The 57,671-nt window shown below is 40.4% G+C and carries 51 protein-coding genes and 6 pseudogenes (2 of these 57 only partly in view); 48 read left to right on the top strand and 9 right to left on the bottom strand.

Annotated features, from left to right (window positions below; all coding sequences use genetic code 11):
• The 4 genes and pseudogenes from AB8613_RS24075 to AB8613_RS24060 all read left to right on the top strand — a co-directional run.
• A protein-coding gene (locus AB8613_RS24075; protein ID WP_372385225.1) for an ABC transporter ATP-binding protein crosses the window boundary here: on the top strand, nt 1–1,403 show its 3' portion. The gene continues 361 nt to the left of window position 1, outside the view; 1,403 of the gene's 1,764 nt are visible here — the last part of the coding sequence; its start codon lies off the left edge, out of view; it ends in the stop codon at nt 1,401–1,403.
• Nucleotides 1,397–3,180 (top strand): annotated as a pseudogene (locus AB8613_RS24070) (ABC transporter ATP-binding protein). Before AB8613_RS24075 ends, AB8613_RS24070 begins: the two are co-directional and overlap by 7 nt.
• A gap of 220 nt (nt 3,181–3,400) precedes the next feature.
• Nucleotides 3,401–3,667, top strand: coding sequence for a hypothetical protein (locus tag AB8613_RS24065; RefSeq protein WP_061017461.1), 267 nt, complete (start codon nt 3,401–3,403; stop codon nt 3,665–3,667).
• A gap of 47 nt (nt 3,668–3,714) precedes the next feature.
• On the top strand, nt 3,715–4,149 hold the full coding sequence (locus tag AB8613_RS24060; RefSeq protein ID WP_061017460.1) for a hypothetical protein: 435 nt from the start codon (nt 3,715–3,717) through the stop codon (nt 4,147–4,149).
• A gap of 139 nt (nt 4,150–4,288) precedes the next feature.
• On the opposite strand, the gene AB8613_RS24055 is transcribed toward AB8613_RS24060, so the two are convergent.
• Entirely contained in the window at nt 4,289–4,804 is a 516-nt protein-coding gene (locus AB8613_RS24055; RefSeq protein ID WP_146490095.1) for a cytochrome b, read from the bottom strand.
• Nucleotides 4,805–5,081: 277 nt separating this feature from the next.
• Between AB8613_RS24055 and AB8613_RS24050 the strand changes: the two genes are divergently transcribed.
• Nucleotides 5,082–5,921: a tetratricopeptide repeat protein gene (locus AB8613_RS24050; RefSeq protein ID WP_285953460.1), complete on the top strand. Its 840-nt coding sequence runs from the start codon at nt 5,082–5,084 to the stop codon at nt 5,919–5,921.
• A gap of 161 nt (nt 5,922–6,082) precedes the next feature.
• The gene (locus AB8613_RS24045; RefSeq protein ID WP_372385224.1) at nt 6,083–7,351 is read left to right on the top strand and encodes a peptidoglycan DD-metalloendopeptidase family protein; all 1,269 of its coding nucleotides are present in this window, start codon (nt 6,083–6,085) and stop codon (nt 7,349–7,351) included.
• A gap of 180 nt (nt 7,352–7,531) precedes the next feature.
• Here AB8613_RS24045 and AB8613_RS24040 read toward each other — a convergent pair whose 3' ends face one another.
• The 3 genes and pseudogenes from AB8613_RS24040 to AB8613_RS24030 form a co-directional block, all read right to left on the bottom strand.
• The gene (locus AB8613_RS24040) at nt 7,532–7,852 is read right to left on the bottom strand and encodes a heavy metal-binding domain-containing protein (RefSeq protein ID WP_146490098.1); all 321 of its coding nucleotides are present in this window, start codon (nt 7,850–7,852) and stop codon (nt 7,532–7,534) included.
• A gap of 36 nt (nt 7,853–7,888) precedes the next feature.
• A pseudogene (locus tag AB8613_RS24035) lies at nt 7,889–8,143 on the bottom strand (LysR family transcriptional regulator); the annotation flags it as partial.
• 19 nt (nt 8,144–8,162) lie between these two features.
• A complete protein-coding gene (locus AB8613_RS24030; RefSeq protein ID WP_372385223.1) occupies nt 8,163–11,186 on the bottom strand; it encodes an HD domain-containing phosphohydrolase in 3,024 nt (1,007 codons plus the stop codon).
• Between the two features lie 306 nt (nt 11,187–11,492).
• Between AB8613_RS24030 and AB8613_RS24025 the strand changes: the two genes are divergently transcribed.
• The 4 genes from AB8613_RS24025 (at nt 11,493) to AB8613_RS24010 (ending at nt 15,033) form a co-directional block, all read left to right on the top strand.
• A complete protein-coding gene (locus tag AB8613_RS24025) occupies nt 11,493–12,239 on the top strand; it encodes a phosphatase (protein WP_372385222.1) in 747 nt (248 codons plus the stop codon).
• A 144-nt stretch (nt 12,240–12,383) separates the two neighbouring features.
• Nucleotides 12,384–12,779 (top strand): cytochrome b562, encoded by a 396-nt coding sequence (locus AB8613_RS24020; protein ID WP_132815909.1) that lies wholly within the window; start codon nt 12,384–12,386, stop codon nt 12,777–12,779.
• A gap of 280 nt (nt 12,780–13,059) precedes the next feature.
• A complete protein-coding gene (locus tag AB8613_RS24015) occupies nt 13,060–13,410 on the top strand; it encodes a hypothetical protein (protein WP_372385221.1) in 351 nt (116 codons plus the stop codon).
• 111 nt (nt 13,411–13,521) lie between these two features.
• Entirely contained in the window at nt 13,522–15,033 is a 1,512-nt protein-coding gene (locus AB8613_RS24010) for a PepSY-associated TM helix domain-containing protein (protein ID WP_372385220.1), read from the top strand.
• Nucleotides 15,034–15,116: 83 nt separating this feature from the next.
• On the opposite strand, the gene AB8613_RS24005 is transcribed toward AB8613_RS24010, so the two are convergent.
• Entirely contained in the window at nt 15,117–16,049 is a 933-nt protein-coding gene (locus tag AB8613_RS24005; RefSeq protein WP_372385219.1) for a LysR substrate-binding domain-containing protein, read from the bottom strand.
• A 481-nt stretch (nt 16,050–16,530) separates the two neighbouring features.
• Here AB8613_RS24005 and AB8613_RS24000 point away from each other — a divergent pair, with 481 nt between their 5' ends.
• The 29 genes and pseudogenes from AB8613_RS24000 (at nt 16,531) to AB8613_RS23860 (ending at nt 42,492) form a co-directional block, all read left to right on the top strand.
• Nucleotides 16,531–17,724 carry a glycine C-acetyltransferase gene (locus AB8613_RS24000; RefSeq protein WP_060981554.1) on the top strand — a complete coding sequence of 398 codons (1,194 nt, stop codon included), beginning with the start codon at nt 16,531–16,533 and terminating at the stop codon, nt 17,722–17,724.
• A gap of 109 nt (nt 17,725–17,833) precedes the next feature.
• Nucleotides 17,834–18,865, top strand: coding sequence for an L-threonine 3-dehydrogenase (tdh, locus tag AB8613_RS23995; RefSeq protein ID WP_372385218.1), 1,032 nt, complete (start codon nt 17,834–17,836; stop codon nt 18,863–18,865).
• Nucleotides 18,866–18,997: 132 nt separating this feature from the next.
• Nucleotides 18,998–19,245, top strand: a pseudogene (locus AB8613_RS23990) (hypothetical protein); the annotation flags it as partial.
• 947 nt (nt 19,246–20,192) lie between these two features.
• The gene (locus tag AB8613_RS23985; RefSeq protein ID WP_372385217.1) at nt 20,193–21,113 is read left to right on the top strand and encodes a hypothetical protein; all 921 of its coding nucleotides are present in this window, start codon (nt 20,193–20,195) and stop codon (nt 21,111–21,113) included.
• 230 nt (nt 21,114–21,343) lie between these two features.
• The gene (locus tag AB8613_RS23980) at nt 21,344–21,745 is read left to right on the top strand and encodes a hypothetical protein (protein WP_372385216.1); all 402 of its coding nucleotides are present in this window, start codon (nt 21,344–21,346) and stop codon (nt 21,743–21,745) included.
• A gap of 82 nt (nt 21,746–21,827) precedes the next feature.
• Complete coding sequence (locus AB8613_RS23975; RefSeq protein ID WP_372385215.1) at nt 21,828–22,142, top strand: hypothetical protein; 315 nt, start codon at nt 21,828–21,830, stop codon at nt 22,140–22,142.
• Nucleotides 22,136–22,639 carry a hypothetical protein gene (locus tag AB8613_RS23970; RefSeq protein ID WP_372385214.1) on the top strand — a complete coding sequence of 168 codons (504 nt, stop codon included), beginning with the start codon at nt 22,136–22,138 and terminating at the stop codon, nt 22,637–22,639. The genes AB8613_RS23975 and AB8613_RS23970 overlap by 7 nt, the downstream gene beginning before the upstream one ends.
• 31 nt (nt 22,640–22,670) lie before the next feature.
• On the top strand, nt 22,671–23,912 hold the full coding sequence (locus AB8613_RS23965; RefSeq protein WP_372385213.1) for a DUF3440 domain-containing protein: 1,242 nt from the start codon (nt 22,671–22,673) through the stop codon (nt 23,910–23,912).
• Nucleotides 23,905–24,534 carry an IbrB-like domain-containing protein gene (locus AB8613_RS23960; RefSeq protein ID WP_372385212.1) on the top strand — a complete coding sequence of 210 codons (630 nt, stop codon included), beginning with the start codon at nt 23,905–23,907 and terminating at the stop codon, nt 24,532–24,534. The genes AB8613_RS23965 and AB8613_RS23960 overlap by 8 nt, the downstream gene beginning before the upstream one ends.
• 227 nt (nt 24,535–24,761) lie before the next feature.
• Nucleotides 24,762–26,618 (top strand): methyl-accepting chemotaxis protein, encoded by a 1,857-nt coding sequence (locus tag AB8613_RS23955; RefSeq protein WP_372385211.1) that lies wholly within the window; start codon nt 24,762–24,764, stop codon nt 26,616–26,618.
• A gap of 429 nt (nt 26,619–27,047) precedes the next feature.
• A complete protein-coding gene (locus AB8613_RS23950) occupies nt 27,048–27,275 on the top strand; it encodes a hypothetical protein (protein WP_372385210.1) in 228 nt (75 codons plus the stop codon).
• A gap of 17 nt (nt 27,276–27,292) precedes the next feature.
• Nucleotides 27,293–27,487, top strand: coding sequence for a hypothetical protein (locus tag AB8613_RS23945; RefSeq protein ID WP_372385209.1), 195 nt, complete (start codon nt 27,293–27,295; stop codon nt 27,485–27,487).
• Nucleotides 27,488–27,619: 132 nt separating this feature from the next.
• Nucleotides 27,620–28,705 (top strand): methyl-accepting chemotaxis protein, encoded by a 1,086-nt coding sequence (locus AB8613_RS23940; RefSeq protein ID WP_372385208.1) that lies wholly within the window; start codon nt 27,620–27,622, stop codon nt 28,703–28,705.
• 386 nt (nt 28,706–29,091) lie between these two features.
• A complete protein-coding gene (locus tag AB8613_RS23935) occupies nt 29,092–29,760 on the top strand; it encodes a hypothetical protein (protein ID WP_372385207.1) in 669 nt (222 codons plus the stop codon).
• A 22-nt stretch (nt 29,761–29,782) separates the two neighbouring features.
• A complete protein-coding gene (locus AB8613_RS23930; RefSeq protein WP_372385206.1) occupies nt 29,783–30,133 on the top strand; it encodes a hypothetical protein in 351 nt (116 codons plus the stop codon).
• A 413-nt stretch (nt 30,134–30,546) separates the two neighbouring features.
• The gene (locus AB8613_RS23925) at nt 30,547–30,804 is read left to right on the top strand and encodes a hypothetical protein (RefSeq protein ID WP_372385205.1); all 258 of its coding nucleotides are present in this window, start codon (nt 30,547–30,549) and stop codon (nt 30,802–30,804) included.
• A gap of 61 nt (nt 30,805–30,865) precedes the next feature.
• Nucleotides 30,866–31,366: a hypothetical protein gene (locus AB8613_RS23920; protein WP_372385204.1), complete on the top strand. Its 501-nt coding sequence runs from the start codon at nt 30,866–30,868 to the stop codon at nt 31,364–31,366.
• An 18-nt stretch (nt 31,367–31,384) separates the two neighbouring features.
• Nucleotides 31,385–31,921: a hypothetical protein gene (locus AB8613_RS23915; protein ID WP_372385203.1), complete on the top strand. Its 537-nt coding sequence runs from the start codon at nt 31,385–31,387 to the stop codon at nt 31,919–31,921.
• A gap of 88 nt (nt 31,922–32,009) precedes the next feature.
• Nucleotides 32,010–32,219, top strand: coding sequence for a hypothetical protein (locus AB8613_RS23910; RefSeq protein WP_372385202.1), 210 nt, complete (start codon nt 32,010–32,012; stop codon nt 32,217–32,219).
• 707 nt (nt 32,220–32,926) lie between these two features.
• Nucleotides 32,927–33,172: a hypothetical protein gene (locus tag AB8613_RS23905; protein ID WP_372385201.1), complete on the top strand. Its 246-nt coding sequence runs from the start codon at nt 32,927–32,929 to the stop codon at nt 33,170–33,172.
• Nucleotides 33,169–33,372: a hypothetical protein gene (locus AB8613_RS23900; RefSeq protein WP_372385200.1), complete on the top strand. Its 204-nt coding sequence runs from the start codon at nt 33,169–33,171 to the stop codon at nt 33,370–33,372. Before AB8613_RS23905 ends, AB8613_RS23900 begins: the two co-directional genes overlap by 4 nt.
• Before the next feature lie 161 nt (nt 33,373–33,533).
• Nucleotides 33,534–33,867 (top strand): annotated as a pseudogene (locus tag AB8613_RS23895) (DDE-type integrase/transposase/recombinase); the annotation flags it as partial.
• A gap of 961 nt (nt 33,868–34,828) precedes the next feature.
• The gene (locus AB8613_RS23890; RefSeq protein WP_372385199.1) at nt 34,829–35,515 is read left to right on the top strand and encodes a DeoR/GlpR family DNA-binding transcription regulator; all 687 of its coding nucleotides are present in this window, start codon (nt 34,829–34,831) and stop codon (nt 35,513–35,515) included.
• A gap of 196 nt (nt 35,516–35,711) precedes the next feature.
• Nucleotides 35,712–36,881: an L-fucose:H+ symporter permease gene (gene fucP / locus AB8613_RS23885; RefSeq protein WP_372385198.1), complete on the top strand. Its 1,170-nt coding sequence runs from the start codon at nt 35,712–35,714 to the stop codon at nt 36,879–36,881.
• Nucleotides 36,882–36,947: 66 nt separating this feature from the next.
• The gene (locus AB8613_RS23880) at nt 36,948–38,696 is read left to right on the top strand and encodes an L-fucose isomerase (protein ID WP_372385828.1); all 1,749 of its coding nucleotides are present in this window, start codon (nt 36,948–36,950) and stop codon (nt 38,694–38,696) included.
• A gap of 59 nt (nt 38,697–38,755) precedes the next feature.
• On the top strand, nt 38,756–40,204 hold the full coding sequence (gene fucK / locus AB8613_RS23875) for an L-fuculokinase (RefSeq protein WP_372385197.1): 1,449 nt from the start codon (nt 38,756–38,758) through the stop codon (nt 40,202–40,204).
• On the top strand, nt 40,197–40,631 hold the full coding sequence (fucU, locus tag AB8613_RS23870) for an L-fucose mutarotase (protein WP_372385196.1): 435 nt from the start codon (nt 40,197–40,199) through the stop codon (nt 40,629–40,631). The genes fucK and fucU overlap by 8 nt, the downstream gene beginning before the upstream one ends.
• A gap of 18 nt (nt 40,632–40,649) precedes the next feature.
• Nucleotides 40,650–41,297, top strand: coding sequence for an L-fuculose-phosphate aldolase (locus tag AB8613_RS23865; RefSeq protein WP_372385826.1), 648 nt, complete (start codon nt 40,650–40,652; stop codon nt 41,295–41,297).
• 46 nt (nt 41,298–41,343) lie between these two features.
• On the top strand, nt 41,344–42,492 hold the full coding sequence (locus AB8613_RS23860) for an iron-containing alcohol dehydrogenase (protein ID WP_190339067.1): 1,149 nt from the start codon (nt 41,344–41,346) through the stop codon (nt 42,490–42,492).
• 274 nt (nt 42,493–42,766) lie between these two features.
• Here AB8613_RS23860 and AB8613_RS23855 read toward each other — a convergent pair.
• The 3 genes and pseudogenes from AB8613_RS23855 to AB8613_RS23845 form a co-directional block, all read right to left on the bottom strand.
• Nucleotides 42,767–42,991: pseudogene (locus AB8613_RS23855) on the bottom strand (group II intron reverse transcriptase/maturase); the annotation flags it as partial.
• A gap of 520 nt (nt 42,992–43,511) precedes the next feature.
• A pseudogene (locus tag AB8613_RS23850) lies at nt 43,512–44,436 on the bottom strand (IS110 family transposase).
• 229 nt (nt 44,437–44,665) lie between these two features.
• Entirely contained in the window at nt 44,666–46,942 is a 2,277-nt protein-coding gene (locus AB8613_RS23845; RefSeq protein ID WP_372385195.1) for an Ig-like domain-containing protein, read from the bottom strand.
• A gap of 388 nt (nt 46,943–47,330) precedes the next feature.
• Here AB8613_RS23845 and AB8613_RS23840 point away from each other — a divergent pair, with 388 nt between their 5' ends.
• Both AB8613_RS23840 and AB8613_RS23835 read left to right on the top strand, forming a co-directional pair.
• Nucleotides 47,331–47,588: a hypothetical protein gene (locus AB8613_RS23840; protein WP_128160417.1), complete on the top strand. Its 258-nt coding sequence runs from the start codon at nt 47,331–47,333 to the stop codon at nt 47,586–47,588.
• A 120-nt stretch (nt 47,589–47,708) separates the two neighbouring features.
• A complete protein-coding gene (locus tag AB8613_RS23835; RefSeq protein WP_372385194.1) occupies nt 47,709–48,149 on the top strand; it encodes a hypothetical protein in 441 nt (146 codons plus the stop codon).
• 403 nt (nt 48,150–48,552) lie between these two features.
• Here AB8613_RS23835 and AB8613_RS23830 read toward each other — a convergent pair whose 3' ends face one another.
• Nucleotides 48,553–48,882 (bottom strand): hypothetical protein, encoded by a 330-nt coding sequence (locus AB8613_RS23830; protein ID WP_372385193.1) that lies wholly within the window; start codon nt 48,880–48,882, stop codon nt 48,553–48,555.
• A 232-nt stretch (nt 48,883–49,114) separates the two neighbouring features.
• Here AB8613_RS23830 and AB8613_RS23825 point away from each other — a divergent pair, with 232 nt between their 5' ends.
• From AB8613_RS23825 to AB8613_RS23795, 7 genes are all read left to right on the top strand, one after another.
• A complete protein-coding gene (locus tag AB8613_RS23825; RefSeq protein ID WP_372385192.1) occupies nt 49,115–49,744 on the top strand; it encodes a hypothetical protein in 630 nt (209 codons plus the stop codon).
• Nucleotides 49,745–49,828: 84 nt separating this feature from the next.
• Nucleotides 49,829–50,410, top strand: a complete 582-nt coding sequence (locus AB8613_RS23820; RefSeq protein WP_372385191.1) for a hypothetical protein — start codon at nt 49,829–49,831, stop codon at nt 50,408–50,410.
• On the top strand, nt 50,407–53,082 hold the full coding sequence (locus AB8613_RS23815; RefSeq protein ID WP_372385190.1) for a CS1-pili formation C-terminal domain-containing protein: 2,676 nt from the start codon (nt 50,407–50,409) through the stop codon (nt 53,080–53,082). Before AB8613_RS23820 ends, AB8613_RS23815 begins: the two co-directional genes overlap by 4 nt.
• Nucleotides 53,083–53,130: 48 nt before the next feature.
• Complete coding sequence (locus AB8613_RS23810) at nt 53,131–53,895, top strand: hypothetical protein (protein WP_372385189.1); 765 nt, start codon at nt 53,131–53,133, stop codon at nt 53,893–53,895.
• Nucleotides 53,852–54,970 carry a hypothetical protein gene (locus AB8613_RS23805; protein ID WP_372385188.1) on the top strand — a complete coding sequence of 373 codons (1,119 nt, stop codon included), beginning with the start codon at nt 53,852–53,854 and terminating at the stop codon, nt 54,968–54,970. Before AB8613_RS23810 ends, AB8613_RS23805 begins: the two co-directional genes overlap by 44 nt.
• Nucleotides 54,967–55,806 (top strand): OmpA family protein, encoded by an 840-nt coding sequence (locus AB8613_RS23800; protein ID WP_372385187.1) that lies wholly within the window; start codon nt 54,967–54,969, stop codon nt 55,804–55,806. Before AB8613_RS23805 ends, AB8613_RS23800 begins: the two co-directional genes overlap by 4 nt.
• Nucleotides 55,807–56,170: 364 nt before the next feature.
• Nucleotides 56,171–57,671 carry the 5' portion of a hybrid sensor histidine kinase/response regulator gene (locus tag AB8613_RS23795; protein WP_372385186.1) on the top strand. It continues 362 nt past the right edge of the window, so the window shows 1,501 of its 1,863 coding nt (coding positions 1–1,501); the start codon lies at nt 56,171–56,173; its stop codon lies beyond the right edge, outside the window.

The raw sequence follows: 57,671 nt of genomic DNA, 5'->3' as shown, positions 1-57,671 counted from the left end.
TCAACAATGACCTGAGCGGTATTCGTTTAATGTTTGGTGTCGGCTTCCTGCAGTTCTTTAATGCGTTGTTAGCTCTGTCGCTGACGCCTCTGTACATGTGGCGTATTTCACCAGAATTAACGCTTTATTCGATTATTCCTATCTCAATCGCTTTTGTGATTTTCCGTGTGGGCTTCAAGCGTATGAAAACGCTGCACTTAGAGCACATGAAGCGACTGCAAAATCTATCTGCTCAGTTGATGAGTTACCTATCAGGGATTGATCTGATCAAGAGCCAACAGATGTCACCTTGGGTGAAGGCGGAAACTGAAAAGCTCAATCAACTGTTGCTTGAATGTCGTCTTAAGATCACTCGTATTCAGGTCTTCTTCATGCCGGTGCTCGATTACGCCAATGATCTGATGAAAATCATCATTCTTGGTCTGGGTGGTTTCATGTTGATGAGACAGGAACTCACACTTGGTGAGATAACCGCTTTCTTAACTTACTCGGTTTTGCTCGCTATGCCATTGATGCAGCTTGGCAGAATCGCGACCATTTATCAGCGTGGCATGGTAGGCATTCAAAGTGCACAAACCATTCTTAACGCCAAAGTCCCAGAGTTGGATGAAGATAGGCTCACTGAGTTAGATGTTGAATCGCTAAAAGGAAAAACGTTTTCCGTTCGCAATCTCAGCTTTAGTTATTCAGGTGAAGAGCGTCTGATTCTCGATGACATCAGCTTTGATATCCCAGTAGGCAAGAAAGTCGGTGTACTTGGTGGAATAGGGGCGGGTAAAACGACATTAGTGAACTGCTTGAACCATCATTTGGACGTTCCAGAAGCGGCGATTTTCCTTGGGGAAAAGGACATCACTAGCTTCTCACGGAGTGACTTGCGCCGTTATATTAAAACCGTGACTCAAGACCCTTACCTGTTTTCAGCAACCGTCGAAGACAATATCCGTTTTGGTAGCTTAGATACTGATTTGGCAAAGAGTCAGGTTGATGAAGTGCTAGAGCTCAGCCAGTTGGCCAGTGACGTGACGCGTTTTGAGCATGGCGATCAAACCTTAGTTGGTGAGAAAGGGATCATGTTGTCAGGTGGTCAGAAGCAGCGCCTGAGTATTGCTCGGGCTTTACTACAACCCACCGATTTGATCATCATGGACAATGTTCTGTCTGCGGTCGATTATGAAACCGAAAGAAAGATCTTAGAAGGCTTGTTTAAACGATTGGAAAATCAGTCGGTTCTTGTGGTTTCACACCGCGTTAATGCCCTTGAATATATGGATGAAATCATCGTGTTGAATGAAGGTAAAGTGATCGCGAAGGGCGACCACGCCACGTTATTGAAAACGTGCGATTACTATTACGATACATGGCAACTACAGCAGAATGAAACGGAGGCAGCAGCATGTTAAAAGGTGTTGATCTCAAGTACCTCAAGCACTTTTTTAAGTTTGCTAAGAAATACAAAGGCTCTGCGATTCTGGGCATCGCTATGCTTCCTCTTTCTGTCATCACGAGTTTGTTGTTCCCTTGGCTGATCATTCAAGTGATCGATGTTCACCTGAGCCACGGTGATATGGATGGTTTGCTCGAATACGTCTTCTATCTCGTTGCCGTGCTGGTAGCGAGCTATGTTGTGGATACCACCTATTCGTACAACCTGCGTAAAACCGGACAATACACGATAACTGACATGCGCTCAGTGCTGTTCGATCGCGTGCTTAAACTGCCACGTAGCTATTTTGATAACACACCGATTGGCGTAACGCTTTCGCGACTAACCAGTGACTTGGAAACCATCGGCGAGACGTTTGTTCAATCGGTTGTAGGGCTAGTTAAAGACAGCATTAATACCATTGCTCTGTTGGTGATGATGTTCTTTATTGACTGGCAGTTAACTATGATTGTGTTGATAATCATGCCGCCAGTGATGTACTTGACGGTGTATGTGAGAAACCGACTTCGTGCTTTATATAAGGTGACCCGTTCTTCGCTCGCTCGCGGTATTGGCTTCCTACAAGAAGTCTTATTTGGCATGAAAACCGTTCAGATGTACCGAGCAGAAGAGCAAGTAGAACAACGCTACCAAGGCTATACTGATGAGTTTCTAAGAGCGCAGAAGAAGATCAATAAATACGATGCGATTTTATTCTCGTTTATCTCTGGCATTACCTCGATCACCATCGCGATTATGATCTGGTATGGCTCTGAGCAAGTGATAGAAGGGGCGCTTACTTTGGGGGTGCTGATTGCGTTCATCAACACCTTAGAAAAAGTGTTCGTGCCGATCCGCGATTTTACTTCTCAAATTGCATCAATTCAGAGCTCATTTGCAGCGTTCGATCATATTGAAGAGCTGTTTGTTGAGCCAACGGAAGAGGAAGGACGCAACCTTTTGCCGTCTAACGAGTTAGAGAAACAGCTTGAACAGTTTGTGAGCCTTGAGTTTAAGAAAGTGAGCTTCCGTTACAAAGATGACTCTCCCTATGTTCTAAAGAATGTTTCGTTTGTATTGGAGAAAGGACATCAAATCGCGCTTGTGGGGTTGACGGGGTCGGGTAAGTCGACGATTCTGCGTTTGATCTCTAAAACCTACCAAGACTATGAAGGTAGCATTTTGTTGAATGGAATAGAGTTGTCGCAGATCTCAAGCGAAGACTCTGCTCATTTGTTCTCAATGATGATGCAAGACGTACACTTATTTGAAGAAACAATTCAGTTCAATATTGCACTGGGTAAAACACATTTATCTAGAACAGAGGTTGAACAGGCGGCGCGCTATGTTTATGCCGATAGGTTTATTGAACAACTCCCTAAAGGTTATGATTTCCATCTGGAAAAGAATGGCTCCAATTTGTCTGTGGGGCAAACGCAGCTTATTTCGTTCGCACGAGCTGTTGCACAGGGGGGCAATTGATGATGCTTGATGAGGCGACCAGTTCGGTAGATTCAATCACCGAAGACCTTATCCAAAAAGCGATGCAGCGTCTGTTTAAGGAAAAAACCGTGATTGCGATTGCACACCGCTTGAGCACCGTTCGCCACTCGGACACCATTCTCGTGTTGGAAAAGGGTGAAATTGTTGAGCAAGGTAGTCATCAACAGTTAGTGGCTCACAATGGAGTTTATGCTGGGTTGTTGAAGGAATCGATTGTAGAAATGAGTGATTCTCACGTTACAGTAGCCTGATGGCTCTAATTTAGGTTCTGATTTTTCGATAGGTGGTATGTTGCGCTAATGTCTATTGCTTGCCAATACCTCTTGGGTCAAAGGAAAATAAAACATAATTTACGATCATTAATATGTTATGATCTCTCTACTACTAAAGGGGTGTCTTCGGGCATCGGGGTGTATGCGAGCAAACAGGCGTGCTTGTGTCAGTCACTTTCTGGCGAATATGGAATCGAAAATGTTGTTGGAAGAAGTTGTAGAAATTATTGAATTAACCGATTCAGACCATTTATCTCAAGCAATGGAACTGTTTAACGAGCATGGCTTTGTTGACGCAGAGCACTTACCTTTTATGACGGTTGTTTTTGAAACAGCACCAGAGCACCTTGCGAAAAAGTTGTCGCAAATAGGCTTTAAAGGTTTAGTACAAGTAGAGAAGAGCGAAGACGCAACTGGCTTTATGATTGTTGATGCTGAACGAATCCAGCTTAGCAAAAGCGCGTAACTGGAATCGCTCCGTAACATCCATTATGACTATTTGAGGTTAACACAGTGACAACAGCTACCGTTTCATCAACAGAGCAACACGTATCCAATGAACATGCACTTTTGGGTGCGTCGTTATTAGCATCACAAAAAGTAGAACTGGCGCTGTTTACTGTGATCTCTAAATTAGCTAAAGCCTTATCAAAAGAGCAGCAACAGTCATTAGGTTTGGATCTGGATACCTTTTTAAGGGAGAAGCCAAGTGAACAAGCCTCTACGTTGAGCCTATACGAACAGACGTTTGGTGAGCAGCTTCCTTTGACGAAAAATGAACTCAACGATTTTATTTATCATCGAAACTTGGTAACTCGTGGCTTTTGGCGAGTGACTGGCGCCGATGTTAAAGGCGGCGAGAAGCTTGCTAACCCAGAACTTTATTTAAAAGAGTTCTTGGCAAAATGTGAATACTGGCAAGTGATGCTTGATACCCAAGCCAAGTAAGCGAATTGAAATAAGAAAGCCATAGCGAACATGTTATGGCTTTTTTGTTTGTGCAAACAACATTAAGTTTCTTAATGTTATATGGTCGCCTCGAATACTTTGGACAACACTTTTAGTGCTTAAAGCTCGCCCCTAATACCTAAAGCATCATCTTCAAGACATAGTTCTTAGAGACAAAGTGGTGTTTAAGTGCAGCGCTGACATGCAGCACAATTAAACAGGCTAGGGCAATACAACTGGCACGATGTAAATAAAAAAAGAAGCCATTGATTGCAGAGTCAGTAATTAGATTATTTACGCTCACTAGCCAAAATAAAGAGTACGGTTCTTTTAGCATTAAGTAACCAGTACTGAAGACCATAAACATCGTAAGGTACATCAAAGAGTGTGCAAGCTTCGCTACACATTTTTGCCCTTCAGGCACAGACGTTGGCATGGTTGGCGATGACCGGAAGTGACTCCAGACATAACGAACCACGAACAATGGTGTTGCCACTGTCGCCAATGACATATTGAGTACCGACAGAAAAGAAAACAGTTCTGGATGACTGGTAACATAGTGCATCACATACCCTGCAATTGTTGCATAGATGATTACAGAAGCCATTACCCAGTGCAGTACACGGCTTACTAAATCGTATCGTGGATTATTCAAATTAACCTCGTTCTGATCGTTATTAATATAAAATTCATCTCGATGCAATAAATCAACTCTTGGTATATTCGCATCGCGAATTAATTATATAGAACAGTATTACGCGGTATTTTTATAATTTAGAAATTAATGATGTTGCTTCAGGTGTTTTATAATTATCAATGACGTTTTAGAGTGTTAATTCCAATGCGGACAAGCCAAGTTTGTCGAGTTCCTGGCTTGTATACTTATTACAAGATACAGTTAGCTTAAAGATGAAACATATAAGGAATGTATAATGCTTCGAATCTTATTGATTGTAGTTATCTCGGTGTTCAGCTCGATGAGTTTTGCAAGCGAAGAGGATAAATACTCTGAACAGGAATATTTGGATAGACCGCTGATGGAACGCTATATCTTGGACGAGTTGAAGCAACTACGAATGGAACAGCAGGATCTTGAAAGGCGTCTCACCATTCAGATGACAGATCGTGAATTGGCAGTAGCGGATAAATCGTTGAACTATGCCAATGTGACCGTGACGTATTTCTTCTACATTATTGCTGGTGTAGCTTCTCTTATTGCATTGGTGGGTTGGCAATCACTCAAAGAATTGAAACACACCACCAAAGAGATGGCTGACCGACGACTCAACGACATTGCCCAAGATTATGAGAAGAAGTTTAACCTTCTTGAAAGGGATCTTAAGCGTAAGACTCGAATCATCTCTGAGAACAACCGAGAAATCGAAATCATCAATGAAATTCATAATTTATGGTTGAGGGCTCAGAATGCTCAAACTGCCGAGCAAAAAATTGAAATCTACGATGAGATCTTAAAAGTTCGCCCGGGTGATTTGGAAGCACTAACTTACAAAGCCGATGCCGCAATGGACATGCAGGAATACCACTGGGCGATGAGCTTATGTAATCGCGTGTTGGAAGTGGACGATCAAAACGCTCACGCCTTGTATCAACGTGCTTGTGCTTACGCAAGGTTAGGTGCTGAAGGTCAAGCGATCGATGACTTAGAGCGCTCGGTTGAAGCAAGTGGCTCAATGAGAGAGCTATTGGCTGATGAACCTGACTTTGAAATGCTGCGCGGCTTAGAACGCTTCGAAGCACTTCGTGAAGAGTAATGTGAGGTAAAGATCCGTGTTAACTAAGGTGGTGGGCTTTGCACGCTCACCATACTTTCACACCTATCGCGCTATGGTTTCTTACATTCCATTTATTTTCTTGATTGAATTGTTATGTTATAACACTTTTTAAGTTCCTCGTTATAACCGCTAAGTATTTTATGAAGTTCCTCCCTATTGGCCTGATCGTAATCGCTATCAGTGCATTCTCGCTTTCCGTTTTGCTCCATTTTCAATCCGAAGCACCAGAAGAAATCTCAATTCAAGTCACCCCTTATAAAGATTTATTAACTCATCAAGAGGGGGCATCAAACTCATATACAGATTCAGAGGCAAGCTCAAGAACGTTGATAAAAGTTCATTATTTCGTGAAGGTTGGAGATACGCTCAGCAACATATTTTCGTCATGGAAACTGCCTTATGAGACAGTTCAAAAAGTGATGGAAGCGGATCTTGAGTCTTTGAAGCTCGATACAATAAAGCCTGGCGATCATCTAGAGTTGCTTTTGGATAGTGACTCTAAACAACTCGTTGAGCTGATTTTCCATGAAAGCCTCGTAGAACAAGCTGTCTTTACGAAAAATGATGATGGAAGTTTTAACTACCAATTCCATGAAATGCCTGGTGAATGGAAGGAAAAGCTTTATCAGGGCAGCGTTCATGGCAGCTTTTCAACGTCAGCCTATAAAGCGGGGTTAACTACTAACCAGATAGCCAATATCACCCGCACACTAAAAGACAAAGTCAACTTCGCTAGAGAACTCAGAGCCGGTGATAGCTTTAATGTGCTGGTTAATGAGCAGTACACAGACGATCACCTTACAGGAAAAACGGAAGTTCAAGGGATCTCCATTAAGTTGAGAAACCGAGAAGTGGCGGCTTTTCTAGCACCTGATGGGCGCTTCTACGACAGAGAGGGAAATAGTCTAGAGCAAGCCTTTGATCGATACCCGGTCGACAGAAAATTCCGAAGAATCACTTCTTCGTTCAATCCGACACGAAGACACCCCGTAACTGGGCGAATCTCACCGCACAATGGTACCGATTTTGCGACCCCTGTGGGCTCACCTATCTACTCAACAGGTGATGGTCGTGTGGTGGCACTTCGTGACCACCCGTATGCTGGTAAATATTTGGTGATTGAACACAACAGCGTATATACGACCCGTTATCTTCACTTGAGCCGCTTCTTAGTTAAGAAAGGGCAGCAGATTAAGCGTGGCCAGAAAATAGCGCTCTCTGGCGCAACAGGCCGTATAACAGGGCCTCACTTACACTTTGAAGTGTTGGTGCGTGGTAGGGCGGTCGATGCGATGAAGGCGAACTTACCGATGGCAAGTTCGATTATGCCTAAAGATAGGAAAGAGTTTTTGGCTCGAATTGCCTCTTTTGATGCAATGCTCTCTATGCCAGTTGAACGCGCGAGCTAGATATATTCAAACCTAACTTGGCAACACATTCGAAAACGTCCCTTAGCTAGTGATTTAGCTAAGGGACGTTTTTTTATAGAGAATCATACGACTGAGCGAGTGACTTAGTTATTTATTAGATAGAGTTGTCTAGTGGTAAGGCTTGGTGTTTAGTTGGGCTCAGAATAAACTTGCAACCAATCAAGCAACTACCACCGCAGTACCGCTGGCAGACACCATTAGCATGCCGTTACCTGTGCCAAGCACTTCATAATCGATATCAACACCGACCACCGCGTTAGCACCTGCTTCAATCGCTTTCTGCTCTAACTCTTTGAATGCATAGTTTCGTGCTTTTTCCAATTCCTTCTCGTAAGTGCCAGAACGTCCACCCACAAAGTCACGAATCCCCGAAAACATATCTTTGAAAACGTTAACCCCTAGGATAGCTTCTCCAGCAATAACCCCTTTGTAATCGACAATGCGCTTGCCTTCGATTGATTGTGTGGTGGTAATAATCATAATGGCCTCTTGTAAGCTTGCTGAGTTGTTACTCGCTTATTGATTGATAGTTCGGTCTTGTTCTTGAATGTCATCGTTCAGTGCTGTCTCTGAGCATATGAACTCATGCCTCAACCATGTTCTCAGTTTTAGCACACTTTCTTGTTTTAATTTGTTTTTTGGACAAACGAAATAGAAATCTTGATGGGGATTAGCCACTGGCTCACTAATTTCGACCAACATGCCATGGTTGATGTCATCTTTCACAAACAAGTGGGGGCTGATTAATCCCCCAAGTGAGTGAATCGTAGCTAAAAGCGAGATCTTAAGATTAAAATAATGAGCGTATGTGCTCTTTTACTCGGTCGATGTGTTGGTTTGGTTCAATCTCACAACGCTGCTTAGTCTCTAGGAATTGCTCAGCGTATTTGTCGTAGATTTTGTTTTCTAAGAACAGCAAATACAGCTTGGGATCGATATGACCGCTGGTGGCCATGTCGGTCATGATGTTGAGTGATTCGCTTAGGAGTTTTCCTTTCTTATACGGGCGATCACTAGAGGTGAGCGCTTCGAATACATCGGCAATGGCCATCGCTCTGGACGGCAGAGGTAACTGGTCTTCGTTTAAGCCTCTCGGGTAACCCTTACCATCGATACGTTCGTGGTGTCCGCTAGCAATATCCGGAATATTCTGGAGGTAAGGCGGATAAGGCAGCTTGTTAAGCATGGTGAAGGTTTGAATAATATGATCGTTGATCATGAAACGTTCTTCATCGTTTAACGTGCCACGACGAACTTTCAAGTTGTGCAGTTCACCTTGGTTGTATTTGACCTCTCCTGGCTTAAGCACAAACGCTTCTTGCCATACATCAGCAGGGCTAAAGCCATTGTCCCACGGTATTTTATGCTCAGGCTTATCGGCAAGTAGCGGTTCCATCACCGATAGTATTTGGTCTTTTCTTGCTGGCTCAGCTTCACTCTCCTCTGTCGTGTCTTGTTGTTCATTGAATCTCTCTTTTTCAGACCAAGATAACCCTAGCTGATCGTCGAGTGTTCGTTTCCATTGGCGCTTGGCTATTCGGTCTAAGCGTTCTAGTTGTTCGTCCGTCATCGACTCTCCACCAAGGTTGCACTCAGCAACGAAGGCAAATTCTTCATCCAATTCTGACAAGCTTTGTTCGAGGGTCTTAAGCTGATCCTCTTGAAGCGCTCCGTTCGCTATGGCTTTCCAATAGTCGGTTTCAGCCTGTTGTTTTAACAGTTCGAAACGCATTCGCACTTCGTGGATTCGGTCGTAAATGGTTTCAAGTTTTGTAGCTTTGTCTACGACATACTCAGGTGTGGTTACCTTGCCGCAGTCATGAAGCCAAGCGGCGAGCATTAACTCTTCCCACTGTTTACTATCCAATGAGAATTTCGGGTAATAACGGTCATCATCAATGGTTGCTTGAGTCAGCCATTTGGTCAGTTCAGGCACTCGTTGGCAGTGCCCGCCCGTGTAAGGTGATTTGGTATCAATCGCTGATGCAATCAATTCGATAAAGGCATTCAGCATGTCTTTCTGTTGCTGCATTTGGTCAATGTTATCTTTGGCTATTTCCGCAAAGCTGAGCAGTTCTCGTAAGAAGGCGTGCTTGTCTGCCTGCATCTTGGTAATCGGTCTTTCATAGCCAATTGCGACGATACCCACCAACAACTTCTCACGGTTTAATAGTGGAAACAGGTACAGATCTGAATTGAAGATTGAGTCTTGGTAATAGTTGAGAACATTGTCTTCTCGGTTTAAGTGGATGGTTTCCCCAGATTTAAGTTGGCACAACAACCAAGGGGTATGTTTGATGAAGTCATTAATGTCGGCTTTAAAGGGAATAATGGCGAGGTTAGCTGCAGTATCAAACACGTCTTTCTCTTTTGATTGGGTGAAAAGGACGATGGTTTCTGCTTTGGTAATTAAATAGCTTTGGTGAGCAATATTCTTGGCTAAGATCGAAAATTCCTGATTACCTGCAGTGTCTCGAAGTAGTGTTATCAGGTCATGAAGCGTGTGTTCCATCAGCTCAATCGAATGGGCGAGGTTAGCCACTTCTTGAATCATGCTTTTGGGATAATGAGTACGCCTGAAGTCAAATCGAGCGATGTTGTCGGTGAGTTGCATCAGCGTATTAAGCGGCTGAGACAGTCGATTAGCAACAAACCATACGATAGCGAAGCAGATGAACAACATCCCAATCGCGACCGCAACTTGCTTGTCTCGCATTGAGATAAGATCAGCGAGCAGCTCATTGTGTGGCGTCGCTTCTGCCAAGTATAAGGTGACGTTTTGAGTGAGTTGAACCGGCGTTAGCGTTAATGCCCAAGTGTTTAAGTTGTATTCAACGTTTTTTAGGTTGAGGTTAAACTTCTCTTCATCAGAGATAAGCGGCGCTATGACGGAAGCTTTCAATGCTTCCATCTGTTCACGTTTGGGCACATTAAAGAAGCTTAGGTCTTGCTCACTACCAGAGAGTTTTCCCGTCGCTTGGTTATTCGTTTTCTCAATTTCACTTGTGTCATTAGGCTGGGAGGTAAGCTTGGGAATTGATAGATCAAGTTGATGCTGACCGAGAAGATTAAAATGTTGGTCGAACAAGGCGAGTCGAGTTTGCGGAGAGTAGGCCAATTCACTGATCTGGGAAGAGAGAGATTTCAACGTGAAGTCGGCACCAACGACATGCTTGCCATCCAAAGAACGTCTAGAAAGCGTAATGCCATTGGTTTGCAGGAAATAGAACAGGTAGGGCTCAGAAAGTTGTATTGAGCCGTCAGGCTTTGCATTACGAAACCAAGGTCGAGTCGTAGGGTTGAACTTACTCTCGTCTTGTCGGGTACTGATCACTTGGTGTGCGCCATCGAGAAAGCTAATAAAGTTTTCACCATCTAGGTTGGTGCTGCTGACCATCATTGTCGCTTTGGCGGGAGCGTTGTTGTCGGCTCTCTGTTTAATGGAACTCAGAGGCCGAAAGATTCTAAAATTACCATCTTCAGAGCCATAGAACAGAGCGACTAAATTGGTATTTTGTTTGAAGATGATATCGACCGAAGCAAGCCAAGATTCTTTTTCGACGGAGGAGGTTTGATGAGTAACAAACGGGCTTACTGCCATCACGTTTAAGGTTGTGATGACTGGGGCAATAGCTTGTTTAAATACCGATTCCAGCTTATCGCGATGTTCATTACTGACTTCGCGCACGGTGCCTAAAAGCAGTTCTTGAGAGTGCCGATAACTTATCGAAATCAGTGCGGTACCGACAAGAGTGGTCAAAATTAAGAAAAGGCTAGTGATGTGGATACTCAGCGGATATCGTCTTCTTCTCATCTAACACTCCAACTTGTGAACTGGTTTAAGTATTGACGAACTTGGGTAGGTTGCAAAAAATTGGTGCAATTACTGAGTTCATTGCGGATAAGTTCGGGCTCTCCGCGTTATTTTGAGTTGTCTAAAGGAATGAATAATAAACCTTTATGTTTGGGTGCTAATTGTCACTTTCAGCTGATAAACTGGTCGCATTGCTGCCATTAGGTATTTCTTTTCAGAAAAAGATGCAGACACTCCTTTCCAGAAAGAAGTTCAGAGTCACTTTCTGAAAAACGTTTTTTGACCAAGCGAAGAGGGCATTGATTCATGGAACTCAAAGTAGATACTCACACTCATACATACGCAAGTGGTCATGCTTACAGCACATTGATCGAAAATGCCAAGTCGGCAAAGCAAAATGGTTTAGCCATGTTTTGTACCACCGACCATTCAGAATCAATGCCTGGTGCTCCACACTATTGGTTCTTCAGCAACCAACGTGTCCTTCCTCGTTTTATCGAAGAGGTTGCCATCATCCGTGGTGTTGAGTCGAATATCATGAACACTCAAGGAGAAATCGATATCCATCCGAGTGTAGATAAGAACTTGGATTGGGTGATTGCAAGCTTCCACGAGCCAGTATTTCGTCCATCGGTTGTCGCAACTCATACAGAGGCATTGTTGAATGTGATTAAGGGCGGTCGAATCGATGCGCTTGGCCACTTAGGGAACCCAAATTTTGATTTCGATTTCGAAGCTGTGATTGAATGCGCAGTTCAATATAACGTCGCAATCGAGATTAATAACACCACACTCAAAGGTAATAGCCGAGTGGGTAGTGTCGACCGCTGTTTCGAAATCGCGAGAATCGCGAAAGCGAAAGGGGCATTTATTACTACCGGAAGTGATGCGCATTTTTGCCAAGACGTGGGCGGGCTGGATCTTGTTGCTTCACTACTTGATGAAGTGGGCATAGATTCGAGTAAGGTGATTACCCATTCGCCAAAGCAATTCCTGTCATTTTTGGCCTTGCGTGGTCGTAATGAAATCCCAGAATACTCAGCTCTTGCTTAAGAGAATGTCGGTGGGTTTGCATTTCGACACAATCAATTTTTGTGCCTGTCAGATTTTTGTATACACTAGCCGAAAATAATAAAGTCGAAGTGCCATAATCATGATGGCGCTATCTTCAAAGTCACAGTTTCACTTGGAGAAACAATGAAAACTCGCTCAATCCTTTTATCTGGCTTAATCGCTGCTGCAGTAATGTCTGGCAACGCATTTGCTAACGTTGACCTTAAGAAAAACATGCAAGAAATGAAGCTTGCGTTTAAACAAGCGGCAGAAGCTCAAAACATCGAAGAGATGCAGAAACCTATCGTTCGTTTAGATACGCTAGTGGCAGAACTGAAAACGGGTGTTTACCCAGTAGAAAAAGAAGACAACTTCATGGAAGGCTTCAAAAAAATCAGTGCTTCAATTGATAGCATTGAACAGAAGCTAGACCAAGGTGACTTTGAAGCGGCACAGCAAGAACTGCGCACGATTGACGGCCTTCGCGAAGAGTACCACGAGAAGCGTAACCCAAGTATCTGGAGCAAGATCTTCGGTTAATTCGCTTGTTCATTAGAGTGACCAGATAACAAAGTTTAACTTCTAAAGCGCCGCTTATATTTCCTTTTTCAGGAAAATATAAGCGGCGCTTTTTATTGTCTTTTTTCTAATCAGTTTGATGCACTGAGGTGCGTAATATTTTATTAGCGCTTCTGTTGTAACCAGTTTTTAACCAAATAGAGTGTGCGTTAGCTTCAATTTTTTAACCAGATGTTAATCTTTACGTTTACCTATATAGCAAGTGCCTCATAATAAGGGAAATTTATAAAGATTTGGAATAATGCGCCGAACTTCGTTCAATATCTCTATGTTACTTGCTACAGCGTTAAGCTGGGCTCTAGTGACATTAATGCCTGTTATCAATGCTCATGGTAACAGTGCGGGAGTGTGGGCGTCGTTGTGTACGGTCAACGGCTTTGAACTGGTTCAAATTGAAGAAGGCGAACCGAATACTCATAAAGGTAAGCCGTGTCCGTTTAGCCATTTTTCCACATTTCACCAAGATGAACTTCCAACTACACTACTGACAACTCGACTGAGTTTTATTGTCTCAGACAGCTACGCTTTTTTGGCTCTAAGCGAACGCTACACGAGGCAAGCCCCGCGCGGCCCTCCTTTTGTTACTGCTTAAACCTAACCCATTAAAACAATTAAAAAATATAGTATTAAGTAAAGTTAAACATGCTCCGATTACTTTCTGATTTTTCAGAAGGTATGTTTGCGCGTGTCAAAGGAAATAATAATGTTGAGAAATGAATCTCAAGCCTCTGCGAAAGCACAAACTAATTCGCAGTCAGCAAGCAGTGTAAAAACGAAAGACCGCAATAAAACCCTCTACTTCCTCACATGGCGCTGGCACTTCTATGCTGGGCTATTCGTTATCCCATTCATGTTAATGCTGAGCATTACTGGTTTGGTGATGTTGTTTGATGATGAAATTGAATTGGCTTTCCATCACGATGCGATTGAAGTTGCTGCATCGGGTAAACCCGTCAAGGCTTCACTGCAGTTAGTCGCAGTTCAGGAGCAATACCCACAAGGCTCGGTGACGCAGTTTGTTCTAAGCAAAGCACCTAATCTCGCTAACCGTTTTTCAGTATCACTTGAAGACGGAACGTCCGTTTTCGCCACTGTGAATCAATACACTGGCGAAGTGGTAGGAGAAATCCCGCGCAGCGATAGCCTTTATCAACTCGTGAATGATATTCATGGCACCTTACTAATCGGTGATTGGGGCGATTACCTTATTGAAGTGGCGATTAGCTTATCGATTCTGCTTCTTATCAGCGGTATCTACTTATGGCTACCGAGAGACAACGCTAGCCGTGCTGGTTTTCTTAAGCTAAGAGTGTCATCTGGGTCACGTGTACTGATGCGTGACCTACATGCGAATATTGGCGGCACGTTATCTCTTATCCTGCTGTTGTTTATTCTTTCAGGATTGGCGTGGACGGGCTTCTGGGGCGGCAAGTTAGTCCAAGCATGGAGCACTTTCCCTGCTCAAATGTGGGATGATATACCGCTGTCTGATAAGACGCACGCATCGCTTAACCACGGTTCAGAAGAAGAACTGCCGTGGAACTTAGAACAAACACCACTGCCGTTGTCTCAAGATAAGCCTGCAGAACATGTACACCAAGTGGAAGAGGCGTCTGAACCTCATGATCACTCTAAGATGGGGGAAGACCACTCTCAACATGTGATTGCAGCAAGCAGCTTTGGTATTGATGATGTCATCGAAAAAGCACGATCTCTCGGCTTCACGCAATACAAGGTGAACTTCCCACGCTCAGAAACGGGTGTTTACACAGTGACAGCGAATACTATGGGCGGTGACATCATCGATCCAACTCAGGATCGAACCACGCATCTAGACCGATACTCAGGTCGTATTTTGGGTGAGGTGACATGGCAGGATTATAATTTTATCGCTAAGACACTGGCGGTCGGTATTTCTCTACACCAAGGTGACATCAGCATCATCAACAAACTTCTAAACGCTCTGTTCTGTTTTGCGTTCATTGTTGTGTCAGTGACTGGAGGCGTTATGTGGTGGATGCGCAGACCTTCTGGCCAACGCAAGCTTGGAGCGCCACCTAAGTTTGGTGACGAAGGCCTATGGAAAGTAGGCTTAGTAACTGTCGTTGTTATTTCAGTGCTGTTTCCACTCGCGGGTGTGACTATCGTGACAGCAATGCTATTGGATTGGTTGTTGTTTTCACGCGTTGAGAAACTGAAGATGGTGTTAAGCTAATCAATATCTAAACAGATCCTCTCAGTTTGAGAGGATCTGTATCATTCACACAATGCTTGCAGCGTTATGTATTTCTTTCAGTATCAGTTTATTTCTCCTGCCAGCTTGTCACCCAAGTGTTCCATCGCGTAATCAATGAATACACGCAATCGGGCTGGCATGTACTTGGTTTGAGCAAACTGCATTGCGATAGCACCATGGTAATTACTCTTGATAGTCCAATCTTCCAATACCTGTACAACAGAGCCTTCAGCCAATGCATCTTGAATCACGAAGTCATGGAAAATACCGACACCTAGACCTTCTTTCACACCTTTTAGTCGCATCTGCGAGTGGTTCACAGCGTAACGTCCGCTGACGGGGACTGTGTAAAACTCATCATCTTTAAGAAAGTCCCAAATGTGGTCTTTATCTGTTTCTGCAAGGTATAAGCAGTCGTGCTCAGAAAGCTCGGTAGGGTGGAGAGGAATTCCTTTGGCTTTCAGATAGTAGGGGCTCGCACATAACACGAGGTTTGTCTTTCCAAGCTCTTTCAAAACCAAGCTTTCATCGGGCTTATCGGTAAGGCGAAACGCAATGTCGATACCTTGGCGCAATATGTCGATGTCGCCGTCAGCCGCTCTTAACTTGAGCTGGATCTCTGGATATTGACTTAAGAATGGAACAACAAAAGGCTGTAGCACTGAGTTTAAGAACGCCTCAGGCGCCGCTACCGTTATAGAGCCCGCAGGTTCAGTATGGTCGGAGGTTGAAAGCTCAACGGCTTGTTGCGCCGCGTTGATCATCACCACGCTCTGATCGTATACCAACTGGCCTGCTTGGGTGATGATAAGGGTACGAGTGGTTCGTTCAAACAGTTTCACCGACAGTGCTTTTTCCAAGCGAGTGATGAGCTTACTCAAGGCTGAAGGTGTCACCCCTAACTGTTTTGCTGCCGCAGTAAAGCTCCCTTCATTTACCACTAAAATGAATGAGGCTAGATCTGGAAGTAGGGCGATGAGTTTAGGGTTGACCATAAGTATCCACGAGTTTCGGCGATGAGCGTAAAGTGATTGTGAGCGATTTACTTTGATTTGTGAATCAATTTCATTAATTGCTTAGTGTGATTGCTCTGATAGATTGATGTGTTTGAAGCTTATCTGTATAGCGGCGTTGCTGGTGCTCATTATGAGATAAGCCGGTTTTGATCACTATATCGTTTTGATATTAAAAATTGAGATTTGATATGAAAGCGAAATTATAGGGAAATTAGAGGAGATTTGGCGTTTAAAAGAGAAAGCTAAGGGCGTTAATGTGCCCTGTGTCACTGGGATTAACAATAATTGATGCCTGTGATTCATTAATGTTTTTCCAACTAAAGGGATAATCGGGTCGGGGATGTTCAACTAGAATATAGGCATAAGTTTTACAGTGTAAATGATCGTGTTGAGATCGTTTATATCCCTACATAATGCGGCGCGCGATGCTGCTGAATAATAACTAGGAAGGAATGAGACAATGTCTTCTGCATTTTACCAACAGATTCAAACTCAAATAGAAGAAGTTAAAGAAGAAGGTCTTTACAAGTCTGAGCGCATTATTACTTCTGCACAAAAAGCAGCGGTTTCTATCTCGACTGGTGAAGAAGTACTAAACTTCTGTGCAAACAACTACTTAGGTCTTGCTAACCACCCAGCTCTTATCGAAGCGGCTAAAGATGGCATGGATCAGCACGGTTTTGGTATGGCTTCAGTACGTTTCATCTGTGGTACTCAAGATTCTCACAAAGAACTAGAGCAAAAGCTTTCTACGTTCCTAGGTAAAGAAGACACTATCCTTTACACATCTTGTTTTGATGCAAACGCTGGTTTGTTCGAAACGATTCTAGGTAAAGAAGACGCAATCATTTCTGATGCTCTAAACCATGCATCTATCATTGATGGTGTTCGTCTGTGTAAAGCAATGCGCTTCCGTTACTCGAACAACAACATGGAAGAGCTAGAGCAGCAACTTATCGCAGCTAAAGAAGCTGGCGCTCGTCACACGCTTATCGTAACTGACGGCGTGTTCTCAATGGACGGCGTAGTCGCTAACCTTCCTGCTATCTGCGACCTTGCAGACAAGTACGATGCACTAGTTATGGTTGATGATTCTCACGCTGTGGGCTTCATGGGCGAAAACGGCGCGGGTACTCACGAGTTCCACAACGTTGTAGACCGTATCGACATCATCACTGGTACACTTGGTAAAGCAATGGGCGGCGCTTCAGGCGGTTACACTTCAGGTAAGAAAGAAGTGATCGACTGGCTACGTCAGCGTTCTCGTCCATACCTATTCTCTAACTCTGTTGCACCTGCAATCGTATCTGCGTCTATTCGCGTTCTAGACCTTCTTGCGGAATCTGGCGACCTACGCACTCAACTATGGGATAACTCTGCTCACTTCCGTACTCGCATGGAAGAAGCGGGTTTCACTATGGGCGGTGCTGATCACGCAATCATCCCAATCATGCTTGGTGATGCAAAAGTTGCGGCTGAATTCGCAGAGCGCGCACTAGAGAAAGGCATCTACGTTGTAGGTTTCTCTTTCCCTGTAGTACCAAAAGGCCAAGCTCGTATCCGTACACAAATGTCTGCTGCACACTCTCGTGAGCAGCTAGACCGCGCAATTGATGCGTTCATCCAAGTTGGCAAAGACATGGGCATCATCTAATTTTAAAGGGGTGCCACGGCATCCTTTAATTAGGTAGAGCAACACCCAATAGAACATATAGATTTTTGATTCTCGCCTTACAGTTAGGCGAGATGAACTAGGTAACATTATGAAAATTAAAGCACTTTCTAAGCTTAAGCCTGAAGAAGGCATCTGGATGACCGAGGTTGAAAAACCTGAAATGGGTCATAATGATCTTCTTATCCGTATTAAGAAAACCGCAATTTGTGGTACAGACGTACATATCTACAACTGGGATGAGTGGTCACAAAACACAATCCCAGTACCTATGGTAGTAGGTCACGAATACGTGGGTGAAGTTGTTGGCATCGGTCAAGAAGTTCGTGGTTTTGAAATCGGCGATCGTGTATCTGGTGAAGGTCACATCACATGTGGTCACTGTCGTAACTGTCGTGGCGGCCGTACTCACCTTTGTCGTAACACAACAGGTGTTGGTGTAAACCGCACTGGTGCGTTCTCTGAGTTCCTTGTGATCCCTGCGTTCAACGCATTTAAGATCCCCGCAGAAATCTCTGACGATCTAGCATCAATCTTTGACCCGTTTGGCAACGCAGTACACACAGCGCTTTCTTTCGACCTAGTAGGCGAAGATGTGCTAATTACTGGTGCTGGCCCAATCGGCATCATGGCTGCAGCTGTTGCTAAGCACGTTGGTGCTCGTCACGTTGTAATCACTGATGTAAACGAATACCGCCTAGATCTTGCTAAGAAGATGGGTGTAACGCGCGCAGTAAACGTGATGGAAGAGAAGCTTGAAGACGTAATGTCTGATCTTGGCATGACTGAAGGCTTCGATGTAGGCCTAGAAATGTCAGGTGTACCATCTGCGTTCAACAGCATGCTAACTAACATGAACCACGGCGGTAAGATCTCGCTACTAGGTATTCCACCATCAGACATGGCAGTAGACTGGAACCAAGTGATCTTTAAAGGCTTGGTTATCAAAGGTATCTACGGTCGTGAGATGTTCGAAACTTGGTACAAGATGGCTTCACTAATCCAGTCTGGCCTAGATCTAACACCAATCATTACTCACCACTACAAAGTGGACGACTTCCAGAAAGGCTTCGACATGATGCGTTCTGGTATGTCTGGTAAGGTAATTTTAGACTGGGAGTAGGTTACTACCGGTTTTGAATATTAGAAGGCAACAGGTAAAACTGTTGCCTTTTTTGTCGCCATTCTGTAGCCGTTTTCAATTGATAATTAACTTAATCTATTGATATGTAATGGTTATTTTTGTTTTTGTATACGCTTTACAGCGCTATTTGTTGGGTTTATAGAAACAGAGAACGTAGTGGGTGAATCTGGTCGATTTCCAATATCTATATATCGATGAAGAGCCGAAATTATCAAGTACGTCTTATAAAAAGACCAAGAGGTAGTGGGGACGTATCAAGCCCGAAAGTTGTATATTTTATTGTTTAGTGGAGAGCCAAGTGCCATCAGATTAAAGGGCTTGAACAAGATGGACAGAATAATGTGCTTGATTTGTTTTAATGTTAGGCGTTCATTTGGCACATTCTTGCCCCTTTATGTTTTAGTACCAAAGCTCATTCACAAACTGTTAATTTTGATTAGCGATACATTTTCTAATCTCTGCTCCTTTGGCGAGATGCAACAAAAGATCAGCTAATAGATAACCTTGGTGTTTGGTAATAAATTGAAAAAAGTGGCGGCAAAAATGGCGGCATTCATTGTAAAACAGCGTTATTCATGGGTATAAATTGCTACTTATTACTGTTTTTATATACATTGAATCTTGTTTAAATTGTTGAATTTAGTGAAATTTTACTTTTTTTCACCAAGTTCTATAACTTAACCTGTAACCTTGAAATTACAAAGTTTTCTAATCCCTTGCTCTACTGTGTCGATACGAGCATACATTGCACCGATTCTATGCGAAATTTTTTTCTGTTCGATTGGCAGCTAAATAGCGTTGTCGAATACTCACTAACATCTCTCTACGAGCCGTTAAACGCATTGTATGCCCCATATAACTCACCTAAATTTATTACTTAGAGTTTGATTTTTAATGAGTCAATGCGACCGGCCAATCTAATTGCCGCTCATACTCAACATGATACAAGAGCACGATTGCCAGCAGCGCCTCTATTCATGTTTCCTCAACTTGTCAATTAACAAGAACGTTTGAATTAGTCCGACAATGAGAGAGCGATGGTCTTTTTTAGTATGAATTTTTCTTGTTTTAACTGGCTAATACGAGCTTCTAATTCTTGAGTTGTTATCTAGGCGTGAAGTTTTTGGTCGTTGCCGTTTTGTCATTGAAAACCTTATTTATGCTGGAGACTGCACCATAAATGAGGTCTCAGGGACCATTACATATCCATCTCGCTTAAGAAAGGGCTAACTTTATCGTTAGATTAAGCCGAAACTGCTACTCTTATTCATGAATCACTTAAGTATGAAAGAAAAGGATAATAAATATGGAACCATTATCATTAGCTGTTGATGCTATACCAGAAAAATTAATGCCCGAATTTCTAAAGCAAGCAAAAATAATAAATTCGTTTTGGTACGACATGTTTTTACTATGTTCTACTTTTGGTTTGCGAAACATAGAGTGTAGAGAAATGAAATGTGCACAGATCGATTTTGAGAATAAAGTACTGATTCTTACGAATACTAAATCGCAAAAATCGAGGATAACAAAGAAAGTTAACCAGCACGTTCGAAAACTCTGGTTAACTAAAGGACGATGCTGGTTACAAAGGCGTATCACGGACCCCAATGCAATGTTAATTGTTCGTTTAGCTTCTAGTTTGGATGATTTAGCTATTTTAGCTGAAGAATTTCATGTTATAGAGGCTTATACGCAAGCTAAAAAATCCTTTTTTTCTAGAGAGGAAAAAATTTATCGAGAAAGCTTTCATTTAAATTGTGATGATACAGTCAGGGTGATTGATTTTTCAGGCTTCCCTCATATTGAACAAATGTTACGTCGCCGATATGAGCGATATCAGTCTCGGTTTTATCTTTTTCCTCGTGATGAGTTGCAGCGACCTCAACACTTTCAAGACGGTGATAAACCTTTGTCGAGGCAAAGTGTCTACAATGTACTTCAAAAGATGAAAATTCGACTGAAGGATAAACTCCGAGGTGTTCGAATTGGGTTGCATTCGTGTCGAAAGCTAGCTGTGCAGAGAGTTGCTTATTTAATGAAAGACACGTTTGCAGCTTCGATATGGGTTGGTCATGGTAACGGTAAAGGTGATTTATCGGTAACTCAACGTTATCTGGACTGTTCTCGACGACGTTGCCAGGAAATAAATCTAAAGCTTTCTAAAGCTTGTCGTAATGACAATTATGACAAGCAGCCCACCTTTGAAGCTATACACTACATATAGACAACCTGTACAAAGCATACCCCACCCTTCACGCTCCTCAGTGTTAAATTTAAAAAAAACATGTAAAAACACAAAAAATACAATCAAATCAATCGGTTGGCTTTACTTGTCATGATTGTCATTACGTAAATATGGCGTATTGACGACGAGTTAGTTTGTGTGTATTCCGAGCTAACAACGCTTCTTTTTACGTTGTTAGTAGGAACGTTTTTGTCAAATTTTGAGCTCTTATGAATAGTGAAGTCGAAGTCAAACTGTTTCCCAACTTGGTCATCCGAGGCGACTTGAATTATCAAGTTGATGAAGGTTTTTCTTTAGTTGGTGCTCCCATTAAAAAAGTTGAAGAATTACGGCTAACGCACCTTTCGTATGACGCTGAGTTTCATCTCGTGACGGTTAAACTGAGTAAGGCTTTTGCTTTTTTCCCCAAAAAAAATGGACACTTTTTAGTTCACAGGGCTGCGGATGTTTTAAGGCAGGAGCACTTAGAATTAATTGAACTTGAGATAGATTATTGTTTGCTTCGCAATGTTGTATTGAACATAACGTTTCACTCCTCATCCGCAAGCTCTCAATGTGTGCTGTTGTCTTTATCGTTATCCAATAACTTTACCTTTGAAGTCACGGCATAGATGGATTTTATTGTACCTAACTCAATCAGGAAATATTTTTCACTATTACACTAATCATGCTAAAGATTAGGATAAAGGAAAGGTGGATAAAATTATTGTGCTTGTAGCTGATATGTTCGATGTATTAGTTTGGGAGCGTTATTCTAAAAACGGAAAATCTAAGATTTCGGTGCTGGCAATGATTGGCCATATGTTGGAATGTAATACAAATATTTTAGAAGACGAAAATAAGCTTTTAACGTGTGCGTTGCTGCTTTATTTAGGACTAAATTTGAGCTCAATTTCTTCCTTATTAATAGAGGCGTTTTTTGGACGCTTGTTTCTTGAACTTGACTGTGAAAAGTATGGGTATGTTAATTTTACTTGGATGCGATACAACAGAAATCAACAATGGTGATTCAAGGACGCTTATATGGCGATGCTGAATTTAAGTTGTTCATTAGCCGAAAAATATATTTGGCTGTGTGGTTTGTTTTACTATTGAGAATTAAAATGGGTATTTTAGATATTAAGAAAATAAAGCAATGTGACTTGTGTAAAGGTACTAATGACATTGTATTTATTGGCACTACTGATGCTAAACTTGTGCTTTGTAGAGGATGTCTCTCTTTTTTGGCTGACTTACAAACAAAAGGAGCTTTAGTTCTGCCTTTGCCTTCTTTAGAAATGATTATTAATACTCATTGTAGTTTACAGGTACTTAAAGAAGCGTTACCTAAAATAACCAAGTCGACAAACTTTTATTATTTAACTAATGAACTAAATAAAGCTATGACAGAATTGGATTATTCATTGAGTTTAGGAACTCATCTCCCTTTATTTAAAGAGAGCATGCATCCCATAAAAGAACAACTAATGACTCTGGTTGATAATCAAAAATGCTTTAAAAACTGATATTTATTCTGTGGTCGTGCGGAGCTGTAAAATGAAAATTTACTCAAAAAACAAGCGAAGTCTTGCCATTAATGTTTGTCGTGCCGCACGTGAACGATGTCGTTATGTGTTGACTCATTTTCCTTATTCATACGTGGCTTTTTCTGGAGGTAAGGATTCTGCTGTTCTGTTGCATTTATTTATTGAAGAAGCTCGAGCTATGGGGAAACTTCCGGTTGATGTGTTGATCGTCGACTTGGAAGCTCAATATCATCATACCATTGACTTCATACATAGAATGGTTGAACGAGAGGAGGTGAATGCTTACTGGGTTTGCCTTCCATTGAGTTTACGTAATGCGGTTTCTCAATTCCAACCTAAATGGATGTGTTGGCAACCTGAATTGCATCACAAATGGTTGCGCCCTCTACCAAAACATGGGTCTGTAATTAGCGACGTTAGATTTTTCCCATTTTTCCGCTTAGGCATGGAATTTGAAGAATTTGTTGACGAGTTTGGATTATGGTATCAAAAACAAAAGGGGGCGCCTTGCGCGTGTCTAGTCGCTATTCGATCTGATGAATCTTTACACCGTTATCAAACGATAAAAAATAGCAAAAAGCGTTGTTTTAAAGGGTTGCGATGGACTACAGAAGTCAATGAGGTGCTCTATAAGATTTACCCCATTTATGACTGGCGAACTGAAGATATTTGGGTTGCGAATGGAAAATTTAAGTGGGATTACAATCGCATCTACGATCTGATGTTTCTCGCAGGGGTGCCTTTGTCTCAACAACGATTGTGTCAACCATTTGGTGATGATCAACGTAAAGGGCTTTGGCTGTACCAAATCTTGGAGCCTGATGTTTGGCGGAAACTTGTTGAACGTGTTGAAGGGTGCAATTTTGGTGCTCGTTATTGTAGAAAGCAAGGGCGCATTTTAGGCTACTATACATTCAAACTTCCTTCTGGTTACAGCTACCGGCAATACAGTAAATATTTGCTTAAGAGCATGCCTCCTCATCTAGCGGCGCACTATAGAAAAAGGATTTTCCAGTTTTTATCCTGGTGGCGGAAACACGGGAAGTCACAAGGAATTACGAAAATTCCTGATTGTGCAGATAAAAAGCTGGAAGCGCAGAAACGAGTCCCTAGTTGGAGGCGTATCTGTAAGGTTTTGATCAAAAATGACTATTGGTGTCGAGGGCTTTCTTTTGGGCAAAATAAAAAATTAACACAGCAGTATGTGGATTTATACAGCCAATATCTAAGTCAAGGACATTATTGTGAGTAAGAACTTTGAGCGAAATCGAGTGCTTTCTGCTTTGGGGATTTATGATGCTGAGTCACTACCTTTGGAAGATAAAGTTAGTTTATTTAACTTTCTTTCGGAACTTGCCTTCGAACTTGTTCCTTTTCGACATCCAGTATTAAATGTTCAATTAATAAATGTACAAGATGTTATCGACAACGATTATAACCCAAATAAAGTAGCTCCGCCAGAGTTCAGACTACTTCATCACTCTATACAAAAGGATGGACTAACAATGCCTATTGTTGTCGGACATCGTGTTGATAATAAGAACTTGGTTATTATCGACGGTTATCATCGTAGTCAAATAATAAAAAAGAAGAGCGACGTTTATGATTCCTTAAGTGGATATATGCCAGTGGTTGTTTTAAATAAAACATTAGATGAAAGGATTTCATCTTCAGTACGACACAATATGGCCAGAGGGGCGCACCAGGTCGAGCTAACATCACAATTGGTCATGAAATTAAGGGAACTTGATTGGAGCAATGAAGATATTGGGTGTGAGCTTGGTATGGATAATGATGAGGTATTGCGTATGCAGCAAGTTACTGGGCTGGCCGCGGCGTTCAAAAATAATGCATTTTCTACTGCATGGGAATAACACCAATAATTATTTGTAGTTAATGCTTTAGTATGAAAAAACGGTTTTTTCATAATTTGGATAGTGCCAAATTCAAACGTTGACGTGTGTCGTTTGAGTTTGCCTACTGCTTTGATAAGAGCAATGAAATTATCATGCTTTCGAAATGGCTGATATTTTTTATCCTGTAAATAAGAAAACATCAACCGCTTTCTAGTAATAGTTGTGACCTCGTTTAGGGAAATAATGTGTTAAGTAAAATATATAAAATTTATGCAATGGTGTCATTGCTTGTCGTCGCGTTAACGATGACAACTATTTATATTGTATTAAATAACCATCGAGAAAAAGGAGCAATAGTAAGTGCTTCACGAAATGTAGAGGCCATTAATACCAATTACAATACGTCAATTAAGCGACTCAAAAGTATCGTAGTTGCCATGTCAGATGTTGTGCTCTTTGATGAGCATCAAACAGAACTTGATATGCTAGATGCCTTTAAAGGTGCTACTGAAAGCTTCGATTTTGTTGTAGATGTTTATGCCGCAAAGGTAGGGGGTGAGACTATATCTGCTCAAGAAGGGGGATGGGTGGATAACTATAATGCTAAAAAATTGAATAAAGATTGGTTTATGCCGATTGCAACTCAAAATAAAAAATTTAACATGACGGAACCTATGAAAAACTTGTCTGGTGATTTTATCATTAGCGTTTCTGCATCTATTGTTCGTAATAAGGAACTAATAGGTGTACTTGCGATGGATATCGACCTAGGTAAGTACGTTATGGGGAATGACTTTGGGCTTTACGCTATTACTACAAAAAAAGGAATCGTTGTTGCTGCTTTTGATCAAGAGTGGATGACAGAAAACATTTTTGATGTGCGGCCAATGTTTAAAGAGCTTCAATATAATGAACCCATCTATTATAAAAATACTGAAGATATTTCTTTTTTTGCATTAAAACAGACTTTAAGCAAACAGTTTGACATGTATACATTTGTATCACAAACAGAATCAATCGCTAGTATGACAGAAGTGCTAATGGCTATTTGTGGGGTTGTTTTGTTGTGTAATTTTATAGGGGGAATAGCGATAGGGAGGATACTCAAGCAAGAGTTATGTCCTTTGCCTGCGTTAGTCAACGCTCTTGAACGTATGTCTACAGGACGGTTCGTGTCATTCGAGATTCAATCTAGTAAGAATGAAATTGATAAAATCTCCAAATCATTAGATGTTATGTCACGTCATGTAGGGAGCGCGGCTAAAGATTCAAATGAATATTTACAAGTGTTGATAGGTAAACAAAGTGCAATGTCAGAAACCATCAGTAATGTAGTAAAGGATGTGAATGCTGACTTGTTAACGGTTGAACAAGTTGCGACAGCAGCTACGGAACTGAATGCTACCGCTGAAGAAGTGGCTCGAAGTTCATCTTCCGTTGAAAACATAGTTAATGAGACATTGTCTGTAGTATCTCTGGGGGCCAGTACATTAGCTCAAGCGGAGTCAGTGTCAAAAAGCGTCAGCTTATCTATTACAGAAACGTCAAAGGTAGTTGGTCAGTTAAAAGGCTACTCTGAAGAAATTAGTACTGTTTTGGACATGATAAGTTCGGTCTCTGAGCAAACCAATCTTCTCGCTCTAAATGCCGCTATTGAGGCAGCTAGAGCTGGTGAACAAGGGAGAGGTTTTGCTGTGGTGGCTGATGAGGTAAGGGCGTTGGCGCAACGCACACAGGAGTCAACACAAACTATCCGGGAGGTTATTGACAAGCTTCAAGATAAATCTCAATCAGCGAGTGAATTTATGTTCAGTAATGTACATCTTATAAAGAAATTTGACGCAACATTTGTTGACCTAAGTATGGCTTTCAATGATATTTCGACACAAATTGATAATATTTCTGATATGAACTCTATAGTGGTTACTGCATCTAATGAGCAGTCTGCAGTGACTCTGGATATGTCAGAACAAGTTACGAAAATAAATGATATTATTTCAAACACTCTTCGTATTTTTGATGACGCTGACAATTCATGTTTTGAAACAACAGTTCTTTTGAACAAAATAGAAGAGCGACTGGGTTTCTTTAAAGGTAAATAAAAACTTATAATCTTGTTCGATTTAACGAATACTCTATTATTAAACGCGTTTATGTCAGTTTGTTTTGTATATTTTCAATGTTGCTGTTTGAAAGGGTTTGTATATAAAGTGTTTGGGAGAAAGTATGTGTTAATGAGATGGTGCATATCTTAAATTATGGTCGTATGAGTTTGATTAGTAATGGTGAAGTAATGAAATGCTTAGAACCCAACAAACTGATTTACTGTGAAGTCTGTAATGAAAAAATTCTAACTTGTTTCTAGATTGTGTCGATGAATATAATCTTGAAACAGGACGAGAGCGTGCGATTGATTACTATCGATACAGTATTTGTGAAATGAAACTAAAGTGGAAATTGAAATAAACAACTAAGGTGTCTGCTGTAATGATAAATACTATCGTTATTAGTGGCTTATAAGGGAGTGAGTTATGAATGCTATTCAAGCGATGAGTTATGTGCTACCTGCAAGTGTCGTTATCAGTCGGGCTATTTTATGGCTAAATAGAGTTTTAACTAAAAGTAAAATAGAAATATCACTTGATGAGTTAGAAGTTAAATTCGACAAGTATGTTTGCGCTTATGTGGAGGATTTTGCATGTTCACAAGATGAATTTTTTCGTATCAATCAAATCAAAAAAGATTGGATTATTCTTTGATCTACAATGAAGTAAAAGTGAAACTCCCTAAAAAGTGCTTACCATTATTTGAGCAGCTTGATGTTCAAAATATCAATGAGACGCTATTACAGTCAATTGAAGAAATAATTTCCATTAATTCAGTTGTAGATATAAAAGAACAAATTAAACCTTACCAATTAAAATTGAAAGAAGAGTTTTTTAATATTATTTCTCAGGTTCGAAAGTTGTGATTATTCAACGCCCGTCTTATTCTCGATGTCAATATTACGTTGAACAATGACCATATTTAACTGAGGTTGCATGAGTGATGATGGGAATTATTAAAATTACATATAGAGCTGTTTATATTTTGAGGTAAGTGTATGTTTAAGTGGCAACGAGTTAAAAGCGAAAATGAGACATTAAAACGACAATTAACGGAGCTCACGCAAAAATATCAAACTGACATTGCTGAGCTTGAGAGGCAGCTTTCAGATACTTCGCGGGATATGCATTATGCACAACGAAATCATCAAAATAGTGATGAATTAATGCTGAGCAGTTTGAAAGGTGGGAATATGCTTCAAACTATTCGAACTGAGATGGCTGAAAGTGCCCAATCTATGGCACGTGAAAATCAAGAATTACGGTCGCTTGATGAGATGTTTAAGCAAACGCATTTGGCGTTGGGGCGCCTTGATAGCCGAGCGGTTAAGATCAGCTCTCAAGCCTCCTTGAGTATTGAACATGTAGCAATACTAGACAACACTGCTACTTCTATATCTCACCTAGTGTCTACTATTCAAGAAATTTCAGACCAGACTAATTTGTTAGCGCTCAACGCAGCGATTGAGGCGGCGCGAGCAGGAGAGGTTGGGCGTGGGTTTGCTGTAGTTGCCGACGAAGTAAGAAATCTCGCAAGTAAGGCGAGCGAAGCGAGTGAGCAAATCGATTCATTAGTGAACAAAGTGTTAACGGAAGTGAGTGCAATTAAAGCTTCTATCAATGAGAACCAAGTTTGCGCAGAAGAGGTTTCTACGTCCTCGGCTCAAATTGGAGTTATCGTGAACGAGGTGGTCAAAAAATCGGAGCATATGAAATCTGTGATCCATATAGCATCGACTCGAGCTTTCCTAGATACAGTAAAGCTCGACCATGCTATCTGGAAGAATAACATCTATCGTTTGCTACAAAGCGGGACGTTTGGTGACGCAGTTAATAGCCACTCAGAATGTCGCTTAGGTCAATGGTATTATCGAGGTGATGGTAAAGCTTACAGTCATTTTAGGAGCTATGTATTGCTTGAGGAGCCGCATAAAGATGTGCATAACAATGGACGTGAGGCATTGAAGGAAGCAAAATCTGGGAATATGCCTGGTATGGTTGCTGCAATAAGAAACATGGAAGACGCAAGCGAACAAGTTGTCATGCAAATCGATTTTTTAATGGGGGACATTATCGCAAGTTAGCTGTGGTGGAGGGCCTTAAATACCATCAGAACAACGGTTAACTTTACTTCGTCATGTTTGGGAAAAATGAAAATACATGGTGCATCCAGTTCTGAGGAAATTACATTATCAATCAGTTTAAATCGAAGAATAAAGTAACCGTTGGTGATTGGGAGTTTTTTGCTGATTGATTCTATCAATCGAGAAAGAAGTTAAAGAAATGCGAGAGAGCGTAGCACGGTGAAGCAAAATTTAATTTGGATAGGAATTGGAGCGTATTTATTGGTCGCGGTCCATATCGCTCTGGGTGTCTACCTGCAAATGAATGATGGTTGGTTTATAGCTCTTGCATTGTTAATTTGCGGCTTATCTTAAGTGGTGTGTTTGAGAGGAAGGATGAGTTATAAATGAGCATGTTAATGAGAGTCAGTCGAAAGCGTAAAATGTGGTTAGGATTTATGACATTTTACACGAAATCGGATTTTGCAACTAAAAGATTGACGAACTTTAAAGAGACTTACGATCATTTCATACCACTAATACCAAACGCGTTTGACCCATTCATTTGGGGAGTATATCAAGACCTAGACCTAGACCTAGACCTAGACCAAAATACATATTTAAGAGCAATATATAATGTAATCGCGCACATGGTCGAAGTTGGTGGTCTGGGATTCGAGCATGAATACATTGAAGGCACAATGGATAGGGCGTTTAAAGGCTATGATCTTAGCTTATCCGATCCTGCAATTTTAAGCAGTGAATTTGGGATAGAGTTTCAAACGCTTCACGCTTTGAAATTTGGCCTACAAGAATCTCCAATGCAAACTGTTGATGATAAAAAATTTAGAGCGAGAGGATACGCGCTAAGTGCTGACATGCGAATGCTGCGTAAATATGGAATTAATAAAAACGAGAATAACATCGATGTTTTCGGGGAGTTTTTTAGCGGAGCAAGATTCCGATTCCAAATTGAATCAAACGATAACGAAGTTATTTTGTCATACAAGGTGAAAGGTTGTTGCTTGTTCACAACAATAAGAAATCAAGTTCTTAATGTTGAAATGACTGTTTAAGCTCTTCTAAATGTATTAACGAATGAAAACAAAAATTTTAAACATGGCACTGGCAATTATTGTTATATACGTATTGTCGATGTTGTATGCGTTATTGAATGTTTATTTTGGAACTGACGATATTGATTGGTTAGTCCATTTTGCTTCAATCTTAGGCTTGTGCTCTGGGGTCTACTCTATGCTCTGGTGCATTGGGAAGAAAGAAATGAATTTTTTTGAATTGTTAGTTACAGGCGTTCTTTTTAGTCTATCTGTGGGATACATGGGACTAGCTTTCATGTTTGGAGATGTGGTTGATTTTGCGATCGCCATGGTTGCTTTTATTGGTTTGTGCGGGGGAGCATGGATGGTTAAAAGGGGCGAAATCGAATGAGGCATCTAAATTTTAAAGCTGATATAGAGCAACTTTTCAAAGGTCCCGGCGATCGGTCGCTAGACCACGTTTTCACCTCGATAGCTAAGAATATAGAAGAGGCTCAAAGAGGTGATAGATCAAGAATTGCTCACCTGCTGATGTTAAAACATATGGCAACTTTCAATATGCATGGCATTGGTCCTGCGGAATTTTGCCGACGAGCGAAAATCAACCCGCATTGGGCGACCGAGTTTAGCAAGATGCGCGGAATATATGATCATCTAATTGAAGCAGGGATGGAACCGGAACATCTAATGTTTAAGAAGATTAAATGCACAAACCTTAAACGATAAGAACTAGTTAATTATGACAAACCATAAAACACCATTAAATATCCATTAGGACTTTATGACCGATTTTTGTTTGCCGCTATGAATGAAGATCGAAGTATTCTTTTTTACCGAAACAAACCAGGAAAAGGAATTGACGGATGGAAAGGCACCTGTAATGAGCTTTATGGCATGGAAAGTCATGTACTAGATATTGCCACGGAAGAAATTGAAAAATTAATGATTTTATCGGGTAATGAAAAAGCAAACGATATTATCGAAATCAAAAATTTTAAAAATAAAGTTAAGGGATTATCCGGTGAAATAACCAAGTTAAAATCCAAATTGTTGAAAAACTAGAAGTTGAATGATGATCATTGACTTACTATTTTTGAGGGTGTAGGTGGAAGAGGATTTACCAATGCGAATACGCAAAGTGGAAGAACAAAAACAAAAGGAAATGCAAGAAACGTTATTAAGCATGAAACGCTATATAAAAAATGCCGAGTTCGGAACAGTTGTCGCAACAGTACAACTTCAAATGCTAAAAAACGTTAATGTACTTTCAAGCTCAAACATTGGTTCGTTTGAACTATGCGACAAACTTGAGCTTCCACCAGGTTATGCGGTTGAGTATATAAAGATAAGAAATCTTAATGCTTTACTAATTTCCCTTGGGGTGAATATACAAGAGCAACTAGAGGCGCAATCGGTTGAAAAGCATTATAGCCAAGCTCATCAATTGACTGATGATGCTTTAAGGAAAGGGAAAGTATTGGCCGCTAATGATTTGATTGATATTTACACAATCACAAAAAACAAGACGCAAAAAGACGGCACAAAGCGAACGATAGCCATCGAAGATGTAATTTACCAGTTAGAGCTATATAAAGAAAAACAATGCAACAACGACAATAAATAAAAATCAACAAGGGATAAAATGAACAAAATCATAACAGCCGCAATACTAGCCATCACAATGACACTTACGGGTTGTCAATCAACCGGCAACCTAGACCCAAATCAAGTGGTAATGAATAAAAGAATGGTGTCGATGGAACGCGGCATTGTTTTAATGTCTGAAAGTGTCATGGTGAAGCCTAGCGAGCTAAATCAAGGGACAAAAGCGGGCGCAGCGATTGCAGCCGCCGGTTTGGGAACTGCCACCGTTGGTGGTCTATATGGAGGCCGCAACATTGCCGCTGCTGGGGGGGCCGTCGCTCTTGTTGGGCTGGTAACTATGGTTGTTTCTGAAGCTGCAGCAAATAAGGAAATCCCCGCATACCGTTACACAATAGAATTAATGAACGACAAGCTTGATGAAGTTATTCAAACGGTACCAAAAAACGAGTTGCCACTTCAGCAAAACGCGCCGGTGTTAGTTAAGCAGTACGATGATCATACGAAGTTTATTTTTCTGGACAGAACGCAAGGTCTAATATTCGACCGCGCCAAATCGACTTCATTTAAAGAATGATATTGAAGCAAAAGAAAAAGAAGCGGCAGCGGCCAAAAAAGCAGAACAACAAGCAATTGAAGCAAGAAAAGCAGACGCCAAACGAAGCTTGGCAATTAACGAGGAACGCGCAAGACAGCAAAAAATCATAGAAAAACGAGAGCTATATAAGTGGGAACAAGAAAAGCGCCGTCTTGAAGCGCAAACGAGTTCAATGGAAGCAAAATCCAAACGCGTTAATGATGTGATCGATGCTGACATTAGAGCAAGTGACAACATTAGCGAAGGCGTTAAGTCAAGGCTACAAGCAATAGAGTAACTGACATGAAAACTTTAGTTATTGGAAAATGAGAAATCACAAATGTTAGAGTAAAATGAATGTAAGGATATGTGGAATAGCTTTCAGTCTTTTTATGTAAACTCGCCAGAGCAAACGAAAGGACAGACAAACTTCAAGCCAACATTCACATATTTCGCAACGATGCTTCCAAAGCTTTTCGCTCCTTTGGTCTGGGGTCTGGACCTGGACAAAAAAATTATTACCTATTAGCAATATTTTACTTAATAGCTCATGCGATCGAAGTGGATGGGTTTGATCTTCAATATATCAACGAGGGCGCGCAAAGGATTTTTAATGGTTCCGACCTTAAATTGAGCGATCCAATCCTATTAAAAACTGCTTTTGGGTTTAAATTTCAACGATTACATAGTGCTAAGTTTAAGCAGCTACAGCATAAAACCTTTGTCAGAACTGTAAAAAACGAAGCTAGAGGGTACAAGCTTCATGTCGACTTACGGTTAATGAAGAAGTACATAATAAAAGCATTGATGATAACAAAACAATAGCTATTTACGGGTTGTTTTTGAATGGAGCGCAATTTCGCATATTGTTAGCAACTAACATGATTGCCGGCAAAAGTTATGTTGACACGCAATTTACCACCAAGCTGTGCACAGTTCGTAATGCAATAAAACGCGAAGTTCTCCACATTGATATAACTAACAAAATAAAGAGGTAAGAAGGGCATGAATGATGGTAAAGTGTTCTCTGATATGAAAGATAAAATCTCATCCGCAGAAGAAGGGTTGGCCGTTGCAACTGTCCATGCTCAAATGCTAAAGAACATGGAATCAATTTTAAGTTTAGGGATTGGCTCGCTCGAACTGTGCAGAATGCTTGATGTATCTCCCATGTATGCTAGCGAATTTCTTAAAATGAAAAAGCTTTACAAGTTCTTGATTGATGCAGGACTAGATCCAAAGAAATTATGAAACTAATAACGACAATTTTTTTGGGATTGATAACAAATTCTGCGATTGCTTCTGGTGTCGGTGTGGACGTACCAGGCACATTTGCAGGATTTGCCACCATTACTAGCGCTAAAACATTTGATGGAGCTATGGGGGGCGTAATTGGCCCCAAAAAAAGAATCCCAACAAATACACTAAACGCATTGATGCTGGAAGCATAGCAAGTAACGTATTTACAGATCCCAATGGTCAATTCAGATTAAAATCTGTCAGGGTGATGGGAAGAAGGAAAGGAAATTCTATTTACGTTGAAAGCGAATCTCTTGAGGGGTACAAGCCGTACACACCTTACGTGTTTGATATTTACTACAAGGATAAAATCGCAATTTTTCAAAAGGCCATCGGCCAACACGGATTCCCTGAAAAGATGGTGATTGATGGAAGCCATTCCAATGCATATCAACGTTGAGCTTTGGCATAGCGGACGCATGCTGAGTCTTATTGAGATCCTTTCAATTAAGTATCTGAACAATATTGTTGAGCAAAGCCACCGCAGAGTGAAAGGTAAAATGAACCAGGCACTAGGCTGGAAATCTGACGAAGGAGCAAAGGCCACATTAGCTAGTGTAGAACTGTGGATGATGATTAAAAATGGACAGCTTGACAACCCTGAATGCTTATCTGTTTGGGGGCTGTTTTACGCGCTAGCAGCCTAATTGTATCTGAAAATCAGTACGCTTGTACTTCTACAGAACTTTGTGACAGAGCCGATTATCGCAATTTAGGCGACAAAAAAGTGTATCAGCATTTGTACAAGTGTATTCCAACTAACATCGCTCAAAAGCATGCAGAAATGGCTGTGTTAGTTCTTTCAGAGGATGCATACTCAAATCTACAGCCTTGGACGGCTTGGGAGTAGGAAAAAGATACTCACTAAAAGTGGTACCAAGAATTGAAATTGGTTACCCAGACTTTGTGTCGATGAGTTGTATCAATGAAGTGCTCATGGTGAGTTTCATCAGCTAAGCATTTAGGGTTTCAAGATACTTTTGCTAATCTTGTATAAACGATTTAGAGGTATAGGTATAAATCGTTCATGTCCAAAGGTGCGCTAGAAACGTATGCTGTGCCATTTTGTGTATACATATTTCAGGCGTAAAACATTCTAAATGTATTCATTCCCCCCAAAATCGGCCACAAGCCCAGCCTTGATTAAGCCTTAAAATTCTATTTCGCTAAACTAACATTATTTAGTTTAACAACTTTATGTAACTCAAAATTACCCCCCCCAAGGTTATTAGAGTATTAACTCTCCTTTTTTTTACCCTCTTTAGTTGGCCAAGTTCAGTTAATCATTGCTTCATGTTTACTTGGTGGATACTTATTACTGTCTCTGTGCAGACATTTCGTGTCCTCCCCTCTCCTGAGTTATACGCTTTGGTCTAAATAGGCAAGTATTCGCAATATTATTCAATCTATGTCAGTGGTGATTACAAGCTGTCTAAAAATCATAATTCCTTATTAATGAATGACTGTTTTTATAAGTTACGGGCATTTGTGTTCAATAGTCCACAATATCAGTCACAAATCGGTCAATAACGGGCTTGATGGCGATTTCGTCACAGTTTTGCCATTTTTTCATTGGTAAATTAATAATCAAGCAATCGGGAGACCATTATGAGAAGCCTACAAATTGTTGAACTAATAAATGATCAAAGAAGTGCAACCGTCGAAGAAATAGCAGAAGCTTTTAATGTTTCTGTGGAAACCATTCGTCGAGATTTAAAAAAGCTTGATGAATCGGGCGCACTTAAAAGAGTTCATGGTGGGGCTATTAGTGTTCAAGAAATTGATGAAGGTCTTTCTTTTCATGCGCGTTCTAAGGACTATATAGAAGAAAAGGAATTACTGGTAAGCAAAGCGTTAGATTATATTAAAGAAGAAATGGTAATAGGTTTAGACGCAAGTTCATCGAGTTGGTGTCTCGCTCGAGAGATTCCAAATATCAGTTGCACTATTATTACCAATTCTCTTCAGAATGTTATTGCCCTTGAAGGTAAAAGTAATATTAATGTAATTTGTACTGGTGGCAGTTATTCCGAGAAGTACAGTAGTTTCTATGGTCCACTAGCAGTGGAGACACTGACTAATATGTCTTTGGACGTCTGCTTCTTTTCCTGCGTTGGGTTTGATTATGACTCAGGAGTTTGGGATTCAAATGAATATAACTATCAAATAAAAAGAAGTTTTATCGATATATCTGATCAAGTTATTCTAATTGCCGATAAATCTAAATACAAAAAAAGAAGTCTTCTTAAAATATGTGATAACGAATCGGTAGATGTAGTAATAACTGATTTGTAATAACGTGAAACAAAATAAACTTTAAAATAAAAATAAATAATTTAATTAATAATAAGGATATCTTATGAGTGATACTCTCAATATAAGTTCGTCTGAAACACAGAGGAATAATAAAGTAGAGGTAATACCAAAGGAAATTAAATTTGCTTTTTGGCTACTATGTTGTTGTTTTGCCATGTGGGGTTTGGCAAATAACATGACTGATGTACTTATTGCACAGTTTCGAAAAGTATTTACTTTAACCGATATGCAATCCGGTTTGGTACAAACGGCTTTCTATGGCGCTTATTTTTGTTTGGCTCTTCCCGCTGCGCTTTTCATACAGCGATACAGTTATAAAGCCGGAGTACTTTTGGGCCTTGGATTGTTTGCAACCGGCGCACTGCTATTTTATCCCGCCGCGCAAGCAATGGAATATTTACCTTTCTTGCTGGCATTATTTGTTCTAGCTGGCGGTCTCTCCATTCTAGAAACAAGTGCCAACCCATACATATTAGCGATGGGTCCTGAAGAAACCGCAACTCGACGTCTAAATATTGCTCAAGCTTGTAACCCTATTGGTTCGATCACTGGGGTGTTAATTGGCAAATTTTACATCTTATCGCAACTAAACCCTGCAACGGATAGTGAACGTGCGGCCATGGCTGCTGATGAACTAGCGAAAATTCAATCTGACGAACTGTACGCAGTAATGATGCCCTATATGGGCGTAGCAGTTGTTATTGCTTTAATTTGGCTATTGATTCTTAAAACTAAGATGCCGGCCGCAAAGGACACAAGTACTACCGGTGAGTCTACATTTGGTCAGGCGTACCGCCGTATTGTCAAGCGAAGCCACTTCACCAAAGGCGTGTTAGCTCAGTTTTTTTATGTCGGTGCGCAAATTGGTTGTTGGTCATGGACTATTCGTTACGTGATGCAAGAAGTCGGCGGTACAGAAGCAGAAGCATCAACATACCTACTGACATCTATTGTGATTTTCTCTGTCATGCGCTGGGTTTGTGTCGCGCTAATGAAACACATTGAACCACAAAAACTACTTGCTGCTTTGGCTGCGATCGCTGGGATTTTAGTTGCTGTAATCATGGTAGTGGGTGGGTTAGCAGGAGCTTATGCACTAGTCGGTGTGTCTGCATGTATGTCTCTGATGTTCCCAACTATTTTTGGGCTATCACTGAGAGATTTAGGGTCTGATTCAAAGTTTGGTGGAAGCTTCCTAATCATGGCAATCCTGGGTGGTGCACTGCTAACCGCCATCATGGGGCAAATCTCAGATGCAGCAGGCATTGGCGCCGCATTTGTTATCCCATTCATTGGCTTCGTTTACCTAGTGTACTACGGCGCAAAAGGTTACCAAGTTAAATAAAGAATTATCCACAGGGGCAGCATTAACCTGCCCCCTGAATTAAAGAAATAATAAGGAACATCAATGATGTCACAGTTAGTTAAAATCGGTATTCGTCCTACCATCGACGGTCGTCAAATGGGTGTACGCGAATCTCTTGAAGATCAAACTATGGGAATGGCTCAGCGCGCAGCTCATTTTATTCAAGAGAATATTCGCCATGCTAGCGGAGAGAAAATGGAGTGTGTCCTTGCCGACTCTTGTATTGGTGGTGTAGCAGAATCTGCTGCGACGGCTGACAAATTTAAACGTGAAAATGTGGGCCTTGTACTGACAGTAACACCGTGTTGGTGTTATGGCACAGAAACCATTGATATGGACCCGCATACACCAAAAGCCATCTGGGGCTTTAATGGTACTGAGCGTCCAGGTGCAGTATACCTAGCCGCTGCGATGGCAGGCCACTCACAAGTGGGTTTACCGGCATTCTCAATTTACGGCAAAGAAGTGCAAGACGCAGGAGACGAGTCAATCCCAAGTGACGTACAGGACAAGATTCTTCGCTTCTGCCGTGCAGGTTTAGCCGTCGCGTCAATGCGCGGTAAATCTTATCTCTCGATGGGCTCTGTATCTATGGGCATCGCGGGCTCTGTGGTTAACCCTGAGTTCTTCCAGAAGTATCTGGGCATGCGTAATGAATATGTCGATATGACAGAAATCAAACGCCGTTTGGACCGAGAAGTCTATGACAAGAAAGAGTTTGAACTGGCGCGTGCTTGGGTACGAGACTGGTGTAAAGAAGGTAAAGATTATAACGGCACCCCTTTCACCGAAGAGCGTAAAGCAGAGGATTGGGATACCGTCATTAAGATGACCATGATCATGCGCGATTTGATGCAAGGCAACCCAAAACTTGCAGATCTAGGCTTTGGTGAAGAATCGCTAGGACACAATGCTATTCTGGCTGGCTTCCAAGGTCAGCGTCATTGGACCGATCATTTGCCCAATGGCGATTTTTCAGAGGCCATCTTGAACTCCTCATTTGATTGGAACGGCATTCGTGAACCAATCTGTGTGGCAACAGAAAACGACGCGTTGAACGGCGTAAATATGATGTTTGGTAAGCTACTGACGGGTGAGGCTCAGGTTTTCCATGATGTTCGTACCTACTGGTCTGAAGATGCGGTAGAGCGTGTGACAGGGACCCGCCCAGATTCCGGTTTCTTACACCTGGTTAACTCTGGCTCAGCAGCGCTCGATGGGGCAGGTAAAGCGAAAACAGTTGATGGTAAGCCAGCGATGAAACCGCACTGGGAACTGACACAAGCTGACGTTGAAGCGTCTCTAAATGCAACGAAATGGTGCCCAGCCATTGAAGAGTACTTCCGTGGGGGCGGCTTCTCGTCTCAGTTCCTAACTGAAGGTGGCATGCCATTTACCATGCATCGAATCAACATTATCGCGGGTATTGGTCCAGTGCTGCAAATTGCTGAGGGGCACTCTATCGAACTGCCAGAAGATGTTCATAACACCCTAAATGAGCGCACTAACGCGACTTGGCCAACGACCTGGTTCGTCCCTCGCTTGACTGACGAAGGCGCATTTAAATCGGTTTATGAAGTTATGGCAAACTGGGGCGCTAACCACTGTGTTATCACTTCAGGCCACGTTGGCGGCGATTTAATCTCTCTCGCTGCAATGCTGCGTATTCCGGTATCGATGCATAATGTGGATAGCCAAGACATCTTTCGTCCGCATACTTGGTCTGCATTTGGTCAGGATATTGAGGGACAGGACTATCGCGCTTGTCAGAACTTCGGCCCTATCTATAAGTAATTCAATAGGTAACTAATTTTGCCTGCCCCAACTTGGGGTAGGCCTTAAAGGGGTGAGTTATGTCGATTGCTATTATTCTTGATTGCGGAGCCACCAACGTCCGCTCTATTGCGATTAACCAGCAAGGTGAAATTGTTGCGTCGCACTATATTGCTAATGAAACGCTACAGAATGGCACTAAACATGTTTGGGATTTTCAACAGATTTGGAAAAAGCTTGTTGAGTGTTCAAAGCAGGTAACGGCTCAAATTAATTCGACTGATATTGTTGCCGTTTCTGTCACTACCTTTGGAGTGGACGGGGCGCCCTTCGATAAAGATGGAAAGCAGATCTATCCCATTATTTCTTGGAAATGTGCTCGTACCGCGCCTGTGATGAGCCAGATCTCGCAAGATATTGACCGCGATGAACTGTATTTGACCAACGGCATCGGGGACTATTCGTTCAATACCTTATTCAAGCTTAAGTGGTTGAAAGACAACGAACCAAAAGTCTATAGCAATATGGATAAGTGGGTGTTTATTTCGTCGATGTTGACACAAAAGCTGACGGGCGAATTAACAACCGATCGAACCATGGCTGGCACGTCGATGATGACGGACCTAGACAGCGGTGACTGGAATGAAGGGGTATTACAGTACCTAGAGCTGACGAAGGCGCACTTTCCTCCCATGGTTGAAGCGGGCGAAATAGTGGGTTGTTTAAAAGACGATGTCGCCTTCCTGCTTGGCATTCCAAACAGAGTTCCAGTGATTTCAGCAGGTCACGACACTCAGTTTGCTTTGTTCGGCTCTGGTGCCAAAGAGAATCAGTCTTTCTTAAGCTCAGGGACTTGGGAGATCTTGATGGCTCGTTCGCCACGTCCTCAGTTAAAACCTGACTATCTCAAAGAGGGCATGACAACAGAGCTTGATGCTAAAAATGGTTTGTTTAACCCAGCAATCCAATGGCTCTCTAGTGCAGTAATGGAATGGGTCGCCAACACCTACTTTACGGATATTGCCGAGAGCAGCAGTAAATACGCGGTGATGGTTTCGGAAGGGGAAGCGGCCCCTATCGGTGCAAATGGCGTTAGGTTCGATCCATCCTTTTTACTTGGTGGTGACGGTAAAGGAAATGGTGCGATTACTGGCCTGTCCATTAATGCCACAAGGGGCGAGATATACCGCGCCGCTCTAGAAGGACTGGCCTTCAAACTCAAGAGCAGTTTGCACTATCTTTCCACGACTTGTCGCTTAAATACCGAGTGTTTAATGGTGGTGGGTGGTGGGTCTAAAAATAGACTGTGGAACCAAATAAGAGCTGACGTTGTTGGCATCCCTATCCATGTGGTTGAACAGCCTGAAGCCACAGTGACGGGGGCAGCGATGTATGCCTTTGCAGGGGCTGGGGTATTTATTGATGCCAATCATGCCCAAGAAAATATGAAGCCTGCTTACCAAGTCATCACCCCGTCTGAGAGCCGTGAACAATACGCCCAGTTATTGGAGGAAATACACAATGCTTAAAGGAATCCATCCGGCAATAAGCCCAGAACTGCTTGCCGTATTAAGTCGAATGGGGCATGGCGATGAAATTCTGTTTGCCGACGCCCATTTTCCTGCGGAGACGTTTGGATCGCATGTGGTGCTAAGAGCCGATGGCGTGAATATCGATACGCTGTTAGAGGGCACAATACCGCTATTTGAGCTCGACGCGTACTGCCAAAGCCCGCTGATCATGATGCAAGCAGTAGAGGGTGACCAGCTCGACCCAACAGTTGAATCGAAATACATGGCGGCAATCACAAAGACCACGAAAGACAAGCCTGCATTAGAACACATGGATCGTTTTGATTTTTACGACCGCGCCGAAAAATGCTTTGCAGTTGTACTGACGGGCGAAATCGCTAAATACGGAAACATCATTTTAAAGAAAGGCGTAACGCCAGCTTAAGGAAGTAATACGATGACAATAACGAGAAATGAACTAGCACAAGACATTATCGATACATGCTTAGAGATGACTAAGCTGGGATTGAACCAAGGCACCGCAGGTAATGTCTCGGTGCGCTATGAAGATGGTTTATTGATCACTCCAACGGGTATTGAATATGAGAATCTGACACCGGAAAAGATCGTTTTTGTCAGCGAATCCGGAGAATTTGAGGAAGGCAAAATTCCATCAAGCGAATGGGCTTTCCACCTAACCTGCTACCAAGCGAGAGAGGATTGCCATGCCGTTGTTCACAACCACGCCATTAACGCGACAGCAGTGTCTATACTCAATCGTCCAATCCAGGCGATCCACTATATGGTTGCAGCATCGGGCGCGGCAGAAATACCTTGTGTACCTTATGCTACCTTTGGCTCTCCTAAGTTGGCTGATTATGTAGATGCTGGCATTCGTCAAAGTAAATCTATTCTTCTTCAACATCATGGCATGATCACCGTTGGTGAAAATCTGAAGAAAGCATTGTGGTTAGCACATGAAACCGAGGTATTGGCTGAGCTTTATCTCAAATGTGCAGCGATTCAGCCAGACGTTCCAGTGCTTTTAAACCAAGAGATGGATCATGTACTCGATAAGTTCAAGACGTATGGATTGCGAGTTGAGAAGTAATTGATATCGGCCCGATCCGTCGGGCTCTTTCCGTAAAGGAATGACTATGGTGTTTGCATTAAATTTACCAAAACTATCATTATCCGGCGTAGGTGCGGTGGCAGAATCTGTTGCAGTGTTGGACTGTCGACCCGTAAAAAAAGCAATGATAGTGACAGATAAAAACCTGATTGAATTGGGGATATTAGATTCTCTTTATCGTGCACTCGATGATAAAGGGTTCGACTATGTCACCTTTGATAAGGTCAGCCCTAACCCGACCGTTAGTTTGGTTAATCAAGGTGCTGAGTTTTACCAACAGAGCGGGTGCGATTGTTTGATTGCGGTTGGTGGCGGTAGCCCTATTGATTGTGCGAAAGCGATTCGTATTGTCACATCAAATGACGGCGAAATCACCGATTATAATGGGGTCGGCCTGGTTAAGAATAGCGGTGCGTTCTTTATTGCCATTAATACAACGGCGGGAACAGCGGCGGAGATGACGTCCAATTCGGTGATTACCGATGAGAAGAATCTCGTTAAGATGGTGATCGTCGACACCAAACAGATTCCAGATGTTGCGGTTAACGACCCATCATTGATGGTTGGTTTGCCTGCCTCTGTTACCGCTGCAACGGGTATGGATGCGCTGACCCATGCCATTGAGTCGGTTGTGACTCCTGGCGCCCATCGTTTAACACTTCCGACCGCACTTGAGGCGGTTAAGCTAATTGCCAAATGGCTGCCTATGGCAGTAAAGGATGGAGCGAACATAGAAGCTCGGTCGGCACTTGCTGATGCGCAATTTTTAGCGGGGATGTCGTTCAACTCAGCCGGATTAGGCGCGGTTCATGCGTTGTCACATCAACCTTCGGCAACACACAACCTAGCGCATGGCGTTTGTAATGCTATCTTGCTGCCTGTGGTGAGCGCATTCAATGCTCAAACGGTTCCAAGTGCGTTTAGGGAAGTAGCTGAAGCGATGGGTGGGGATACGTCTCAGTTAGACGACACTAATGCAGCCCTATTAGCGGTGGACCTGATTTGCACGTTGTCTCGTGAAGTGGGTATCCCTTCAGGGCTGGCTCACCTTGGGGTTAAGCATGCAGATATTGATGGTTGGGTTCAAAAAGCCATGGATGATGTTTGTATGGGAGGCAACCCAAGAACGTTGACCAGTGAAGACGTTTATCACCTTTACGAGTTGGCGTTATAGCAACAGTGTAGTGGTAGAGTGAATTTGGCCACTTGATTGGAGGTTTGCAATACTTGAAGTGATTCATAAATCACTAATTTAGGAAAATCGCTGACAAACTTTGGTCCAGAGTCTTCATAGACCTCATGGCACTTTTCTAAAAAGTGCCAGCTAGCTCAGATCTGTCGGGTGGACGACACTTGTTACCAAGTGCCGCCTCCCTAAGAACCCAGCGTGCAACTTTTACTGCACTAGGCTCAAGCCTCCACAAAGGCATCAAATGATACCCAGCAACTTATAAAGCAGTCGGACCCGGTTCGTTCCAAGAGTTACGAGCTAGTCTTTTAGACTTTCTCTTTACCAAGTATTCTTGGTATTGAGGGTCAAATGGTGTCGCTGCACTTCAGATTTTTACATGCCTTTCTATTGGCACTTTGGTTATTTGGAAGAGATTGAACTGGCAATCCATATCCATGATCTTCTGCCAACCGTGAAACTGCCAATGGCCTTTTTGGTTGATTTATGGCTACCATTACTTTTGTAAAACATTCAGATCTAAACTTACACCACATGCTTAATAAATACATGTTTTCAAGTCTGTTTTTATTGACGCGGCAAATGCATGTGCCAGTATATTTAACAGGTATTGACAAAAGGTTACGTTTGCATGTTTGTAAAAAAATTTCATGCCCCTCTTTCTCCTGGTAAGCAATGCGTAATCTTAGTAGATGAAAATGATATCCCGTTAGATTACCTCGCGCTGTTCATTAGTCAGAAAATCAGGCGCCCTCAGTATTCAATAAATACCCAAGAACGGATGGTGAGAGACTTACAATTTTTCCTCGTGTGGTGGCAATTTACATAGATGTTGATTATAGTCGGACGACAGGCCCCTTGGTCTTGTATATTTAAGCGGCCAAGATTTCCAAGAGGGCGCTAATCAAGCATTGATTAGCGATGATTTTTTAATTGAAGACTAATAAAATAACTATCGTTAAATCTTAGTTGTGATAAGTAACAAACGACTATGGCGTCAATGATTAGTTTTTGGCTGTATTTTCATCCCACATGGCACCATCTCTCAGCATCGAGTTTAGGGTCACAACCATCTTTCGAACACACACGATTATTGCGACTTTCTTCGGCTTTCCGGCAGCTAAAAGTCGAGCATAAGTCGCTTTAAATACGGGGTTACATTGCATGGCTGACATCATTGCCATATATAGCACTGTGCGTACTTGCGCTAGACCGCCTTGGATTAAGCGCTTACCTTTGTAGCGACCATTTTCACGTGTGATTGGAGCGATTCCTATCAGTGATGCCCAAGTTCAGGTACGTTGCTAATTATTGATGCTGCGGCTCCTGGGAAGCTTTGCAATATTGTGTTTTTAGCCTGGTATTCAGGACTATCTTTAATGAGTTTAACGAGCTTTTTTTCTAACTTGGTGATTTGATTTTTTATCGTGGTTAGCATCGGTTTGATAGTCGGATGGAGAGAGGCGGGTGAGTATCTGGATTCAGTTATTTTCCATGGTTTGCATGGATAACAACTGGTTTCGGCGAATGACTAAGTCACTCATTAGGCGTATGTTTTTTGGCTTTATAACAGTAAGAGCTGGTTTGATTGCTTCTCCATAGTGAGCGATCTACTCTGCATCTAAACGATCATTTTTGGCTCTGTGGCCAATAGCACCAGCGAATCGTTTTATGTGGACAGGGTTTGCTCTAACAATAGGTAGTTGAGCCTCTGCACATGCAAGAACAAAAGGCATTTCTAATCGGCCTGTTGCTTCAATAACTATACGTTCAGGATTATGACCTTTAATTGTTTTGAGTGCTTTCTTGATCCCTTTTTTCATTGTTTTCTACTGAGATAAATAGGTCTAGTGGCCTGATATGGATGTCTAATTGTGTTTTGCCGATATCAACTCCAACGTTGATGCTTTGATTGATTTTGGTATTCATAATAAGCTAACTCATGCTTGCGTAATGCAGGTTCGAGACCCAGTCGACTATTCGAGGTTTATGCTTGGAGTCCTATGTAGCGTTCATGTTTGTTATCGGTCTCTCGATAGAGGAGCCAGCGTTTAAACGAACTGCTACATAGAAAGCTTTAGTTGTAGTTAAAGCCTAGGTCTCACATTACCCGATTGGAGTGCTTATTATCCATACAAACGATTTAAGTTTTCATGCACTAACCATTATTGGGGCTTACACAAGTTACATACTGCCACTCAACTTCACTGTTACTTGCTCCCCCGCCGGTCTCCGCGGGAGCATAGCCACCTTGGATCTGACCATAATTGCGTGCTTGATATTGATTCACTTGCCTTAAGTAAGGCCCATTAAAATTTAAAAGATATCCTTGTCCTACCCAACGAGTCGCCAAACCTGTAGCCTTAGACATCCAATTTGTTAACTCCTGAGCTAAGTTGCCGTTCCAATGGGTTTCGCTAGTGTAATCGGTGTGCAAAATGTCATCATCTAACATAGCAGTCCAATTTGTTCTCCCGCCAATTATATTAAAATTAAAAATTTCACATAATTGACCATAAAATTTCTTGTTAATGGCGTTGGATTGAAAGCTTTCAGGTGTTTCGTCAAAAATATAACCGTTTGAGTACATATAATTTGGTGAAGTTCCTGACTCTCTGATAAACAAAGGCTTTTCTGTGCTCATATCAAACCCGATTCTATCTAAAATTCGGTTGCTCATTGCAGCGGAAAAAGCAATATCGTCGTCCCTATTGTAGATTACAGGAACGCAACCCAACACTTGAGTTTCTACGACCGAAACATCACTTGGACACTCAACTACACCGACATATATTCGAACCGTATCAGGAGTCCCCTTTACCGATGGATCAGTAACATCGATAATCGCGGATCTGACATTATTTGCAGGATTATTAATCATTACGGTATTTTCTTTTGTTTCGGTTGTAACACTATCATTCAAACCCGCAGGAACCGTACTAATAACCGTTGCTTCTAATTCAAAACGATCTGCAGGGAGTTGAGCCAAATCGTTCTCTCCAAATTTTCTCAAGGCTGTGATCATTACATTGTTGCCCCAACCCGCGCTAAGATATCTAGATTCAAAATAATAGCTTGAAGGGTCAGTATCATCATATATGCATGAAACAAAACCAGCGTTATACTCGCCAAGAGCAGAACTGCTACCGTCATTCAAAGAAAAATAACCGTCTACACCAACATAAGGCACCCCGGTTGGCCACTTATATTTACTTTCCCATGCAGAATCACTCCCTAGCGGGTTTTCATATAGCCGCTTCAGTTCATCTACAGACGGCAACAATAAACCTCTTATAGTACAATAGTTTTCAGCCAAACTAGGGGAGAATGTAGGATAAAATCCTTCAAAGCCAAAAGAGCCTGTTTCTAAGAAGGTTTCCGTATAGATACCACTTACTGATTCTATATCTTTAGCGTCAAATGTTGGTGTAAATGTCTTCTCTTGTACAGCGTCATAAATTGAATCATATTTACGCGCATTAAAGAACACCGTACCAATAGCGTACCCACCTCTGCGATCACTAACAACATAAGCAATATGGTGGGTACCTGTTTTGGTTGGTGTGAAGACAAAAGATGTACTCATTGGATCGATCCTAGCCCAACCAGTCCCGTGCGTATAAACATCAACAAGTTGTAATTTATCCCCATCGATATCGTAAACGAAATCTTCTACATCAATGGTTAACGAAGTTGTCTCAACGAGGCTGATAGAATCAAGCTGCCTATTTAACTCAGCTGTTGGATTACCATTCGCATCTAAACTTATCGCAACATAAACAACACCAGAATACAAAGTCCCGGTGATATCATTAACCGCAGTGTAATATATTTGTACTTGGCCATAAGTAGTTATTGGTGCCGTGTATCGAATGATATTACCTTCGGCGGAGACCTCGCCTAAATTATCACCTTCAAATTCTGAATACGTTGTTCCTCGCAATTCTAAGCTATCAGGATCTAACAGTGCTCCTTCTGGTAATATTAACGATATGTTAGTTGTTGTTCCTTGAATAAGGGCTCTACCATAGGGTGGAAGCTTCTCAATATCGCCATCGCTAACGGCAACTTCACTCACACCCCAACCTTTGCCGTTGATATTTTCATTGGAGGGCACTACAGTATATTCAAATCGACAAATTTGTGGTGTATTTGTTTCTACAGTGTATGTCAGCCCTACGACGTCCAACACATTGCATTGATTGTAGCGCGACAAAGGTACAATTTTGGCTAATTGTAAATTAACATTACTTTTAGACTTAATTGATTTAGATAAATCAATTATAGAACGCGAAGCTGTACTACTACTATCGAAGGAATTTTGTGTTTCTATAATAATAGATTCAAAATCGTTACGTGGTGGTGAATCCTCACCACATCCGAGAATAAATATCGACAAAAATGCTGCCAATAAGGTCATGCGCACAATTCTCATTTTATTAACCCATTCAAAAAATCTAACTTATTATGGCGAAAAAAATAACCATCAATGTTTCTTCTTTGTAACATGTTGCTGAATTTAATCAATGTAAGCTAGAGGCTTATTCATCACTACACAAAGAATCAAAGCTTTAGTTTTTATAGGCAGATATGATAGGTAACATAAAGAGCTAGACCGTATTAACGCTACTTTTTCTGTTTATGGCGAATGTATAGAAAGGTGAGATTCAATGAGCAGTGACATTGATGAAAATATCTTTAAGTTTGATGAACTCGCAGCAGCGAGTTCATCAAACCAAATTCAAAAAAATTACGAAACAAATGAGAAACACTTGGTTTGATGGGAGGGTGTATCATTATCTTATTGGGTAAGGAGGATCTTTATGTTCGCTGTTTTTGGCTTTTTTGTTTGGTTTTTACTTTCTGTAATTACAGGGAGTTATGCGGTATCAAAAGGTAGAAATGGTGTTGGATATGCGTTATTGGCATTTTTAATTTCACCGATGATTGTATTTGTTGTCATTGCAATAGCTGGTGATACTGAAGAAATTAGACTACAAAATGAAATAAGGATAATCCAGGTTACTCGCCACGTATTACAAAAAACTGAAGAATTAATTAAACATAGTTCTTCTAAATAAGTTCTGATCAACCATCAAGTTCTTTTGGTATAACTCAGATGTCTTTGAGTAGATTTGAAAATGTGTTCATCCATCAACTTTGTGACCACTTAATTATATTTTTACAGAAGGTTTTAGCAAGTGAAAAAGTTATGTATATCTTGGTTATTATTCTCAATATCAACCGCAGTGAGTGCTTATGACACCAATGCCTCCAAAAATAAATGGCAATTAAATTCAGATGGAAATGGGATTGTACTCGCTAGCAATGGGATAATGACCGCTGTGTTAAGGAAAAATTTTTGGAAAGAAGTTATCTTTTCTTATGGTCAGTCTAAACGTTGTGAAGATATGAGGGATTACAGTTCAATTGGAAGTGCTGTTTGGTATATCAATAAACAACCAATAAAAATGAGAATCTATTGTTTTGACAAAGTTAAAAATTATCGAGCGACTTCTAAAGTTGGGAACAGCTATATTTATAGTCAATTCAAAACTGAAAACAAAGTTATGACTTCAATGGGTAGTGTTACTACTAGTGGTTTTAATAAAATAATTCGATTTTACAATGATACAGTTTGAAATGAACACCGTTAATAAAGTTACAATGATACGCCGGGCAAATACTGTTAAAATATATACAACTGTGGAATATAGCGGTGCATCGATTTATATGCTTGAAGCCGGTGAATTAACAATGACATTGTCGGATCGTGATGTCATCTAACTGAAAAAACACTTAGGTGTTATCGTTCGTTCACTATAAAATACAATCAAAAGGTGTACGGAATTATTCAATTTAATAATACAAATCCCGAGTAATTAACCCCTTACTTCCTCCCCCAAATCCAGAGCTAGATTCTTGATTTTCTATAAATATTATTTAAATATCTATTATATTGTTTTTTCATCTCGCTAGTACAGTTTTCTCTTAGGATAATAATAAGAAAAAAACCCGAAAATATATTTATTGCTGACCCTAATTCTATTCACCTTTTAGTTTGGTTAATAATGGAATTATCTGGTTAACCTTTATATTATGTAGTTCTGAATAAAACTTTTCCCTTGGAACCGAATTTTCAATTTCCAAGAGGAGTTCTAATTTCTTAATTTCTTGGCTAATCGTTATTAACTCCATAAGGCCAGCACTACCAGAAAGATTATGTAAAGCGATGGCGAGGTCATTTTTTTGGATATTTTGTATTGATTTTAGTAATTTTTCGAAGTGAGAAATAAAGTCAACTATAAGATCTAATGCAATGTCTTCATCACCAAAACAAATATTCATCACAAACTTATTTAATTCATCCATCATAAAACCCTATTCTTACACATGTTAGACGGCTTAGGACGTTAACAATACAGGAAACTAAAATAAAAAAGAAATGGTGCACGAGTTATGTGACTTAATCATCCAAAACTGACACTGATACAAAGCTGAAACACAAGGCTTTAGGTAAGGGCGTAATATCTTTTGCTCAACGAGTAAAGTGTGTTTACTTGATTGTTATTAAAACGCACTTAGTAGTGCAGTAAGGGAAATGAAAATGAAAAAAATAATTTTATCCACATTAATTGGTTCAATTATGAGTATGTCTGGTGTTGCACTGGCTGCCGAAGGAGACGACATGACGGTGGTAACTGGTGACGCTTCGAAGGCTTCTTTTAACTGGACTGGTAGCGTAGACGGCGTTGTATCTGGTGATGGCTTTACTTTAACTGGTTCAGGCGGCGGCCCACTTATGACTGATCAAGAGCTAAACATTACGCCAGTTGTAGGTGAGAAGGGAACTTATCAATTGGGTAGTAAGCGTGCCATTACTGTTGAAGCTCACGCGCTAGTTGAAGGGGCTATTGCTGGTGAAGCTGCAGACCCTGAGATGGTTGGGGGCCTAATTCCAAACGAGGTCATTTGGTCTTTGGCTGATGTCGGCTTTTCGAATGGTGAAATTGATTTGGATAAATCTACGATGATGTTCTTATTACGTTCAACCGATACTACTGGCGCATCTGTGGGCGAGGAATTTCCAGCTGATGATCTTGTGTCTACAACGGGTGACAACACGGTCGAAGTTTCTTTTCGTGCCGATTCTGTTGCAGGTTTAACTCCAGGTTCTGACGTGAGCGTGTCAGCGACAGTGATAGCAACAGCTGGTGCGATTGCCCCTAAACCATAGGCTGTTTTTAAATAAAAAGGTAAGGTTCTTTTGGGCCTTACCTAACTTTAAATGTTGTGGGTTTATTTATTGCAAGGTGTGGATGTGAAATTTAACAAAATCTATATTGCTACAATGTTATGTCTACTTTCACTAAGCGTTTTTTGTGCCCAATCATCACCGACCGATCTTAATATTAAAAAAACGTTTAATGTGAGTACAATGATCGATTTAATTAATCTATACCCATTCACGTTAGATTTGGTGGTCATCCCAAACGATTTGGAGCTTAGCTATAATGATAAACTGCTAATGTTTGATGACGAAATCGTTGAACTTAGGGCTCAATCAAATATTCCTACTACATCAGATACTGAAATTCCATCATTTAACTTTAATTTAATGCTATTTGAGAATACGTCTGCTTGTAAAGATTTTAGTGGTGCTCTCGAAGGTGCTTCGAATTTTATTAGTATTTTCATAAAAGGTAGCAATATAGATGAATATTCCGAGTTAGACATTGGTAAACCAATTGAAAACATTAGTTTTAATTCTTTTGGCGGAGACGAGTATCAGACTGGGTATTTGAATTTAAAGTTGAATCAAAGCGCTCCATTTGATAGCGATGTATATCTTACAAGATATTGTTCAGGTAACGTTGTGATTGGTGTGGAGTTGTCATTATGAACATGTTCTTTAAATGTCTAGTAATCGCAAATCTCATTGTTGTGGTATTATTGCTTATTATTGGAAAATCCTTTGCAGAAGAAGTTCCTGAAGGATTTGAAGATGTTTTGGAAAAAAACGTAATTGTCAAACTTATTGTTAATGACGATCGGTACATTTTAGTTGCAGGTGAAATTAGTAATAATACTTTTAGAGTATTGGAAGGTAATGAGGATTTAAGCGTTTTTTTAAACAAGCAATATGTAAAGACGGAAATAGCTAATGAAATCATTAATTCATTGGATATTGGTGTCGAAAGTTCGTTGTATTGTCAAGGTCGCCGTGATACCTGTTCAATAGATCTTAAAGCGGTTGATGATATCCAATACATAGTTATGAAAGAAGAACTTAAAGTTCGAATGATTATACCAATTAAATATCTAGCTAAAATTATGCCAGAGGAGCGGTACGTAAATAAAAATTTTGGTCAAAGCGATGCTGTCATCATGAATCATCAATTCAGAGCGACTAGCGATGACCGAGATAATTTAGGCGTGACCTATGATAACAATTTTTATGCAGGTTTCTCAGGTGGTTATTTTTCTGGTGATTTCGTATACGACTCTGATGGTTATGATGAATTTTACAGCGATGAATTTACCTATAATTATGTTGTCGATGAACATAAATATAGATTTGGTTATCACAGTGGATATGCTAATGGCGCTTGGAATAGTACAGAATTCTTAAATACTAGTGAGAGTGCTAAAGTCATTAGTTTTGATATTGGTACGTCATCTGAACTTGAATATAAGAACAAAGATATTGCAGAGCGACTTTATTTTTCTTTACCAAGTTCAGGACGGATGGAAGTCATTCGAGATGATGGTAGGATCTTATTAACTAAAAATGTTTCTTCTGGGCAAAATTATATATCTTATTCAGAGTTACCTTATGGAACATATGAAGTTGCGATTTCAGTTAAATCTGGTAGTGAAGAAATTTTTAATAAATCGTTTTCAATATATAACAACACTGAAAAGTTTTCAATGAAACCTGGTGATATCGATTATTTGTTGTCGTTAGGTACATTCATTGATGATGGAAGCTACAGTTCTCAAGACAAAAATAAGATTAACGGGGGTGAATTTGTCAACGGTAAAATCAGTACTCTACTAAATGAACAATCATTAGTAGGGCTGGAAAGTGTTACTACAACAGAAGATTATCTCATTAAGTTTGGGGGAACTTACGAGAGTAGTGAGTTAAAGGCATCGTTAGTTTATGGAATGTTCGAGAGCAACGCAACGATTTTTCAATCAGAGCTGTCTCTATATGGTGTCAGATTTAATACTGAGCTTTATGATTCAGGTGATGATAGTTCTTTGTCTGAGTATTTTTATGGAGACAATGATTATAGTCGATGGTCTGTGAACTATAATGCGATGTTGTGGAATGGCCGGTTATATACATCTTATTCCGCAAGTAATTCGGATTTTAATCTCGAAGACAAAGGCCATCAAGTAAATTCACAAAATTTGATGGTTGGCTATTCTTTTAACAGTTACTTCAACAGTACGATCGACACGAATATTAACTATATGACATCAAAATCGAGTGGGTTTGATACGGATGATGAAACAACATTAAGTGTTTCAATAAATATACCAATAGGATTACGCTCTTATGTTGGAAGTACTTTAAATATGTCCAATAGTGCGAGGGATGGAAACCTTCGTTCTGTTGCAGGCAACAGCTATGAAATTAATGACGATTTTAATATATCGACTGAAGTTGGTGTAAACTATGAAACTGACGAGACAGATTATGATCTATCAGGCTCTTCACAATACGCGAATGAGAATATTGATAGCAGCTCATATGGATATATAAATAGTAACGGTGAATTTAACCTAAGTGGTGATCTATCATTGTCTACGATTTATTCTAAGAACGAAATATATACGACAAGAAAAAATTCTGAAAGTTATTTGATCATTCATAACGATGGTCGAGGTGCTGCTGAAATAAAAGACAACGGTGTCGATTTTATGAGTATCGCCAAAATAACGAATAATAATAAAACCGATACCAGAATTTTTATTAATAACGACTTAGTGGTTCAACCATTGAATAACTATCGCGAGTATGAAGTTGTCCTAGATGAAGACTCAAGTGATTACCATAACCTGGGGGCATCTAGTGCGACCGGTACAAGTTTACCAGGAACTATAGTGGACCTTGGTTTGAATTTGAGAAAAGTACATTCTTATATTTCTGTATTTTCAGACGTAGAAGGTAGACCTATTGATAGTGTCTCTTGTAAAGGCGATGGATGTTTAAGTGTACATGAACTTGCTGATGGAGTATTTAAGTTTCGAGTTAGTGAAGGTGTTCCATTTGAGTTATTCAGCAATAATGAACGTTGTATAATACCTGACCCAAGTAAATTTGAAGAATATAATCTTGGTTATAATTTTTGCATGCCAAAATTTGAATCTCTAGACGGTTTACAAGTTGTAAAAACAAGCGATGGTAGGTACTTGTATTACATTGGCGAGTTTTTCGACGATAGTGTTATAGAGCAGTATGAAAACAAGATAAACAAAGACCTTATTACATTTGTAAGAAAAAAATTGGTGATAGAGTGTTTTTATTTGCATCAAGTAAAGTTGAGATTGCGAATAATATGAAAAGTAATATCGAAGAGCTTAGTACTTATGCTCTGGAGGAGTTAAATAATGATCCATATGTATCACGTTAAAAATATTCAAGTATTAACATTAATCGGACTATTATTCGCGATTATATTCACACCAGTGTCTTACGCCAGTTTGAAAGTCAATAAGCTGTTCCAAACAGCAAATGATTATGGTAATGGTTCTTTTACGTTGACTAACTCTTCGAAGGTTAAATCATACGTTAAAGCGGATATCGTAAAACTCGAGACAGTAAATGGTGAACTTAAAAAAACACCACTGACTCGCGATAATTTCCCTTTGTGGGATTTAGCTATAAGTCCCGCAAAAACCGTATTGTACCCTGGTGAAATCAAAGACTTCTCAGTTAAGTATTTGTGTCAAAAGGATTGCGATCGTAGCAAAGATTTAGTGTATCAAGTTCGTTTTGTTCCCGTAGAACCGCCTAAAGACGAAAGCGGGCAATCTGTTAATCTTCTCTTTGGTGTCGGGCCCGCTTATGTCATCCCTGCGCGTGATTCTAAGATAGATTATGACCTTGATTATGACAAAGAAAAGAAAACAATCACGCTTTTCAATACTGGCACCAGTTTTTTGAAAATGGAAGTTGATGGGTGCCCAGTAACCGCTACAAACGAGGCCCCATCTCTTAAAAAGATGGCCTGTCGGGGTGTTTTTTATATTTTAAGTGGTCGCAAAAAAGAATTCATGCTGCCAGAAAATATGTTGAAATTTGGTAGTGCTAAAGTGACGGTGGTTAATCATGATCAAAGTTATGAAAAGTCTCATAATATCTCCAGCCTTTAAGGGCTTAGTAATTGCTTTTACGCTATACATTGAAAGTTCATGGGCAATTACACTTCAAGCAAATATTACTGGTGACAAAATTCAATGGTTGAACGCATCGCAATCAGAAATCGGCGGTTATTTAGTACCTTCGGCGTGGCAACCAATGTCAGATTTGATGCCCACACGAGAGTGGGTGCCTGGTGGTTATCTCGATAGTGGTTCAGATTTTATCTTTACTTCAGGGGGCGTTGAAGTAAGTATCCCCGGCGCCAAAGTGTCAGGGATCTCTTATAAATATCCATCCGGTTTTGATGTTAGTGGTGAGAGTTCGGTTTTTCCTGTTTGTTCCGAGAGCGTATACGATAGTTCTTCTCAGGTCGATGTCTTTGGTATTGAATGTGTAGGTGATAAAACATTACTACTTTCGACTGAATCGACACTTACTCCTTTCCTGTTCGCAAGACCTATCATTTCTGGGTTTGACGATAAGAAAGTAGTTGAAGCATTCACTGGATCTCCGGAAGGCACTTATACCGCGACTGTGTATGTCAAGCCTGCATACGCATTCCGGCACCCAGTGTCTGACGTCTGGACCTATCGCTACGCAAATTCTGTTCCGGTGACAATTGTTATTGATTACCAACCTGCTGAACTAGCGAGTGTCACTATTATGGGAAGTGGTGTAATCCCTGCTTTATACAACACAACAGACGAAACAATTACAGGTAAAACATCTTATCTGGTTAAAGCCGAAGGTGTGTTTCCCGGAGGTCTTCGATTGACTTTTGAAGACAGGGACTATTCATTGATAAAAAGTGAATCTGGAAGGAATAAGAAAGCTATTTCAAAAATTCCTTATGAGATCAAATGTAACGAGTGTGAGGATTTCAACATTGTAAACGATGGTAGTTTGGAACCATTACAAGGTAGCTCGGCTGATGGAAATTGGACGTTAGCATACGATACCGCTAGTGATGGTGAAATTTATTTGAATTTGGAACTCGGTTATATGCTGGAAAAATCTGACCTATCTGAAATTTCTTCAGGAACGTATCACGATGTGTTTACAGTAATTTTTGAGGCAAACTTATGACCAAAAAATACGTCTATACAATGATATTTTTTGTTCAATTATGTTCCAACCTATCACATGCCGCCAACGATTTTTCTATTTCAAATCGGGTTTATCGTACAGACAATTGGAGTTATCAACTCGGGTTGTTAAAAGAGTTTGGCTCATATGAACTCGAAAATGGAATAAATTTCCCTGGCGACGCTAGCGATAATATCGATTTTAGTATAGGTGCTAATAGGCTGTTTGATATGACTGAACGAGCAAAGCTGGTGTTTGGTGCGGGTTATGGTTTTGAATCACCTTACGTTAAATATGCCTATAGGTATGAATTTAACGCAAGCATTAACATTGAAGGTGGCTATTCTTACTACTTCCAACAAAATGAAAACAACAGAGAGCAGCTATACTTGGGGTTTAGTTATTCGTTTTGTGGAAACGGTGATGCCCAAATCGTGACTCAACCACCAATTCCCCCAAAATCTAACAATGAAATATCAATTAATGTTGATCCTGTTGTTTTAGAAAAAAAATCATTTATCATAAACTTTTCGTTCAATAACATTAAGACGACTGAATTCCAACCACTACGTCAAAATTTAAATGTTATTAAATCCTCTAAAAAAATCACGGTAACTGGGCATGCAGATTCACTCGGTCGACTAGACGTCAATAAAAAAGTGTCTTATTTTCGTGCAAAATTTGTATCAGATTGGTTAATAGAAAATGGTGTTGATAAAACAAAAATAATTATCAGAAATGAGGGTGAAAGTTCACCTATTGATTCAAATGGTACTGTAATTGGAAGGGCGAAAAATAGGCGAGTTGAAGTGGTTTTTATGGTGCCAAAGACTTAAAACTCACTCAATCACAACATAGTACTTTACCAGAATAGTGTGATTTTAAAGTTGATTAAAGTGAGTTGGATATCACATTTAGTTATAAACCATCAGATAAAAATTATTTGATGGTTTTTTTAGCTATAATGTGTAAATGTTTAGCTTTAAACGCTTGAAAGCTATTGTTGGTTTAGTCAATTTCACTTGAGGTGACATTGTGTATTTTCTAAGTAAAGTCAAAATGTTGGTAGTTTGCTTTTTATTGTGCTTATCCTTCGCTATTATTTTTCTCTTGAATCAACTCAAATTACAGCATATAGAGATAAAAAATGTATCGTTGATCGTTAATGATACAGTCAGTTTATATTTGAAAGGCTATGAATTGCATAAGAAAATTTCAAACTTTAATGTTGGAAAAAGTGAAATCAAAAAATTAATTATCGAAATTGATTCTTATAGTGAAGAGGCGAGAAAGGTCTTTTTTAAAGTAAACTTAGCTTTGAGTTCACAATATGAGCACGGCATGGTTTTATTGCTCCCTGTTTACCGTGATTTGGATAATATTGAGAAAGGTATTAATGAGCTTAATAAGTTGCAAAAAAATAGGATAATGCAAACGAGTCAAAGTTACAAAGAAGAACTAGATTATGTTTTAAAAAAAGATGAAATCGAACATAGAATCGTCAGTACAATCACCATATTACGTTATAATGTTCAGTACCTTATTGATAAGAACGTTGAGTTTTGGAACTTTTATACGATATTATTAGTTGTAGTTTGTTTGATTTCGTTATTGTTTGTGTTTTTTACTATCTTTGTGGTTAATAAGCTATACATACGTCCAATTCATGAGTTATATGATGACCTTAAAAAAAACAACTACGATATTATACCTAATACGAAAAATAAAGAAGTATTATATTTGTATGAGAAAGTAATGAATTTTAATACTGAAATAATGAATTCTAAAGATAAAGTGTTTGAAGAATCAAAGCAACGTTACACTTTGATGTCTACATTTGCACATGAAGCACGAACATTACTTGGAGTTTTGACCGGTAATATAGAGATTGTTAAAGATTTAGATAATAAAAATGAACTTAAAATAGTAAGTCGTACGTCGAAAGATCTTACAGCTCTTGTTAATAAATTTTTATTGTTTTCAAAATTTAAAGAAGCACAAGATGAAAATGATTTAAAAGATATCGATATATATACGCTGTTAAGAGAAAAATGTGAATCATATGAATACCTCGCTAAATCAAAAAATGAGCCATTAGTGCTTTGTGCGTATGGTACTATCCCAAGATATATCACATCAGATGAAATTAAATTGAGAAACATAATCGACAATTTGATGTCTAATGCATTTAAGTATTCTGATGGACGTGGTGTCTTAGTTGTTCTTTCAACTAACGAAGATAAAGTGTCAATTTCTATACGTGATTATGGACGCGGTATAGCACGTGAAAAATTAGAAAAGATTTTACATCCATATGAACAAATTAATAAGTTTGAAGATATAGGGTCAGGATTAGGGCTTTCTATTGTTCATGAGTTAGTCAAGCAACTCGATTACAGGTTGCACATAGATAGTGAAAAAGGAAAAGGATCGATATTTAAAGTATCATTGGATCAACAGTTAGGGTCACAATGGATGGCCCCTAGATATTCGTTGGAGATTGATACCAAGATTACTAGCTTAACTCCTATATGGTTAGATGTTTTTCATGCTGATGAAAAACAAGATTTCAAATTTGTTGATTTACCAAATACTTTTGGTACCTCGGGTTTTTGTGACCTTTTCTTTTCTAAATATGAATTAACGCCATGCAAAGGGATAAGCGTGGAAAAGAAAATTAAAGATTTTTCAAAATTGACAA

Source organism: Vibrio sp. BS-M-Sm-2, from assembly GCF_041504345.1.
Classification (GTDB): domain Bacteria; phylum Pseudomonadota; class Gammaproteobacteria; order Enterobacterales; family Vibrionaceae; genus Vibrio; species Vibrio satsumensis.
This window is presented reverse-complemented; position numbering and strand designations above follow the sequence as displayed.

Excerpts from the sequence above, each read along its gene's own strand:
- AB8613_RS24065 (WP_061017461.1), top strand. The coding sequence starts at position 3,401 with ATGTTGTTGGAAGAAGTTGTAGAAATTATTGAATTAACCGATTCAGAC.
- AB8613_RS24050 (WP_285953460.1), top strand. The coding sequence starts at position 5,082 with ATGCTTCGAATCTTATTGATTGTAGTTATCTCGGTGTTCAGCTCGATG.
- AB8613_RS24045 (WP_372385224.1), top strand. The coding sequence starts at position 6,083 with ATGAAGTTCCTCCCTATTGGCCTGATCGTAATCGCTATCAGTGCATTC.
- AB8613_RS24040 (WP_146490098.1), bottom strand. The coding sequence starts at position 7,852 with ATGATTATTACCACCACACAATCAATCGAAGGCAAGCGCATTGTCGAT.
- AB8613_RS24030 (WP_372385223.1), bottom strand. The coding sequence starts at position 11,186 with ATGAGAAGAAGACGATATCCGCTGAGTATCCACATCACTAGCCTTTTC.
- AB8613_RS24025 (WP_372385222.1), top strand. The coding sequence starts at position 11,493 with ATGGAACTCAAAGTAGATACTCACACTCATACATACGCAAGTGGTCAT.
- AB8613_RS24020 (WP_132815909.1), top strand. The coding sequence starts at position 12,384 with ATGAAAACTCGCTCAATCCTTTTATCTGGCTTAATCGCTGCTGCAGTA.
- AB8613_RS24015 (WP_372385221.1), top strand. The coding sequence starts at position 13,060 with ATGCGCCGAACTTCGTTCAATATCTCTATGTTACTTGCTACAGCGTTA.
- AB8613_RS24010 (WP_372385220.1), top strand. The coding sequence starts at position 13,522 with ATGTTGAGAAATGAATCTCAAGCCTCTGCGAAAGCACAAACTAATTCG.
- AB8613_RS24005 (WP_372385219.1), bottom strand. The coding sequence starts at position 16,049 with ATGGTCAACCCTAAACTCATCGCCCTACTTCCAGATCTAGCCTCATTC.
- AB8613_RS24000 (WP_060981554.1), top strand. The coding sequence starts at position 16,531 with ATGTCTTCTGCATTTTACCAACAGATTCAAACTCAAATAGAAGAAGTT.
- tdh (WP_372385218.1), top strand. The coding sequence starts at position 17,834 with ATGAAAATTAAAGCACTTTCTAAGCTTAAGCCTGAAGAAGGCATCTGG.
- AB8613_RS23985 (WP_372385217.1), top strand. The coding sequence starts at position 20,193 with ATGGAACCATTATCATTAGCTGTTGATGCTATACCAGAAAAATTAATG.
- AB8613_RS23980 (WP_372385216.1), top strand. The coding sequence starts at position 21,344 with ATGAATAGTGAAGTCGAAGTCAAACTGTTTCCCAACTTGGTCATCCGA.
- AB8613_RS23970 (WP_372385214.1), top strand. The coding sequence starts at position 22,136 with ATGGTGATTCAAGGACGCTTATATGGCGATGCTGAATTTAAGTTGTTC.
- AB8613_RS23965 (WP_372385213.1), top strand. The coding sequence starts at position 22,671 with ATGAAAATTTACTCAAAAAACAAGCGAAGTCTTGCCATTAATGTTTGT.
- AB8613_RS23950 (WP_372385210.1), top strand. The coding sequence starts at position 27,048 with ATGAATGCTATTCAAGCGATGAGTTATGTGCTACCTGCAAGTGTCGTT.
- AB8613_RS23940 (WP_372385208.1), top strand. The coding sequence starts at position 27,620 with ATGTTTAAGTGGCAACGAGTTAAAAGCGAAAATGAGACATTAAAACGA.
- AB8613_RS23935 (WP_372385207.1), top strand. The coding sequence starts at position 29,092 with ATGAGCATGTTAATGAGAGTCAGTCGAAAGCGTAAAATGTGGTTAGGA.
- AB8613_RS23930 (WP_372385206.1), top strand. The coding sequence starts at position 29,783 with ATGAAAACAAAAATTTTAAACATGGCACTGGCAATTATTGTTATATAC.
- AB8613_RS23925 (WP_372385205.1), top strand. The coding sequence starts at position 30,547 with ATGAATGAAGATCGAAGTATTCTTTTTTACCGAAACAAACCAGGAAAA.
- AB8613_RS23920 (WP_372385204.1), top strand. The coding sequence starts at position 30,866 with ATGCGAATACGCAAAGTGGAAGAACAAAAACAAAAGGAAATGCAAGAA.
- AB8613_RS23915 (WP_372385203.1), top strand. The coding sequence starts at position 31,385 with ATGAACAAAATCATAACAGCCGCAATACTAGCCATCACAATGACACTT.
- AB8613_RS23905 (WP_372385201.1), top strand. The coding sequence starts at position 32,927 with ATGAATGATGGTAAAGTGTTCTCTGATATGAAAGATAAAATCTCATCC.
- AB8613_RS23900 (WP_372385200.1), top strand. The coding sequence starts at position 33,169 with ATGAAACTAATAACGACAATTTTTTTGGGATTGATAACAAATTCTGCG.
- AB8613_RS23890 (WP_372385199.1), top strand. The coding sequence starts at position 34,829 with ATGAGAAGCCTACAAATTGTTGAACTAATAAATGATCAAAGAAGTGCA.
- fucP (WP_372385198.1), top strand. The coding sequence starts at position 35,712 with ATGACTGATGTACTTATTGCACAGTTTCGAAAAGTATTTACTTTAACC.
- AB8613_RS23880 (WP_372385828.1), top strand. The coding sequence starts at position 36,948 with ATGTCACAGTTAGTTAAAATCGGTATTCGTCCTACCATCGACGGTCGT.
- fucK (WP_372385197.1), top strand. The coding sequence starts at position 38,756 with ATGTCGATTGCTATTATTCTTGATTGCGGAGCCACCAACGTCCGCTCT.
- fucU (WP_372385196.1), top strand. The coding sequence starts at position 40,197 with ATGCTTAAAGGAATCCATCCGGCAATAAGCCCAGAACTGCTTGCCGTA.
- AB8613_RS23860 (WP_190339067.1), top strand. The coding sequence starts at position 41,344 with ATGGTGTTTGCATTAAATTTACCAAAACTATCATTATCCGGCGTAGGT.
- AB8613_RS23845 (WP_372385195.1), bottom strand. The coding sequence starts at position 46,942 with ATGAGAATTGTGCGCATGACCTTATTGGCAGCATTTTTGTCGATATTT.
- AB8613_RS23840 (WP_128160417.1), top strand. The coding sequence starts at position 47,331 with ATGTTCGCTGTTTTTGGCTTTTTTGTTTGGTTTTTACTTTCTGTAATT.
- AB8613_RS23830 (WP_372385193.1), bottom strand. The coding sequence starts at position 48,882 with ATGATGGATGAATTAAATAAGTTTGTGATGAATATTTGTTTTGGTGAT.
- AB8613_RS23825 (WP_372385192.1), top strand. The coding sequence starts at position 49,115 with ATGAAAAAAATAATTTTATCCACATTAATTGGTTCAATTATGAGTATG.
- AB8613_RS23815 (WP_372385190.1), top strand. The coding sequence starts at position 50,407 with ATGAACATGTTCTTTAAATGTCTAGTAATCGCAAATCTCATTGTTGTG.
- AB8613_RS23810 (WP_372385189.1), top strand. The coding sequence starts at position 53,131 with ATGATCCATATGTATCACGTTAAAAATATTCAAGTATTAACATTAATC.
- AB8613_RS23805 (WP_372385188.1), top strand. The coding sequence starts at position 53,852 with ATGATCAAAGTTATGAAAAGTCTCATAATATCTCCAGCCTTTAAGGGC.
- AB8613_RS23800 (WP_372385187.1), top strand. The coding sequence starts at position 54,967 with ATGACCAAAAAATACGTCTATACAATGATATTTTTTGTTCAATTATGT.